At 74.2% G+C, this 42,359-nt stretch carries 35 protein-coding genes (1 of these 35 only partly in view); 27 read left to right on the top strand and 8 right to left on the bottom strand.

Going from position 1 to position 42,359, the window contains the following annotated elements; genetic code table 11:
* Positions 1-149: 149 nt before the first annotated feature.
* Positions 150-485: an ArsR/SmtB family transcription factor gene (locus QI554_RS36790; protein WP_281476652.1), complete on the bottom strand. Its 336-nt coding sequence runs from the start codon at positions 483-485 to the stop codon at positions 150-152.
* A gap of 149 nt (positions 486-634) precedes the next feature.
* Positions 635-1,009 (bottom strand): hypothetical protein, encoded by a 375-nt coding sequence (locus QI554_RS36785; protein WP_281476651.1) that lies wholly within the window; start codon positions 1,007-1,009, stop codon positions 635-637.
* Positions 1,010-1,243: 234 nt separating this feature from the next.
* On the opposite strand from QI554_RS36785, the gene QI554_RS36780 reads away from it, so the two are divergent.
* Complete coding sequence (locus QI554_RS36780) at positions 1,244-4,933, top strand: serine protease (protein ID WP_281476650.1); 3,690 nt, start codon at positions 1,244-1,246, stop codon at positions 4,931-4,933.
* Positions 4,934-5,039: 106 nt separating this feature from the next.
* Complete coding sequence (locus tag QI554_RS36775; RefSeq protein ID WP_281476648.1) at positions 5,040-6,869, top strand: ABC transporter ATP-binding protein; 1,830 nt, start codon at positions 5,040-5,042, stop codon at positions 6,867-6,869.
* Here the strand turns inward: QI554_RS36775 and QI554_RS36770 are convergent.
* The gene (locus QI554_RS36770) at positions 6,847-8,706 is read right to left on the bottom strand and encodes an eCIS core domain-containing protein (RefSeq protein WP_281476646.1); all 1,860 of its coding nucleotides are present in this window, start codon (positions 8,704-8,706) and stop codon (positions 6,847-6,849) included. The genes QI554_RS36775 and QI554_RS36770 overlap by 23 nt on opposite strands.
* A gap of 162 nt (positions 8,707-8,868) precedes the next feature.
* Between QI554_RS36770 and QI554_RS36765 the strand changes: the two genes are divergently transcribed.
* From QI554_RS36765 to QI554_RS36680, 18 genes are all read left to right on the top strand, one after another.
* Complete coding sequence (locus QI554_RS36765; RefSeq protein WP_281476644.1) at positions 8,869-9,663, top strand: AfsR/SARP family transcriptional regulator; 795 nt, start codon at positions 8,869-8,871, stop codon at positions 9,661-9,663.
* Positions 9,664-9,722: 59 nt separating this feature from the next.
* Positions 9,723-11,693, top strand: coding sequence for a phage tail sheath family protein (locus QI554_RS36760; RefSeq protein ID WP_281476643.1), 1,971 nt, complete (start codon positions 9,723-9,725; stop codon positions 11,691-11,693).
* A 1-nt stretch (position 11,694) separates the two neighbouring features.
* The gene (locus QI554_RS36755) at positions 11,695-12,189 is read left to right on the top strand and encodes a phage tail protein (RefSeq protein WP_281476641.1); all 495 of its coding nucleotides are present in this window, start codon (positions 11,695-11,697) and stop codon (positions 12,187-12,189) included.
* Positions 12,190-12,192: 3 nt separating this feature from the next.
* Positions 12,193-12,870 carry a hypothetical protein gene (locus QI554_RS36750; RefSeq protein WP_281476640.1) on the top strand — a complete coding sequence of 226 codons (678 nt, stop codon included), beginning with the start codon at positions 12,193-12,195 and terminating at the stop codon, positions 12,868-12,870.
* A 446-nt stretch (positions 12,871-13,316) separates the two neighbouring features.
* On the top strand, positions 13,317-13,955 hold the full coding sequence (locus tag QI554_RS36745; protein ID WP_281476638.1) for a hypothetical protein: 639 nt from the start codon (positions 13,317-13,319) through the stop codon (positions 13,953-13,955).
* Entirely contained in the window at positions 13,952-15,088 is a 1,137-nt protein-coding gene (locus QI554_RS36740) for a Pvc16 family protein (protein WP_281476635.1), read from the top strand. The genes QI554_RS36745 and QI554_RS36740 overlap by 4 nt, the downstream gene beginning before the upstream one ends.
* Complete coding sequence (locus QI554_RS36735) at positions 15,085-17,694, top strand: ATP-binding protein (RefSeq protein ID WP_281476634.1); 2,610 nt, start codon at positions 15,085-15,087, stop codon at positions 17,692-17,694. Before QI554_RS36740 ends, QI554_RS36735 begins: the two co-directional genes overlap by 4 nt.
* Positions 17,691-17,879, top strand: a complete 189-nt coding sequence (locus tag QI554_RS36730; RefSeq protein ID WP_281476632.1) for a hypothetical protein — start codon at positions 17,691-17,693, stop codon at positions 17,877-17,879. The genes QI554_RS36735 and QI554_RS36730 overlap by 4 nt, the downstream gene beginning before the upstream one ends.
* Entirely contained in the window at positions 17,876-18,511 is a 636-nt protein-coding gene (locus QI554_RS36725) for a hypothetical protein (RefSeq protein WP_281476630.1), read from the top strand. The genes QI554_RS36730 and QI554_RS36725 overlap by 4 nt, the downstream gene beginning before the upstream one ends.
* A gap of 2 nt (positions 18,512-18,513) precedes the next feature.
* On the top strand, positions 18,514-18,816 hold the full coding sequence (locus QI554_RS36720) for a LysM peptidoglycan-binding domain-containing protein (RefSeq protein ID WP_281476629.1): 303 nt from the start codon (positions 18,514-18,516) through the stop codon (positions 18,814-18,816).
* A gap of 1 nt (position 18,817) precedes the next feature.
* Positions 18,818-19,918: a hypothetical protein gene (locus QI554_RS36715; protein WP_281476627.1), complete on the top strand. Its 1,101-nt coding sequence runs from the start codon at positions 18,818-18,820 to the stop codon at positions 19,916-19,918.
* A gap of 6 nt (positions 19,919-19,924) precedes the next feature.
* Positions 19,925-20,410, top strand: coding sequence for a phage baseplate assembly protein V (locus QI554_RS36710; RefSeq protein ID WP_281476626.1), 486 nt, complete (start codon positions 19,925-19,927; stop codon positions 20,408-20,410).
* Positions 20,410-20,742 (top strand): hypothetical protein, encoded by a 333-nt coding sequence (locus QI554_RS36705; protein WP_281476608.1) that lies wholly within the window; start codon positions 20,410-20,412, stop codon positions 20,740-20,742. The genes QI554_RS36710 and QI554_RS36705 overlap by 1 nt, the downstream gene beginning before the upstream one ends.
* Positions 20,739-21,116, top strand: coding sequence for a GPW/gp25 family protein (locus QI554_RS36700; RefSeq protein WP_281476606.1), 378 nt, complete (start codon positions 20,739-20,741; stop codon positions 21,114-21,116). Before QI554_RS36705 ends, QI554_RS36700 begins: the two co-directional genes overlap by 4 nt.
* Positions 21,116-23,539 (top strand): baseplate J/gp47 family protein, encoded by a 2,424-nt coding sequence (locus tag QI554_RS36695; RefSeq protein WP_281476605.1) that lies wholly within the window; start codon positions 21,116-21,118, stop codon positions 23,537-23,539. Before QI554_RS36700 ends, QI554_RS36695 begins: the two co-directional genes overlap by 1 nt.
* Positions 23,536-26,145, top strand: coding sequence for a baseplate J/gp47 family protein (locus QI554_RS36690; protein ID WP_281476603.1), 2,610 nt, complete (start codon positions 23,536-23,538; stop codon positions 26,143-26,145). Before QI554_RS36695 ends, QI554_RS36690 begins: the two co-directional genes overlap by 4 nt.
* Positions 26,132-28,213 (top strand): phage tail protein, encoded by a 2,082-nt coding sequence (locus QI554_RS36685; protein WP_281476601.1) that lies wholly within the window; start codon positions 26,132-26,134, stop codon positions 28,211-28,213. The genes QI554_RS36690 and QI554_RS36685 overlap by 14 nt, the downstream gene beginning before the upstream one ends.
* 82 nt (positions 28,214-28,295) lie before the next feature.
* Complete coding sequence (locus QI554_RS36680; protein WP_281476599.1) at positions 28,296-31,049, top strand: DUF6519 domain-containing protein; 2,754 nt, start codon at positions 28,296-28,298, stop codon at positions 31,047-31,049.
* 327 nt (positions 31,050-31,376) lie between these two features.
* On the opposite strand, the gene tsaA is transcribed toward QI554_RS36680, so the two are convergent.
* The 4 genes from tsaA to QI554_RS36660 all read right to left on the bottom strand — a co-directional run bounded on the left by tsaA (position 31,377) and on the right by QI554_RS36660 (position 34,739).
* Positions 31,377-31,823, bottom strand: coding sequence for a tRNA (N6-threonylcarbamoyladenosine(37)-N6)-methyltransferase TrmO (gene tsaA, locus QI554_RS36675; RefSeq protein WP_281476598.1), 447 nt, complete (start codon positions 31,821-31,823; stop codon positions 31,377-31,379).
* Positions 31,824-31,986: 163 nt separating this feature from the next.
* Complete coding sequence (locus QI554_RS36670) at positions 31,987-32,193, bottom strand: CstA-like transporter-associated (seleno)protein (protein ID WP_281476596.1); 207 nt, start codon at positions 32,191-32,193, stop codon at positions 31,987-31,989.
* A complete protein-coding gene (locus QI554_RS36665; RefSeq protein WP_281476595.1) occupies positions 32,190-34,337 on the bottom strand; it encodes a carbon starvation CstA family protein in 2,148 nt (715 codons plus the stop codon). The genes QI554_RS36670 and QI554_RS36665 overlap by 4 nt, the downstream gene beginning before the upstream one ends.
* A gap of 153 nt (positions 34,338-34,490) precedes the next feature.
* Positions 34,491-34,739, bottom strand: coding sequence for a DUF3311 domain-containing protein (locus QI554_RS36660; protein ID WP_281476594.1), 249 nt, complete (start codon positions 34,737-34,739; stop codon positions 34,491-34,493).
* Positions 34,740-35,006: 267 nt separating this feature from the next.
* On the opposite strand from QI554_RS36660, the gene QI554_RS36655 reads away from it, so the two are divergent.
* The 7 genes from QI554_RS36655 to QI554_RS36625 all read left to right on the top strand — a co-directional run bounded on the left by QI554_RS36655 (position 35,007) and on the right by QI554_RS36625 (position 42,162).
* Complete coding sequence (locus tag QI554_RS36655) at positions 35,007-36,575, top strand: sodium:solute symporter family protein (RefSeq protein ID WP_281476593.1); 1,569 nt, start codon at positions 35,007-35,009, stop codon at positions 36,573-36,575.
* The gene (locus tag QI554_RS36650) at positions 36,572-37,243 is read left to right on the top strand and encodes a sigma-70 family RNA polymerase sigma factor (protein WP_343230848.1); all 672 of its coding nucleotides are present in this window, start codon (positions 36,572-36,574) and stop codon (positions 37,241-37,243) included. Before QI554_RS36655 ends, QI554_RS36650 begins: the two co-directional genes overlap by 4 nt.
* The gene (locus tag QI554_RS36645) at positions 37,240-37,527 is read left to right on the top strand and encodes a hypothetical protein (RefSeq protein ID WP_281476591.1); all 288 of its coding nucleotides are present in this window, start codon (positions 37,240-37,242) and stop codon (positions 37,525-37,527) included. Before QI554_RS36650 ends, QI554_RS36645 begins: the two co-directional genes overlap by 4 nt.
* 68 nt (positions 37,528-37,595) lie before the next feature.
* Positions 37,596-38,297: a hypothetical protein gene (locus QI554_RS36640; protein WP_281476590.1), complete on the top strand. Its 702-nt coding sequence runs from the start codon at positions 37,596-37,598 to the stop codon at positions 38,295-38,297.
* Entirely contained in the window at positions 38,294-39,637 is a 1,344-nt protein-coding gene (locus QI554_RS36635) for a nucleotidyl transferase AbiEii/AbiGii toxin family protein (RefSeq protein WP_281476588.1), read from the top strand. The genes QI554_RS36640 and QI554_RS36635 overlap by 4 nt, the downstream gene beginning before the upstream one ends.
* Positions 39,638-39,708: 71 nt before the next feature.
* Positions 39,709-41,013, top strand: coding sequence for a hypothetical protein (locus QI554_RS36630; RefSeq protein ID WP_281476587.1), 1,305 nt, complete (start codon positions 39,709-39,711; stop codon positions 41,011-41,013).
* A 126-nt stretch (positions 41,014-41,139) separates the two neighbouring features.
* Positions 41,140-42,162 carry an STM4015 family protein gene (locus QI554_RS36625; RefSeq protein WP_281476585.1) on the top strand — a complete coding sequence of 341 codons (1,023 nt, stop codon included), beginning with the start codon at positions 41,140-41,142 and terminating at the stop codon, positions 42,160-42,162.
* Between the two features lie 121 nt (positions 42,163-42,283).
* Here the strand turns inward: QI554_RS36625 and QI554_RS36620 are convergent, their stop codons facing one another.
* Positions 42,284-42,359, bottom strand: partial view of a saccharopine dehydrogenase family protein gene (locus QI554_RS36620; protein ID WP_281476583.1) — the 3' portion only. The gene runs 983 nt beyond the window's last position; the window shows 76 of its 1,059 coding nt (coding positions 984-1,059); its start codon lies beyond the right edge, outside the window; it ends in the stop codon at positions 42,284-42,286.

The following is a 42,359-nucleotide window of genomic DNA, read 5'->3' as shown; positions in this document are numbered from 1 at the left end:
GGGCCGCCCACGTGCGGGTCGCCGCCGGTCGTCGCGGGCTCGTGTGCGGGGTCTCTGTCGGGCTCCGGCGTCCCGCCGGCCCCCATCTCGCGCTCAGACACGCGGGCAACCTACTGGATGACGCCGACCTCCCGTCAGCCGACGCCCCGTCAGCCGACGTCCGCCTGACGGAGTTCGGCCAGCAATTCGGTCTGGCCGACCAGCAGCTCGGTGAGGATGCGGCGCGCGGCGCGCAGCAGCTCGGCCACGTCGCCGCCCGCGAGCGCGTAGCTGACGGTGTTGCCGTCGCGGATCGACACGACGATCCCCGAGCGGCGCAGCACCGCCAGCTGCTGGGACAGGTTGGACGGCTCGATGTCGATCTCGTTCAGCAGGTCCCGCACCGGCACGGGCCCGTTCTGCAGCAGTTCGAGCACGCGGATGCGCACCGGGTGTCCCAGCATGCGGAAGAACTCGGCTTTGGCCTGGTACAGGGGGACTTGCATACGGCAAACGCTCCCGCTGGCTTCGACGGCTGTGCGTCGATTCTTCCGCTTCCGGGGTCCGCCCGCCCCGCAGGGCAAGCCATCACGATGTCGGGAATTGAAGAAGTCTTCAATCGCAGGGCGTGCGGAGCCCCGGAAGCCGGGTCACGTCAGACTTCCAGCTCGGCCTCGATGCGCTTGAGCTGATGGCGGGCCATGGCCAGGTTGGCCGAGTTCTTGTCGAGCGCGAGGTACAGGAACAGCCCCGCCTTGCCGCGGCCGCGCAGCAGCCGCAGCAGGTGGTACTGCTTCCCGAGGGTGATCAGCACGTCCTCGATCTCGTCCTTCATGCCGAGGAGTTCCATGGTGCGCACCTTGGCCCGGATGACGTCGGTGTTGCCCGCCGAGGCGACGCCCAGGTCCAGTTCCTTGCCGCCGCCCATGGTGCCGAGCGGCATCCCGCTGGTGTAGTCGACGAGCGCCACCCCCAGGCAGCCGTCGATCGAGGTCAGGGCCTCTTTGAGCATGGTCTCGACATTGCTCATCTGCGCTGCGCTCCTTTTCCGTCCGGATATCTCGTCCGATGGTCGGTGCGACGCGGAGGGCCTTCGCCCCACCGGTCGCTGCGGACGCTACGCAGCCGCGTCGTCACGCCAGACGAGAATCCGCGACCTCGGGACCGGGCCGCCCGCGACCGGTACGATCCGCGCCCGCGAGGCCCTGCGCGCATGTCCATCAACCGCGCCCCGCCCGGGTGTTGCTCAACTACGATGGGCGATATGGGTGGTGGGGGGCGGCCGGTGGGCGGCGCGACCGCGCCCGACGGGCCGCCGGACCCCGCGCGGGTCGTGCAGCTCTGGGTCGAGCACGCCGACGGCAAAGGCGACTTCGGATCGGGATACGCCGTCGGCGGCCGGGCCGTGCTGACCGCGTGGCACGTCGTGAAGCGTGCCGTCGCGCCCGGCGACGGTGCCGGTGAGGGTGGCCGCCGAGGTTCGGTGCTCCAGGTGCGTTCCGCGTCCGCACCGAGCGGATCGCCGTACGTGCCCGCCCGCGTGGTGTGGTTCGGCGAGGCGTACGACGTCGCGCTGCTGGAGGCGGACGACGCGCTCGTGCCGGACCCCGTGCCCGAGGTCCCGTGGGGACGCCTGGAGGGCCCGGCCCCCGTGTCCTGCACCGCGGTCGGCTTCCCGGCCCGCGCCGCGGCGGGGCGGCTCCGCGACACCGACCAACTCATCGGCGAGGTCGCGCCGTTGGCCCTGCACAAGGCCCACCGGATCGCCGTCGACGCCCACGGCGCCGGAGGCGGGCACGAGTCGTGGGGCGGGTTCTCGGGCTCGGCGCTGTTCGCCGCGGGCGCCATGGTCGGCGTGGTCCTCAAGGTGTCGAAGGTGGCCGCCTACGGTGGCCGCCGGCTGACCGCCCATCCCATCGAACAACTTTGGAGGGAAGGGGAGTTCCGCGAAGCCGCCGCCCGGATGGGGCTGCACGGAACCCTGGTGCCCGTGCACGGCGGGACCGGGTGGAACCCGCTCGGCGTCCCGACGCGGCAGGACTTCGTCGAAGCGGTGTCGGAAGGCGTCCGGCTGGCCGGGCTCGCGCGGATCCCCGACCGAGCACGTGCCACTCTGCTCGCCCGAGTGCGCGAGGACTGGCTCCACGACTCCCTGGAGCGGTCGTTCCTCGACACCGTCCCCCTCGACGTCTCGTGCCGCCTCCGGCGCGACCTCGCCACGCACGCCTGGGCCCGCGACGACGGGTGGGCCGCCCCGCCGGAGCCCCCCGGACCGCCGCTCACCGCCGACGAGGTCTACCGCAGCTACCTCGTCCCGCCCGACCGCAGGCGCCTGCTCATCGTCGGCGCCCCCGGCGCGGGCAAGACGACCCTGCTGCTCGCCCTGGCGGACCGCCTTGTCGACGCCGCCTACCCCGACCGCGGCGCCGTGGTTCCGCTGCCGCTGCTGCTCCAGGACTGGCGCGATTCCGAAACGCCGTTCGCCGACTGGCTGGTCGAAGAGATCGGCAGCCACTACGGCGTCCTGCGCGCCGACGCCGTTGCATGGCTCTCCAGCGGCGGCCTGTTCCTCATGCTCGACGGACTCGACGAACTCCCGGCGGTACGGCGCCGGGACGCCCGAGCCCAGATCGCGGCCTTCTTCGCGGACCCGGCGTACAGCGCCGTCGGCATCGTCGTCACCTGCCGCGAAGAGGAGTACCGCGACGGTCCGCCGCTCAAGGTGCGCCACGCCGTGGCGGTCGAACCGCTCGACCGCGACACCGTGCTGCGCCGATTATCGGAGTCCCCGGACGACTTCACCGCGCTGCGCGACGCCGTGCGCGACGACGACGTACTCGCCGAGATCCTCACCACGCCGCTCATGCTGGGCATCGCGGCTAGCGCGCTCCGCGACGCCGACCCGGACACCCTGCCGCGCGGCACCGCCGACGAACGCCGTGCCCACCTCTACCACCGCTATCTCGAACAACTCATGCTGCGCCCACGCGGACTGCTCCCCGGTGTCGGGCGCGCGACGGCTGTGACGACCCTGGCCGCCGTGCGCGGCCTTGTGCCGCTGGCCCGCCTGATGGCGGCCCGCGGCGAAGGCGTCTTCTACCCGGACTGGATCACCCCGACCTGGATCGACGACGGCTACGCCGCGCGTCCGCCATGGCGGCCGAGTGCGGGGGAACGGGCGCGCACCGTCATGGCGATGGCCGTTCCCCTGCTGATGTTCGCCCTTGTGGCGGCACCGCTGTTCACCGCCGCCGGCCTGCTCGCGATGGGGGACGACGGGACCCGGTTCGCGGCGGCCGGCACGCTCGCGTTCGCGCTCGGCCGCGGCTTCGAGGTGCTGCCCGAACCGGCCTGGGCGCGCTGGACCTGGTCGTGGCGCGCGGCGGGCCGGGGCGCCCTCCAGGCGGTCGCGCTGACGCTGGGGATACTCGCGGTCGCCGCGCTGGTGCTCGGCTCGATCGCGAACGACATGATCGCCTTCTGGGTCATCGCCGGCGCGGCCACCGGCACCGCCGTCCTGCTCACGCTGCTGCTGAACGCCGAAGCGCGCAGCGGCAGTCGGGTGCGCCTGCTGCTCGTCCTCGCGCTCGGCGCCGCGGTGGGCGGGACGGTCGGCGGCGTCGACACCCCCTGGTCGCACGCCCTCGACCTGGAAACGCTCGCGCGGGGCTGGCCGGAGCTCGACGAGTACTTCGGCCAAGCTTTCGGCGCGCTGCCGGACGGGCTCTTCGACGGCACGAACGTCGGGCTGGTCGCAGGCGTCGTCGGCGCGTTCGTCGGCGGCTGGGCCGGCGGCGTCACGTTCGGCTTCACGTACGGTCTGATGGGGGCGCTACCCGGCACGCTCGTGTGCGGGACCGCGTTCGCCCTGGTGCACGGGATGGTGCCGGACCGCGAATCGCCCCCCGCCTCACCGTCGTCCGCGCTCCACGCCTCCGGGCGGGTGTCGCTGCTGGTCTGCGCGGCGTTCGCGGGCGGGGCCGGTGTCGCGTCGGCCGCGGTCGGGTGGCTCGGCGGGCCGCTCGCCGGGACGGCTGCCGTGGCGCTGGCGGCGTTCGCGCTGCTCGTCGGCAGCGGTCCGGCGCGGACCTGGCTGACGTACTGGTCGACGCGCTGGTCGCTGGCGGCACGTGGCGTGCTGCCGTGGCGGCTGGCACGCTTCCTCGACGACGCGTCCGAGCGCGCGCTCCTGACCCGTGTGGGCGGCGGATACCGCTTCGTGCACACGGAGTTCCGGGACTTCGTCGCGGGGCTCGACGAGCGGGACGCGGCGGCCGTCGGGCCCGACGGGGTGGTCACCGTCCGCGACGCGCCCGCGTGGCAGGGCGGGGCCTCCCGACCCGGCGGCGGAGAAGCGGCCGACGCGGCGGTGCTGCGCCGCTGGTGGGGCATGTCGGCGCCGAGCCGGGCACTGGGCCGCATCGGCTCGGCGGCGATCGCGGCGACCCGGACCCGCCCGGCGCGGTTGCTCGGCCGCGCGCTGCGCGCTGTCGGGACGGCGCTGCTGTGGGTCGCCGCGCGTGCCTGGCCGGCGGTCGTCGGTGGCTGGTTCGCCGCCGGGCTGGTCGCCTGGGCCACCGGCTGGGACGACATGTCGTTCCCGCTCATCGGCGGGTGCGTGCTCGCTGTCGGACTCCTTGAAGCCGTATGGGTGTTCGGCCTGCGTCCGGCGGGCCGGAGGCGGCTGGGGCGCGCGGTCGGCCTGGTCTTCGACTGGATGATCGGGAAGCCGCTCAAGGGGCTCGACGCCTGGCTCCAAAGGCATCCGCACGTCCGTGCGGCCGTCGGGTGGAGCGCCGTCGGCACCGCGGCCGGATTCTTCGTCAGCCGGATCATCGCGGACCTGCCCGGCACCGGCCCGGAGGTGGACGCCGCCGCGGGCTGGCTGCTCTCCGGCGCGGGCGGCGCGGGGACCCTCGTCTTCGTCCTCTTCCGCCGCGGCGTCCTCAAGTAACCCTGTGCAACGGCCGTTCAATTCTGGAACGCGGTTATTCAATCGCCCTGTTCGCCCCGATCCGGCAGCATGGACCCACCGCCTGCCAAGCCGTTGGAGGGGACACATGTCGGCGAAGGCGACCCCGACCGCCGCCGGTAAATCCAAACGCAAGCCCGCCGTGCTGCTCGCGCTGCGCTACTACGGCCGCGAGCTGAAGCGCAGCCGCAAGTTCTCCGTGCCCGCCCTGCTGCTTCCCGCGCTCGGGAACGTGTGCCTGTTCTACGTCGCACCGCTGATCGTCGGCGCCCTGGTCGGCCACCTGGCCGCGGGCGGCGAATCGGTCGTCAAGTACGTGGCGCTGTTCGCCGGCGTGAGCCTGCTCGCCGAACTGCTGTGGCGCATCGGCATCCACTGCCTCAACCGCACCGACGGCCGCGGCATAGAGAACCTCTACGTCGTCGGAATGGACGAACTGCTGGCCAAGGACGCCGCGTTCTTCCACGAGAACTTCGCCGGATCACTGACCAAGCGGGTCCTCAGCTTCGCGTCGCGCTACGAGGAGTTCGTCGACACCCTCGCGTTCTCCGTCGTCGCGAACATCATCCCGCTGCTGTTCGCGTCCGTCGTGCTGTGGCACTACGACCCCGTGCTCGTCGCCGTCCTCGTCGGCCTGATCGTGGTCTCGGGATGCGTGATCGCACCGCTCATCCGACGCCGCCAGCAGCTCGTCGACAAGCGCGAGGCCGCGTACGCCCGCCTGTCCGGGCACGTCGCCGACAGTCTCGCGAACATGGACACTGTCCGCGCGTTCGCCGCCGAGGAGCAGGAGGCCGCCGAGCACCGCACCCGGGTCGTCGAGAGCCGCAGGGCCGCGGTGCGTTCCTGGGACTACGCCAACCTGCGGATCGACACGATCGTCGCCCCGCTGTCGGTGGCGGCGAACTCGCTCGGCCTGCTGCTCGCCGTCACCTTGCGCGGCGGGCTCGGCGTCGAGGCGATCGTCGTCGCGTTCACCTACTACACCAACGCCACGCGCATCATGTTCGAGTTCAACCAGGTCTACCGGCGCATCGAGAGCTCGCTGACCGAGGCCGCGCAGTTCACCGAACTGCTCCTCGAGGCCCCGACGGTGACCGACCCCGCGGTGCCGGAACCGCTGCGCCCGGCCGCCGCCGACGTGCGGTTCCGCGACGTGACGTTCGGCTACCCGGGCGGCAAGCCGCTGTTCAGCAACCTCGAGCTGGACGTGCCCAGCGGGTCGAAGCTCGGCCTCGTCGGGCGGTCCGGCGGCGGAAAGAGCACGCTGACCCGGCTGCTGCTGCGCTTCATGGACGTCAGCGACGGGCGGATCACGATCGGCGGCCAGGACATCGCCAAGCTCCGCCAGGCCGACCTGCGCAGCATGATCGCGTACGTCCCGCAGGACCCCGCGATGTTCCACCGCACCCTGCGCGACAACATCGCGTTCGCCCGCCCCGACGCCTCGGAGAAGGAGATCCGCGCCGCCGCGGAGGCCGCGCACGTCACCGAGTTCGCGGACGGGTTGCCCGACGGCTTCGACACCCTGGTCGGCGAACGCGGCGTCAAGCTCTCGGGCGGCCAGCGCCAGCGCGTCGCACTCGCCCGCGCCATCCTGCGCGACGCGCCGATCCTGCTCCTCGACGAGGCGACCAGCGCGCTCGACTCGGAGAGCGAACTGCTCGTGCAACAGGCCCTGTGGGAGCTGATGGACGGCCGCACCGCGCTCGTGGTCGCGCACCGGCTGAGCACCGTGGCGCGCATGGACCAGCTGGTCGTGCTCGACCAGGGCGAGATCGTCGAGAAGGGCACGCACGGCGAACTGCTGGCGCTCGGCGGGACGTACTCCCGACTGTGGCGCCACCAGTCGGGCGGCTTCCTGGACGGCGAGACGGACGCGGCACCCGGTGCCGTCAGAACCGCGCGCCCAGCGTGACGCCCAGACGGAACCAGTGCTCGGCGGGGGCGTCGAGGCGCATCGTGGCGGCGCCCTCGACGCCGAGCACGCCGACGCCGCCGCTCTGGTACCCCCACCTGTAGCCCGCCGAGAGCCCTCCGCTGAGGTACGCGCCGGTCGGGTCGGATCCCCCGAACGCCTCGTGGACGACGCCGCTCTCACCGAAACCGCCCCAGGTGAAGCCGCCGCTCGACGGATGGTTGGTGTGCGCGATCCCGAACCGCACGCCTGCGAGCAGTGCCGCGCGCTTCTCCGCGACCAACAGCTGGCCGTGGGCGCTGAGCAGGACGTTCAGTTCCCGGAGGCGGTCCTGTGACAGGGCGATCCCCGCGCCGACGTCGAAGTTGAAGGAACCGCCCGCGTACGTCGAGTAGCCGGCGCCGACACTGATGTCGAACGCGGCCACCTGCGGGCGTGCGAGCTCCCGTAGTTCGGCGCGGCAGGGCCAGCCGTTCTGGACCGCGACCGCGTTGAGGAACGCGGTCGCGAAGCTGTAATGCCGCCGGTGCAGCAGCGACAGGTCGCCGAACACGCCCTGCCGGTTCATGTAGGACCAGTCGTCCCCGAACACGCGCGCCGGGTTGGCGTTGGTCGCCGGGTCCTGAAGGGACTTCTCCGGTTCGAGGTACTCGTCACCGGCCCGCAGGGCCAGGTGCCCGGCCTCGTGCCGCCAGGTCCGGACGTCGTCGCCGTAGAGCACGGCGCTGCCGGAGTGCCCGCCGGCCAGGGTCGGGTAGACGAACGACCGCCCGCGAAGATGGCTGACCGCGATGTCGTAGTCCGGAGTGCCGCCGCCCCTGATGACCTGCACCCTGATCGGCATGTGCTTTCCCACGCAAGGCGTCTTTCCGCCGGTGGGGCAGCCCGACCACTCGACGGTGTACCACTGGCTGAAGAAGGTCTCCAGCTCCCTGGTGAAACCGTCGCCGACACGGCTGATGAGGTTGGCGTCCGTGGTGTCGGCGGGGACGAGACCCGGCTCGAGGTATTTCAGTTCACCCTTCCGGGCGCCGCGCACGTTGACCTTGATCGGGACGATCACCTCACAGGTCGAGGGATCCCAGGTGACGTTCATGGCCGCGTCGTGAAGGTGCGTCACCTTCTTGCCGTGGAGCTCTCGCTCGGCGTCCTCGGCGGTGGCGAACGTGGTGCGCCTGACCTCGCCCTCCCAGGTGCCGAACGCGCCGGGGTGCGGAGGGGATTTCTCGTCGAGTGTGTCGACGGTGACCGCGGTGCCTTCCCGTGGCGACCGCGCGATCACGCTGACCCCCGAGCGGGCGGTCGGCGCCACGTGGGCCCGTCCGCCGTCGAGCACCGCCGACGCCGCGTGGTCGGCCGCGCGTTCGGACGCCTCGGCGGGGTCGGAGACCCGCCACGCGCCGCCCGGCCGGTGGTCGCCCTGGCCGCGCTGCTGGATGACATGGCTCAGCTCGTGGACGAGCAGGCGCATGCCCGGCCGCGTCCCGGGCGCGAACTGCCGCTCCCCGAAGGCGATGTCGCGGCCGCTGGTCCACGCCCTCGCGCCGAGCGCCCGGGCCGAGGCCGCGGCCTCGTGGCCGGTGTGCAGGCGTACGTCGCCGAGGTCGGTGCCGAACCGCGGTTCCAGCGCGCGGCGCAGCGGGTCGGCGAGCGGGGCCGGGCTGGACGCGTGCAGCATCCCCAGCGGATCGGCGGCCTGTTCGGGTGCCCGCCTTGCTTGCGTGTTCGTGGCGCCGCCGTGGCACGAGCACCGGCTGCCGCACGCGCACGGCCCGTTCTTCTGCTTGGTGTTCTCGGCGGTCCGCGCGGAGGGGGCCTGGGCGTAGCTGGCTGCCATCTCGTCATGGTCACATCGGGATCAAGCGGGCGACAAGGGATTCACTCGGATGGATTAGTACTTGCCGGTCATGATCCGTGGTGCAATTGAGGGGCAATTGTCACTGATCCGACCGTCCGGCGGTGCGGCACCGCGGCGGTCGGCACGGGGGAGCTGATGCGCATGTCTGCGGTACGCCTTTGCCTGCTCGGGGGATTCCGGCTGACCCGCGACGGAGGGCCGGACCCGCGCGTGACGACGGGCCCGGGGCGCCGGCTGCTCGCCTACCTCGGCATCCACGGCCGGGTGCCGCGCGCGGAACTGGCCGGAGTGCTCTGGCCGGACGCGAGCGAGGCGCACGCCATGGGGAGCTTGCGGACCGCGTTATGGCGGCTGCACCGGCTGCCCGGACCGCTCGTCACCTGCGAACCGGAAGTCCTGGCGCTGAACGAGTCCGTTGTGGTCGACGTGCGGGACCTGGTCGAGAGCGCGCTGCTGCTCGCGGGCGCCGACGGGCTCACGCGGACGCAGATCGAGGCTCCTTACGCGGTCGACGAGCACGGCGGCCGGGTGCTGGCGGGCGGCGAGCTGCTGCCCGGCTGGTACGACGAGTGGGTGCTGCACGAGCGGGAGCGGCTGCGGCAGTTGCGGCTCCACGCGCTGGAGGGGCTGTCGGCGCGACTGGTCGGGCAGGGCCGGTTCACGGCCGCGCTGGAGGCCGCGTTCGCTTCGGTGCGGCTCGAGCCGCTGCGGGAGAGCGCGCACCGCGCGGTGATCGCCGTGCACGTCGCCGAGGGGAACATGTGCGAGGCGGTGCGCCACTACGAGGCGTACCGGGCCTTGCTGGGCCGGGAGTTGGGGGTGGCACCGAGCGCGCGCCTGGCCGCGATGGTGCCGGCGGGCGCGCTCGCGGCGGTCTCGCTGCCGATTCCACCCGCTCGGACGAACCGGAGTGATGTCGGTGTGACGGCTGGGTGACGGCGGGCGGGAAAAACTGGGGCCTCCAATCGTCCGGTCGCTTCCCGGCGGGAGCACACATGCCAGTTCAGCCCCTGCACCCGGGTGTCTACATCCAGGAACAACGCTCCGGCGTCCACACGATCACGGGCCAGTCCACCTCGGTCACCGCGTTCGTCGGAGCCGCTCGGCAGGGCGTGACGAACACCCCGGTGTCCGTCCGCTCCCTCGCCGAGTACGTGCGCGTGTTCGGCCCACCTCTGGATGCGCTCCGGCCGATGGGCCACGCCGTCGGCCACTTCTTCGCCAACGGCGGCTCCCAGGCCCTCGTCGTGCGCGTCGCGGGGCGTGACTCGGGCGGCACCGCGGCCGCGCCCGCCACCGCGACGCTGTCGGGCGCGGGCGGCTCGGCGGTCAAGCTGGCCGCCCGCAGCCCCGGCACGTGGGCCAACCGCCTCGGAAACGCCGGGCTGGAGGCCGAGGTGCACTACGGCACCTCGCCCAACCCGGGCGACCAGTTCACCCTCGTCGTGCGCCAGCGCGGGCAGGACCCGCGCACGGGCGCGACCGTGCTGGTGGCCGAGGAGACCTACGCGGGCCTGTCGATGGCCCCGCACCACCCGCGCTACGTGCTGACCGCGCTCGCCGACTCGCAGCTGGTCACCGCGGAGGTCACGCCGCCGGGCACCGCCCCCACCGGGCAGGCCACCTCGGTCTCGGCCAAACTCCCGGCCGCGACCGTGCAGATGAGCACGGCCAACGGCACGCTCCGCGTCGCGGTCGACTACGCGCCACCGACCGACCTGGTCATCGCGACCAACGCCACCCCCGCCGCCAAGAGCCTCGACGACATCGTGACGGCGATCGACACCGCCGCCGCCTCGGCCGGGCTGTCCGTCGACGCGTCGCACGACACCGACCACATCACGCTGACCACCACCGGCCCCGGCGGCCCCGGCCGCGCCGTGACCGTGCTGATCGCGCCGAGCGGAGACGCGGGGCAGTCACTCGGCCTGGGCCTGTCGAACCATGGCACCGAGGTCTCCGGCGCCGCCGTGCTCCGGCCCACCGAGACGGGTGCGCCCGTCCCGTTCACCGGAGGCACGGACGGCATCGTCGCAGCCGACGACGTGGTCCCGCAGAACGGCAAAGGCGGCATCTACGCGCTCGACGTCCTCGACTTCCCGCGCTTCAACCTGCTGTGCCTGCCCGACGTGCCGATCAGCGGGCCCGACGAGTCGACTCCGTTCCGGTCGCAGCAACTGTCGAAGGCCCTCGAGTACTGCCGCAAGCAGCACGCCTTCCTCCTCGCCGACACACCGCCGAACTGGCTCTCCGGAAGCAACGAGACCAACCCCGGCACCGGGGTGCTGGGCGGAGAGACCGGCGCGCACGGCGCGGTGTACTACCCGCGCATCACCGTCACCGAGTCGGCCCCGGGCGGCGGCACCACCACGCTGTCGCTGCCGACCTGCGGCGCGGTCGCCGGCATCATGGCGCGCACCGACGCCAACCGCGGTGTCTGGAAGGCCCCGGCCGGCCTGACCGACGCCGGGATCAACGGCATCTCCGGCCTGTCCACGCACACCGACGACGACGTGTCGGACGTGCTCAACCCGAAGGGCGTCAACGTCCTGCGGGTCTTCCCCGGCGCGGGGAGCGTGCTGTGGGGCGCGCGCACCCTGGCCGGCTCGGACGTCCTGGGGTCCGAGTTCAAGTACATCCCGGTGCGGCGGCTCACCGACTACATCGAGACGTCCCTGTTCCTCGGCACCCAGTTCGCCGTGTTCGAGCCCAACGACCCGGACCTCTGGGCACAGCTGCGGCTCGCCGTCGGCACCTTCATGCGGAGCCTGTTCCGGGCCGGCGCCTTCCAGCGCAGCACGAGCGGCGCCGAGTCCGACAGCTACTTCGTGATCTGCGACGACACGGTCAACCCGCAGTCCGAGATCGACCTCGGCAAGGTGAACGTCGTCATCGGCTTCGCGCCGCTCAAGCCGGCGGAGTTCGTGGTGCTCACCATCACCCAGATCTCCCGCCTGGAGGCGTGACATGGCCCAGTTCACCGTCAACGCGACGCGGTTCGACCCGTACAAGAGCTTCATGTTCCGGGTGAAGTGGGACGGCCAGTACGTGGCGGGCCTGTCCAAGATGGGCGCGCTCAAGCGGTCCACCGCCGCCGTGACGCACCGGGACGGCGCCGACCCGTCCCACGACCGCAAGAGCCCCGGGGTCACCAAGTACGACGCCGTCATGCTGGAGCGCGGCCTCACCCACGACCCCGAGTTCGAGAAGTGGGCCAACCTCGCGCACTCGCTCGAACGACCGCAGTCGCTCGCGAACTTCCGCAAGGACCTCATCGTCGACCTGTTCAACGAGTCCGGGCAGAAGGTCATCTCCTACAAGCTGTTCCGCTGCTGGGTCTCCGAGTACCAGGCGCTGCCCGCGCTCGACGCGGCGAGCGCGGCCGTCGCCATCGAGTCCATCAAGATCGAACTGGAGGGCTGGGAACGCGACACCTCGGTCACCGAGCCCAAGGAGCAGTGACCCATGGCGGCGACCACGCCGCCCGCGACCGCGCCGCCCACCGCGACCACGGTGCTCGGCGCCATGCGCGGGCGGCACAGCGAGATGGAACAGGTCGCGGCCCTGCTGGCCGCCGTCGGCCGCGACCCGGCAGACACCTCACTGGGGGAGGCGGACCGCGTGCTGCTCGGCCTGCACCGCACCCTGTGCGGCGACGACGTCCGGCTCGTGCTGCACTGCGGCGACTGCGGCGCCGACAACGAGGTCCGGCTCGCCGCCGACGAACTCCCGGCCCCCGCGCCGCGCTGCGCCGTGCGCGGGACCGGCGGGCTCCGCGAACCGTGTGTCGCCGACCTCCTCGGCCTGCCCGACGACCCCGAGGAGGCCACCGCCGCGCTGCTCGACCGGTGCACCGTCGGCGTGCCCGCGCAGCGGCCGCGCCCGACCGACCTGGAACTCGTCGACGACTCGCTGTCCGGGACGATGGACTGCGCCTGCCCCGACTGCGGCACCACAGCGTCCTGGAGCGTCGACGTCCAGGCGCTCGCGCTGCGCGGCCTCGGCCGCGCCCTCGACCGACTCGACGAGGACGTGCACCTCATCGCGTCCGCCTACCACTGGGAGCTCGCGGCCATCGAAGCGCTGCCCGACGCGCGAAGGCGGCGCTTCGCGGACCTCATCGCCGAAGGACGGCGGCCGTGACCGCCATCGCGGGCCGCGGTGGCGCGGTGAACTCCGGTGCGGCGCACGGGGGAGGGCCCGGCGGGACAGGCGACGCGGGGCACCGCGCGGCGGCCTCGACAACCGGGGCGACCCCCGGCGCGGCGGGCGCAGGTGCGCGGATGCTGGCGCGTGCGGCGCGTCCCGCGTCGGGCACCGCGTGGAGCGGCGATCCGTTCGCCGAGTCGGCCGTGGCGACAGGGTCGGCGGGGCCGCGGATCGAGGCACAGCTAACGGGCCCTAGCGATCGAGGGCCCACACCCCGAACGACAGCGCACACCGGGTCGACCGCGCCCGTTTCCGCTCCGGAGGGGCCGAGGGATCCGCACATCGCCGACGACCCGGCGACTGGTTCGTTGCTGACCGAACTGGATGCGCCGTGGCGGAACCCCGTGGTGGCGGCGGGCGGTTCGGTGCGGCGTCCCCGCGTGCGCGCGACCAGTGTGCCGAGCGGTGCGGAGCACGCGACCGGCGCGATGGTAGAGGCGTACGGCGGGGCCGCCCGCGAACTCGCCGCGTGGGCCTGGCCGGACGAGCGGAGCGGCGGTGCCGACGCGCGTCCGGCGTCGGGTCGTGGTGGCGACGTGGTCCCGGCACACGCGGGCGAGAGTGGTGGCGCGGACGGGGGCGGGCCCGGAGGGGCGTCGGCGGCCGGGTGGTCGCCTGCCGAACAGGCCGTTGCCGCACCGTCCGTGGCTCGCAGGGTCGAGCCCGACCGCCCCGCGGGCGGCAGCGCGGCCGAGGCGTACCTCGCCCGCGTGGCGGCACTCGTCGACCGGCAGCGGTCCGATGCCGTGCCCGGTCTCCCGGCCGCGTCGGAACGCGCACCGAGCCCGACCGCGGCGGCGGTGCCGGGCCGGCCGCCCGCACCGGGCCCGACAGCCGCGCCGGGCCGAGGTGGCGCCGAGCAGGCGCCCGCCCCTGCGGCGAACGCCGCGACACCCGTCGTGCGCATCGACCAGATCTCGATCGTCACCCCCGCCGCCCCGGCACCCGCGCCGGACCCGATGGCGTCCATCGCGGGCCTCCGTCGGCCCGTTGAACGTCGGGCGGGGGTGCGGCGATGACGACCAGCGCGCTCGGCGTCCAGGTCGTCGACGAGACGCTCAAAGCCATCACCGTCAGGGGACTCGCCGACGCGGGGGTGAACCCGCCTCCGGGCATTACCTTCGGGCCGCTCGACCGCACCACCGACGGGGCGCGGCTCAACTGGTTCCTGTACCGCGCGGTGCCGAACGCGGCGTACCGGAACATGGAGCCGCCCGCGGCGCGCACCCGCACCTCGCGCGGCGCGCCGCCGCTCGCCATGGAGCTGCACTACTTCCTGACCAGCTACCCCGGCGCGCTGACCGACACCGGCGACCAGGACCAACTCGCCCACATCGCCCTGGCGTCCGTGATGCGCTCGCTGCACGAGCACACCACCGTCGGGCCCGGCTCGCCGTTCCTGCCGCAGCCCGTGCCGCGCCTGCACGAGCCGTTGCGGATCGTCTGGGAGCCGCTCGACCTCGACACCCTGACCAAGGTGTGGACCGCGGCGTCGCAATCGCTGCGGCTCTCCGTCGGCTACGTGGTGTCGCCGGTGTTCATCGAGCCCCAGGTCACGCATGTGGTCGGGCCGCCGGTGCGCACCGTGGGCGTCCACGTGCTGCCGAGCGCGGGGGCCCGGCTGACCGATGCCGTCCCGCCCCGGGTCGGCGGGCCCGCGACGACGACGGTGCGGCTGTCCGGGGCGACCGCCGCCACGCGGCTGATGCTGGCCGCCGAGCCCGGCGACCCGGCACCGGCGCCGTCCGACGGGTGGCCGATGACCGTGGTCTCCACCGGGCCCGGGGCCAGCGTGCTGCGGCTGCCGCGCAACGACCTCATGCCGGGCGTGCGGCGGCTGTTCGCGGCCACGCCGGTCGACGGGCTGCCGCCGAGTGCGACGGCCTGCACCGACTCCATCGCGCTGACCGTGGAGCCGATCGTGCTGTCGGCCTCGGGCCCGGTGCGCGCGGGTGCGTCCGCGACCGTCACCACCGCGCACTGCGACGACGACACGCTGGTGTTCGTCGACGGAACGGCCGTACAGGCCACGGCCGTCACGCCGGTGTCGGTCACGTTCCCGGTGCCGGCGGACAGGACGGGCGACCGTGCTCTGGCGCTGCGTTCGCGCGGTGTCACCGGGCCGCCGACCACGGTGACGGTGACGCCGTGAACGGGAGCGGCCACGTGCTGAGCGGCAGCCGCCGCGAGACGACCACCGGCACGAGTGAGGCGGTTCCGGCGGGCCCGCTCGACACCGGGCTCGACGCGCTCAAGCTCGCCCTTACCGGGTACCTGACCGCGCTCGACGCCCAGTGGCGCGAACTCGGCCCGGGCCCCGGCGCCGTGGTCGCCGCTGCGGGTGTGCGGCGCGTCGTCGGCGCGGAGGAGGCGGCGCGGTTCGCGGAGTTGACCGCGTGGCAGGCGGCCGCGCGGTCGGACGAGTCTTCGGCGCGGATTGTGGAGCGGACGGAGCCGCAGGCGTCGTGGCACGACGACCACTTGGTGCGCATCGCCGCGGCGCTCGGCCTCGACGACGGCGAGCGTGTGACCGTGGCCGCCGCGTGGTGGGCGGAGACCGAGCCGCAGTTCGCGGTCGCGTTGGGCTGTGCTCACGACGACGCCGCGCGGCGTTACGCGTCGGCGGGTCTCCTGCGACTGCTGCTGGCGCCGTACGGTCTGCGGCTCCCGGCCGCGTGGGAGGACGGCGACCGGCTGGTCCGCGGCGGCGTGCTGGCGCCGGGTGCGGGCTGCGACGGCCCGTTGCGGCTGACCCCGACCGCGCGGCGGATCCTGGCCGGATGCCCCGAGGCGGACGTGTGCCCGACGGAGGCACCTCCGGCACGGCACGACGAAGTGCGCTTGCGGCTGGCGGAGTTCCTCTCGGCGCCGAGCGCGGTGTCGCCCGGCGTGAGCGGGCCGGTGCCGCAGGCGGCGCCCGCGGCGGCTGGACGTGGCGTGGTGGAGCCGCACGCGTCCCGACCGGGCCTCGCGCAGAGGCTCGCGACGACCGCCCCCGCAGCCGCACCGCTCGGCGGCCCGATCGCGGCACACGCCGTCGCCGAACCGGACCTCACAGCCGCATCGGGCGCGAAGGCGGCTGATGCACCGGATCCCGCTCGTGGCACCGCGCCCGCCGCCATCGCCGAGGCGGACCTCGTGGCCCTGCCGGGCGCGAAAGCGGCCGATGCGCCGGATCCCGCTCGTGGCACCGCAGTTGCCGCTCACTCAACACCGTCGTTCGCTGCGCCCGCCGCCGTCGCCGAGGCGGACTCGGTGGCCCTGTCGGGCGCGAAAGCGGCTGATGTGCCGGATCCCGTTCGTGGCACCGCGGTTGCCGTTCACTCGGAACCGTCGTTCGCTGCGCCCGCCGCCGTCGCCGGGGCGGACCTCGTGGCCCTGTCAGGCGCGAAGGCGGCTGACGCGCCGGATACCCGCCCCGGCGGCGCGGCGGGCGCGGGTTTGCCGCGTGTGCTCGCCGTGCCTGCCCTCGGTGCCGTACTGCTGCGAGGCCCGGCCGATGCCGGGATCGCCGCGCTCGCCTACGCGGCCGTGCGGGCCGCCGGGCGGATTCCGGTCGCGGACGGGCGGTCGCGGGCGGAACTCTCCTTGCTGGCCCGGACCGGTGCGGGTGTGCCGGTGGTGCCTGCGGCGGCGCTCGGTGAGCTCGGGTGGCGGGAGGGCGACGGGCCGCTGGTCGCCGTCGGCGCGCCCGGTGACGCGGCGGTCGGTGCGTTCGCCGTCGACATCGCCGCCGCCGATCCGGCGCAGCGGGCCGCGCATTGGCGGACCCGGCTGCGGGAGGCGGGCTTCTCCGACCGTCAGGCGCGGGCGCAGGGGCGGGAGTTGGCGGCGCGGCTGGCGTTCGGCGAGGAGGGGATCGACGCCGTCGTCGAGGCGTTGCGTGCGCAGCGGCGTTGGTCGCCGGGGCCGCCGCGGGCGGCGGATGTGTGGCCCGCGGTGCGGCGTACCGCGCGGCACGCGCTGCACCGGCTCGCGGCGCCGGTCGTCCCGGCGTTCACGCTCGACGACCTGGTGCTGGCGGAGGACGTGCGGGCGCAGTTGGAGGAGGTGGTGGCGCACGTCCGGCTGGCGCCGCTGGTGTTCGACGACTGGGGGTTCCGGCGGCGGATGCCGCGCGGGCAGGGCGTCGCCGCGTTGTTCTCGGGGCCGCCCGGGACCGGGAAGACCATGGCCGCCGAAGCCGTCGCGGGCGCGTTGGAGCAGGACCTGTACCGCGTCGACCTGTCGGCGGTGGTGTCGAAGTACATCGGGGAGACCGAGAAGAACCTCGCCGCGGCGTTCGACGAGGCCGAAAACGCCGCGGCCGTGCTGTTCTTCGACGAGTGCGAGGGGTTGTTCGGCAAGCGCACCGAGCAGCGGGACGCGCACGACCGGTGGGCCAACCTCGAGGTGGACTTCCTGTTGCAGCGCGTCGAGTCGTTCACCGGTCTGGTGGTGCTGGCGACGAACAAGCGGGCCGCGTTGGACGAGGCGTTCCTGCGCCGCCTGAGGTTCTCGGTCCGGTTCGACGTGCCGGGCGTGGCGGCGCGGGTCGAGTTGTGGCGGCGGTGTCTTCCGGACCGGGTGCCGCGTGAGGGGTTGGACGCGGAGGCGTTGGCGCGTCGTGAGCTGGCCGGCGGGTCGATCGCGAACGCGGCGCTGGCCGCGGCGTTCCTGGCCGCCCGGGAGGGCGGGGTGGTCGGCCCGGCGCAGGTGGCGACGGCGCTGCGTCGCGAATACGACAAGCTCGGCAAGGCCTGGACGGAGGCGCCATGACGGGTGGAGGCGCGGACGGTCTGCGGTTGACCGTCCCGGTGACGGCGGCTCCCGCGGCGCATCTGCTGCGCGGGGCGATCGCGGACGCGGTGGCGGGGCGCGGGGTCGGGAACGGTCCGGAGGCGCAGGTGGCCCGGGCGGTGGCGCGTGCGGTGTCGGCGGCGCGGGCGGAGGCGGCGCGGTGACTCTGCTCCGGGGCATGTTGATCTCGTACCAGGACGCGTTCACGGGCGCGCTGCCGACGCTGGTGACGTTCCAGTACAACCCGACGGAGGTGACGCGGGTCTTCGGCAGCGAGCGCACGCCGGGCCGGGAGCAGCCGGGCGGGCAGCCGCGGACGGTGGCGAGCGCGCCGCAGGAGAAGTACTCGCTGAAGCTCGAACTCGACGCCACGGACGGGCTGGAGCGTGAGGCGCCGATCACGATGGCGGCGGGGATCTCGCCGCGGATCGCCGCGCTGGAGATGCTGATGCAGCCGGTCGGCGGGTCGATTCTGGGTGCGGCGGTGGCGTCGTTGCTGGGGCAGGGCGCGAAGGGGCAGGCGATTCCGCCGTTGAAGGTGCCGTTCGTGCTGTTCGCGTGGGGGCCGCAGCGCATCACGCCGGTGCGGGTCGAGGCGTTGACGGTCCGGGAGACGGCGTTCGACGCGCTGCTGAATCCGCTGCACGCGACGGCGGAGATCTCGTTCACCGTGCTGCGCAAGGCCGACGTGCCCAAAGACGACAAGGTCATGGTGATGGCCGCGGCGTACTACCAGGTGCTGCGTGAGACCAAGGCGGTGCTGGCGCCGTTGCAGGCCATCGAGATGGGAGGGTAGCCGTGGCAGGGTTCGACGCTTCTTCGCGGTACGCGGGCTCGCCGGTCGTCAGGGTTCCGTTGCCGGACGGCACGGTGCGGGCGATGACGACGCCGCGCACGGTGCCGGCGCCCGGTGCGGTGGGTCCGGGTCCGCGTTACCAGGTGCGTGCGGGCGACCGTTTGGACCTGTTGGCGCACGCGGTGTACGCGGATTCGACGCAGTGGTGGCGGTTGGCGGACGCCAATCCGTTCGCGGACGCGTGCGTGTTGGAGGAGCCCGGGCGGATCATGCGCCTGCCGCAGGCCCCGGGTGCGGGGGGCTGACATGGCTGTGACGCATCTGTTCCTGGAGCTGGGCGGCCGCGAGGTGGGTGCCGAGGAGCTGGCGTCCGTCGCCGAACTGAGTGTCGAGGAGGCGACGTACGAGGCGGACGCGCTGACGATGACGGTCGCGCTCGCGCCGACGGACGCGGGCGAGTGGACCGGGCTGCTGGACGCGGTGGCGGCGCCGAAGGCGCGGATCGTGGCCGAGTTCACGCGGGGTGCCGGGAGCTACCGGTTCGACGGGGTGGCGGCCGAGGCGGAGTGGAAGATCGACGCGGAGGGCGGTTCGCGGCTGACCGTGAAGGCGGTCGACCGGTCGTTGGAGATGGACGCGGTGGAGAAGGTCACCGCGTGGCCGGGCTCGGCCGACAGTGTGATCGCGCAGGCGGTGTTCGCGTCGTACGGCATGGCGACGGAGGTCGACGACACGCCGGCCGGGCCCGATCCGGACGTGCACGTGGCGTTCCAGCGCGGCACGGACTGGGCGTTCCTGAGGGCGTTGGCCGACAAGTGGGGCTTCGCCGTGTACCTGGAGTCGTCGGGGGACAAGGTGGTGGGGCACTTCCACGCCGTGGACCCGCTGGCGCCGCCGCAGACCGTGCTGGCGCTGGGGTTCGGGGACGACGCGCACGAGGCGACGGTGACGGCGAAGCTGGCGACGGGGCACCGGGTGGAGGCGGTGCGGGTGCCGCCGCTGTCGACGGCCGCGGTGGCGGGCGGCGACGCGGGCACCGACCAGGCGCAGGGCGCGCTTTCGCTGGGCGGGCTGACGACGGTGCTGCTGGCGCCGGAGGACGTGTGGGGTGAGGCGGACGCGGGACCGGCCGCGCGGTCGCTGGCGTTGCGGTCGGCGTACGCGGTGACGCTGACGACGACGGTCGACACGGACACCACGGGCGTGCTGCTGCGGGCGCGCCGCCCGGTGCTGGTGAAGGGGCTGGGGAACGTGCTGTCGGGGCGCTACCTGGTGGACAAGGTGCGGCATGTGGTGTCGCCGGACCGGCACATGCAGGAGCTGACGCTGGTGCGCAACGCGTTGGGGACCACGGGCGACGAGCCGTGGGGCGGCGGGCTCGCCGGTCTCGTGGGGCTGGGGGTGTGAGCGGCGGTGGAGCGTTTCCACGGCCGGTATCCGGCCGTCGTGGTCGACAACGAGGATCCGAAGAAGCTGTGCCGGCTGCGGGTGAAGGTGCCGGAGGTGCTGGGCGAGCAGACGACGGGGTGGTGCCTGGCCAGTTCGCCGTACGCGGGCCCGGGCGTCGGGCTTGCCGTGGTGCCGCCGAAGGACGCGCTGGTGTTCGTCGAGTGGCCGGCCGGTGACGTGGGCCGGGTGCCGGTCTGGTCGGGCGCGGCGTGGGCGCAGGGCGACGGTGTGCCGGGCGCGGGGCCGAAGGCGGTGGTGCTGGTGACGCCGGCCGGGAACAGGGTCGAGCTGCTCGACGAGTCGGGCGGTGAGGCGGTGAAGGTGACGGCGGCGTCGGGTGCCTCGGTCACGTTGGACGCGTCGGGCGCGGTGATCGCGTTCGGCAGCCAGAAGATCGCGATGACGGGGTCGGGGATCTCGTTCAACGACGGTGCGCTGGAGGTGCGTTGATGCCGGGGTTCGTGCTGCACCAGGGCGTGACGATCACCTGTCCGCACGGCGGCAGCGGGACGTTGGTGCCGTCGGTCGCGAACGTCACGGTGGACCGCAAGCCGGTCGCGGTGGAGGGCGACACCACCACGGTCGCGGGCTGCGGGTTCAACGTGGCGGGGGCGCCGTCGCCGTGTGTGCAGGTGCGGTGGATGCTGCCCGCGACCCGGCTGACGGCGGGCGGTCACCCGCTGCTGCTGTCCAGTTCGGTGGGGTTGTGCGTCAACGTGGGCGGGGCGCCGCAGGGCACCGCGGTCGTGTCGGGCTACCAGACCAAGGTGCGTGGCGTATGACGACGCCGTCCCAGCCGGCCCGGCACCCGTACCGGCTGACCCCGGCGCGTCTGCTGGCGACGGGCGACGAGGCCGGGCACGTGGCCGACATGGTGCGGCTCGTGCTGTTGACCGGTCCGTGGGAGCGGGTGCACCGGCCTGACTTCGGCGCCGGCCTCGGCAGCGCGACGGTGTTCGAGCCGTTGGGTGAGGCGCTGCCCGGGATCGTGGAGATGCGGGTGCGCGGCTCGCTCGAGGAGGCGTTGGGCGACCGCGTCGAGCTGTTGGAGGTGCGGGCCGACGCGGAGGCGGAGGCCACCATCGCCGCCACCGTGGTGTACCGGCTCAAGGCCACCGGGGAGACCGGTTCGGTGGCGCTGCGGGTGGAGGGCTGATGGACACGACCGGCCTTCCGCAGCCGACCTGCCCGCCGCTGCACCGGCCCGCGATGCTGCTCACGCCGGGCGCGGGGGTGCACGGGCTGCGTGCGGCGGGGGCGCGCGTGGTGGGTGGTGCGCGCGTGTTGGACGTGTGGCTGTTCACCGATCCGCCGCCCGAGCTGGCGGATCCCGCGCGGTGGACGCTGACACCGGCGCCGGGCGGTGCCGCGGTCACGGTGACCGCCGCGGCGGTGGTGCCCGCGTCGGCGGGCGAAAGCGCCCATCTGGAGCTGATGTTGGACGGCCGCCCGGACACCGGGCGGTACCGGCTGACCGTCCTGCCCGCGCCGACCACGCCGTTCGACCCGCTGCGCGCCCATCTGCCGGTGCGGCTGCGGCCGGAGTGCCCCGACCTGGCGGACTGTTTCGCCGACGAGGAGCCGCCGCCGGTGCCGGGCGCCTCGCCGGTGCACGACTACCTGGCGCGCGACTGGCGTTCGCTGCGTGCCGCGCTGCTGGAGTTCCACCGGCGGGAGAACCCGGACGCCGATCTGTCGATCGCCGATCCGTCGATCACGCTGCTCGAACTGTTCGCGCATCTCGGCGACCTGCTGCACTACCGGCTCGACCGGGTGGCGACCGAGGCGTATCTGGAGACGGCGCGGCGGCGGACCTCGGTGCGGCGGCATGCGCGGCTGGTCGACTACACGCTGGCCGAGGCCGCGTCGGCGACGACGTACGTCGTGCTGCAGTGCCGTCCCGCGATCAACCCGATGCCGGTCAATCCGGGCCTGGTGGCCGCCGTGGAGGCGGGCGCCCGCTCGGGGTTCACACTCGAGGAGTACTGCCTGGTACGGCCTCCGCTCGGGGAGATCGCGGTCTACGACTGGCGCGAGGACCTGTGCTGCCTGCCCGCCGGGTCGACCGAGTGCGTGCTGGTGCGGCCGCGCCCCGCCGACTCGCTGGGCGACGCGTGGCTGGTGCCGGGGGACCGGATCGTCTTCGAGGCGGTCGACCCCGAGGACGCCGCGCACCACCTCGCGTGGGCGCACCGCAAGCCGGGTGTCGACTGGCCGGCCGGTCCCCTCGCCGCACCCCACTACCGTTCCCCGGTGCCGTTCATTCCGGCGACCGTGGTGACGCTCGTCGAGGTCGCCCCGTTCAGCGATCCGCTCGCGGGACCCGATCTGGTGCTGACCCGGGTGCGGTGGCGCACCGAGGATGCGCTCCCGGTGTCCTACCCGGTGGGCATCGACACCAGCACGGGTGTGCCGGCCGTGGTCGTGGCGCGGGGCAACGTGGTGCCCGCGCACCACGGGCGCCTGGTGAACGGGCCGCCCGGCGCGGTCGTCGAGGCGGACGGCTCCGGCGGCTATCTGCTCACCGCGGCCGGCACTCCGGCCGAGGGCGGGCCCGGGGTGGCGCGCCGCCCGGACGGCACGCCGTACCGGATGGACATCCGCGTGTACCTGCCGTCGGGGGACGTGGTCGGCGCGGACTGGGTCGACTCGCTGCTGACCCTGGACGCGCCGGTGCGGCTCGCGGCCGTCCTGGAGACCGAGGACGACGCGCCGCCGCTGCTGCGCTTCCGGACCGGGGCGGTGGGCCTCGCGCCGCCGCTCGGCAGCCGGGTCGCCGCGGCGTACGAGGTCGGCGGCGGCACTGCCGGGAACATCCCCGCGGGCGCGCTGCACGTCGTCGAGGACAACGTTTCGCCGCCCGGACTGCCGCCACGGTGGCGCGAGGTGCCCGGGCTCAAGGCCCGCAACCCGGTGCCCGGGACCGGCGGAACCGACCCGGCCCCGCTGGACGCGGCGCGCCGGGACGCGCCGCAGGCGTACAGCGCGCTGCCGCGCCGCGCCGTGACCGTCGCCGACTACGCGGCGGCGGCCGCGGCCGTGCCGGGTGTGCTGCGCGCGGTCGCGCAGCGCGGCTGGTCGGGGTCGTGGCAGGTGGTGCGCGCGGTGGTGGAGACGCCGGAGGACGTCGACGGGAATCCGGAGTACCTGCCGCAGGTGCAGGCCGCGTTGGACGACGTGCGGATGCTCGGCACCGAGGCGGCGGCGGTCCCCGGCACGCCGGTGGGGCTGTTTGTCGCGCTCGACGTGTGCGCGGCGCCCGGCCACGACGCGGAGCAGGTGCGGCGGAGCATCCTCGCCCGGCTGCGGCCGGGCACGGCGGCGCATCCGGGCCTGTTCCACCCGTCGCGGCTCGAACTGGGCACCGCCGTCTACGTGTCGGCGGTCGTGGCGGCCGCCGCGGGCGTGCCGGGCGTCGACGCCGTGGAGGTGCGCGAGGCCCGTCGGCTGAGCGACCCGCCGGGGACGCTCCACCAGGTGTTGCGCGTCGGCCCCACCCAGGTGCCGGTGCTCGACGACGACCCCTCCCGGCCCGGGCGGGGGCGGCTCGACGTGCGGGTACGAGGCGGTGGCGCATGACGTGCAAGCCCGAGCAGCCCTGCGGCAACACGGGTCCCGAGCTCGCGGTGACACCGCCGCCGCCCGGGCTGGAGCGGCTGGTCCGCAAGCTCGGCGGCTTCGAGGACTTCGCGGCCGCGCTGCTGCGGGAGACCGCGCGCACGCCGGTCGACGGCAGGCCCGGCGTGACGCTGGGGCGGCTGTGGGACCTGCCGGGCGACCCGGAGGCGGTGCGGCTGGCCAGGCTGTGGGCGTATGTGGCCGAAGGCGTCGCGGCGTACAGCGAGTTGACGGCGGGCGAGTCCTACCTCGGCACCGCCGCGGACTGGACGGACCTGCGCCGGCTGGCGGCGCTGACCGGCTTCCGGCCGCGGCCGCGTGTCGCGTCGCAGGGCTGGGTGCGGGTGGACACCGACAAGGGCGCCTCGCCGCTGGTCCCGGCGGGAACCCGGGTGCAGGCGCCCGCCGTTCCCGGGCGAGAGGCGCAGCTCTTCGAGACCGTCGCCGACACCCGGCTGCGCGCCGACTGGGCGGGGCTCACCGCGATGCCGGTGCCGCGCCGGCAGCGGCCGACCGGGCGCAGCCTGCGGTTCCTCGCCGACCCCGGGTACCGCACCGGGGACCATGTGCTGCTGGTGCTGGGCAAGACCCCGCCGGGACTGCCGGTCCCGCCGCTCGGGGCCGACTGGTACCTGTTCTGGTACTGGTGGTGGGTCGTCTACTTCCGCCCGGTGCCCCAGTCGACGCCGGTCGCCGTGCTGCAGGTGACCGGGCGCACCGAGGAACTCGGCACGGTCACCATCACGTTCGACCGCGAACTGGACTCGATCATCAAGCCGGGCAACGAGGCGGAAGACGCCTACTTCGCGTACCGCATCAAGGCGCAGGCCGGCGGGGGGCGGCGGCTCACGGACGTGCTTGCGCTGTCCGGAACCACCCCGACGAAGGTCCCCCTGGTGACCAACACGTATCGCATGTATGGCACCGATGACGCATATGACGGCGACGGGCACTACCTGATCCTGGACGCGTCGCTGGCCGGTGTGTCCCCGGGTGAGCAGGTCGCGATCGTCGACTGGCGGGCCCAGGGCGGCGGTTGCGACGTGTTGAAGATCGGTGAGAACCGGCTGGAGGACTGGGAGACCGCGCCGGGTACGCGGGTGCGGACCTCGCGGCTGGTGTTCGCGGACGGCAAGGAGTCGGCGGTGGTGCGCAACGCCGCCGGCGGCGAGGCGCCTTCGGTCACCGCGTACGTGGTCGAGCGCCAGGTCGTCGCCGCGTCCTACGAGCTGCCCGACACCGCGGACCAGCCGCGGGTGCGGGTGTTCCCCGCGCCCGAGGCCGGGCACGTGCCCGCGCACATCGCGATCAAGTGCGGTGCGGGGGACGCGGACTGGAAGGTCTTCGGGTGCGCTCCGGCGGACGCGGCGATCCAGGAGCAGGTGCTGCTCGGTCCCGACGGCGTGCCGCACCCGCGCGGCCTGATCCTGGACCTCGACGCGGCGCCCGCCGGGATGGGCCGGTACGGGCCCGCCACCGGCAACCTGGTGCCGGTGCGGCACGGCGCGACCACCGCGGGGGTGCTCGGTTCGGGCGACGCGGCGGCCGGCGGGCAGCGGATGGCCGTGCCGCAGGGCCCGGTCGCGTACGACCTGGCGCCGGACGGCAGCGTGGTGCCGACCCTGGAGGTGCGGGTCGACGGTGTCGCGTGGAGCGAGGTGCCGACGCTGTTCGGGGCGCCCGGCGGGGGCAGCGCGGCCGCGCAGGTCTACACGCCGGTGCTCGACGCCGACGGCGGGATCACCGTGGTGTTCGGCGACGGCGCCTCGGGCGCGCGGCTGCCCACCGGCGCGGGCAACGTCGTCCAGCGGCACCGCACGGGCGGCGGCACCGCGGGCGAACTCCGGTCGGGCGACATCAGCATGCTCATCGGCAGCATCCCCGGCGTCAAAGGCGTGCACGGCGCGGGCAACACCACCGGCGGCGCCGACCAGGACGACGAGCGGCGGCTGCGCCGTCTCGTGCCCGGCCGGGCACGCGTGGTGGGACGCGCGGTCTCGCGCGGGGACCTGGTCGACCTCGCGCTGGCGTACCCGGGGGTGAGCCACGCCGCGGCGTGGCGCGGGGCGGGGCCGCCGGGGTGCGCGTGTGCGGGCAGCGGCGAGCACCTGGCGTTCCTGCGGGTCGGCCCGGACGGCCCGCGCGCTCCCGAGCCCGTCGAGATCGGGCAGCTCACGGCGTACCTGACGGGGCGGCGGGACGCGGAGGTGCCGCTGTGCGTCGCGGCGGGCACGGTCACCGCGCTGACGGTCGCGGCCGGCGTGGTCGTCGACCCGCGCCGCGTGCCCGCCGACGTGCTGGCCGCGGTCGCCGCCGAAGTCACCCGCGCGGACGGGCCGTTGGACCCGCTGCGGCGCGGCCTCGGGGTGCCGCTGGACCGGTCGGACGTGGTGGCGGTCGTGCACCGCGTCCCCGGCGTGATCGGGCTGCCCGTGCTCACGCTGACCGGCGGCACGCAGGCGGCGGCCGACCGGGCCGTCGGCCGCGTCCCCGCCGCCCGCTACGAACTGCTGGTGCTCCGGCTGCCGCCGGGGCAGGTCACGGAGGTGGGCCGTGAGTTCGCGTGACGTCGCCGGAATGCTGCCGCCCGCGCTGCTCGACCCGCCGGGCGGCCCGGGGGAGTCCGGGCCCGCGCTCATGCGGGCGTTCATGGCCGCCGTCAGCGGCCAGTACGACCAACTCGCCGCCGACGTCGACCAGTTGTGGCAGGACCTGTTCATCGAGAGCTGCGACGCGTGGGCGGTGCCCTACATCGCCGAACTCCTCGGGCTGCCGGCGGACGCCGAGCGGCTGGAGGTCGCGTACGCGATCGCGCTGCGCCGCCGCAAGGGCACGCCGGCCGCGCTGGAGGACTTCGCCTACGTCGTCACCGGCCTGACCGCGCGCGTCGTGGAGGGCTGGCAGGTCACCACCTGGGCGCAGCGGCTGGGGCATCCGCCGCCGCCGCGCGCCGCGTCGTTCGCGCTGTCGGGGACGGGCGTGTTCCGGTTGGGCACGCCGTTCGAGCGGGCGCGGCGCGCCTTCACCCCGTCGGGGCGGTGGTCGCCGCGGGCCGCGACGGCGATCGTGTGGCCGTGGCAGGTGCGCACGCTGGTCGACACGCAGGCGGCGCCGCTGCCCGAGGCGCGGCGGTACGCGCTGCACCCGCAGGGCGCGGACGCGCCGCCGTACCTGCTGCCGCGCCCGGCCCGGCTGGCCACGGGCGAGGGCCACGACGCGGCGACCCGGACCGGTGACGAGGCGGACGCGCCGGTGCGGGCGACGTACCGCGTGCTGCAGGCGCTGGCCGGGCCGGGGGAGATCACGCACGCCGGGTCGCTGAAGGTCGCGGCGTCGCACCCGTTGGCGGACCGGGCGGGGGCGGCGACCCCGCCGCTGCTGCGGGTCCGGGTGGGGCCGGGCGACCCGGTGCCGTGGGACAAGCTGCGGTTCGGGGCGCTGCCCCGTGGTGCGGCGGCGCCGTTCCCGCCGGCGTCCGACGAGGTCCTCGTCGACCTGACGCGGGGTCATATCGAGCTGGGTGCGGGGCTGTCCGGGGTGCCGCGGGTCACGTGGCACCGGCCGGTGGCGGGTCTGCTGGGCGCGCTGGCGTCCGCGGCGGACGCCGACGCTCGGGCCCGCGTCGCGGTGACGGTGAACCCGCAGGCCGGCGGCGTGGGCGGGATCGCGGCCACGCTGGATGAGGCGTTCGCGCGGGCCCGGCAGCTGGCGGCCGCGCTGGACCCGGCGCTGTCGCGGCCCGGCGTGCCCGACGTGGAGATCCGGCTGGCGACGTCCGACCGGCTCGCGGCGCCCGCGGCCCAGGAGTTCACGGCGACCGTGCCGAACTGGCGGATCGTCGCGCCGCCGCTGACCACCCCCACGGTCGTCGGCACGCTGCGCCTGGACCTGGGCGGTGCCTGCGTGGAGCTGGCGGGGTTCCGGCTCGCGGGCGACCTCGAGCTCGGCGCGCACCTGACCGGTGTCGCGCTGGAGGGCCTGACCATGGACCCGGGCGCCGGGTCGGTGCTGGTCGACCCGAACGCGTGGGAGCTGGCGTTCGCGGCGCGGCGCAGCGTGCTGGGGCCGGTGCGCGCCGATCTGGGCGCGCTGCCGCTGGAGTTCACCGACTGCGTCGTCGACGGGCGGCGCGACCGGCTGCGGGCGTGCGCGGGGGACCCGCCGGGCCCTGCCGCGGCGCCGGCCGACGCGGTGGCGGCGGCGTCCCGGTTCGGCCCGGCGATCGTCGCCGACGCCTGCACGTTCTCCGGGCCGGTGCGGGTGGACGCCGCGTCGGCGCGCGACACGGTCTTCGCCGACGGCGTCGACGTCGTGCAGCAGCAGGACGGCTGCCTGCGCAACTGCCACCTGGGCCCGGAGCTGACGACGCCGGCCCGGCACCCGACGACGTACCACTGCGACACCGGGCAGCCGCCCCGGTTCGTGTCGACCGGGTTCGAGGCGGCCGGCTACTACTGCCTCGCGCTCGACCCGGAGCAGCCGCTGCTGTCGGCGGCGGGCGACGGCGGGGAGGTCGGCGCGTACCACCGGGCCCGGCGCGGTGCGCGGATCCGGCGGCTGCGGCGCCGGGTCGAGGAGTTCGTGCCGCTCGGGCTGCGCGCCCGGGTCGAGGTCGCGGACTGGGAAGAGGGCTGAGCCCGCCGGACGGGCCTCGGGCCCGTCCGGCGGACTGCGGCGACGGCGGTGACTGCGGTGACGGAACACGGAGGGCGGACGCATGACGGGCGACTACACGAAGGTGCCGCTGCGCGCGGGCGAGCGCTGGACGGGCGCGCGCATGCAGCAGGGCCGGGTGCTGCTCGACCACGAGTGGAACCTCAACCTGGACGCGACGTCGCGGGACGCGCGGGCGCTGGCCGGGGCGGTGATCGGGCCGTCCGGGGTGCCGGCCGGCTCCGACGCGTTCGACGTGTACGTGCAGGCCGGGACGCCGAACGACCTGCTGGTGCAGGGCGGCACGCTGTGGGTGGACGGCATGGCGGCCGTCGCGCCCGGGCTGTTCCGGTACAGCGAGCAGGAAGGCGTGCCGGCGCTGCCGACGGGCCGGGCCCTCGTCTACCTGGACGTCTTCCCCGAACACCTGCAGCCCGCCGAGGCGTGGGCCGACCTGGTCGACCCGGCGCTCGACCCGGTCGACTCGGCGGCGCGGACCCGGGTGGGCTGGCGGCTGCGGGTCGGACCGGCGCCGACCGGCGACTGCGAGGACGCCCTGGCGGCGCTGCAGTTGCGGGACATCTCCAACGGCTGGCTGACGATCGGGCGCAGCGGGCCGGTGGTGGCCGCCGACCCGTGCGCGCCGCCGGGCGACCCGCTGGAGGTGGTGCCGGACGGGCTGTTCCGTGTCGAGGTGCTGGACACCGGCGACGTGGCGCACGCGCGGTTCGCGTGGTCGGCGGACGACGGGGCGTCGGCGGTGCGGATCCTCCAGGTGGTCGGCGCGACCGTGACCCTTCCGCCGTCGCCGTCGGTCAAGTTCGCCAAGGGCGACCTGGTCGAGGTGTCGTGGCTGGCGCGGCGCGCGGACCGGCTCGACCACGGGCCGCTGTACACGGTCGCCGACACGCAGGGCACCGGCAGCGGGCAGAAGATCGTGTTGGACTCGGCGGTGCGCGCCCCCGCGGGGGCGGCCGGGCTGGTGCTGCGGCGTTGGGACGGCCAGGCGGTGGGTGCGCCGACGCCGGTGCACGCGCTGCTGCACGGCGTCGACCTGGGCCTGTTCTTCGTCGGCACCGACTACGTGGGCGGCAGCACCGACGTCGACCTGCGGACCCGCGCCTACTACCTGGCGGGGGACTGGTGGGGGGCGGCACTGCGCGCCGGGTCGGGCGTCGGCATCGAGCAGCGGACGGAGGCGCCGCCGGACGGCATCGAGCACCGGGCGGCGCCGCTCGCGCTGGTGCACCTGGACGACGGCGACGCGTACCGCGAGCACGACTGCCGGGCGCCGTTCCTGCCGTTGACCGAGCTCAGCCGGGCGTCCACGTGCACGGTCACGGCGTTCCCCGGCGACGACCTGCAGAAGGCGGTCGATCGGCTGCCGTACGACGGCGGCGAACTGTGCCTGGCTGCCGGGCAGTTCACACTCGACGCACCGGTGGTGCTCAGCGGGATGCGGCGCGTGGTGGTGACCGGTGTGGGGCCGGCCACGGTGCTGACCACGTCGCACGAGACGGCGCTGCGGTTCGAGAAGTGCAGCGAGGTCGAGGTGCGGATGCTGCGCGCGGAGGGCGGCGCCGGGACCGCCGGGGAGCCGTCGCTGAACGGGGCGCTGACGTTCGTCGGCTGCACCGACGTCCGCGTCGTCGACTGCGACCTGTGCTGCCCCGGGGGCGACACGCTGCGGCAGACCTGCGTGACGGTGCGCGCGGACGCGACGCACGCGGCGCAGCCCGAGCGTGTCCACATCGCGAACAATCGCTGCCAGGTGGGGGAATGGCAGGCCGGCATCCTGATCGCGGACGCGGACGAGGCCACCGTCACCGGCAACGAGGTCCGCACCCCGCTCCCGCCGACGCCGCCCGACCTGTGGCGCGGCACGCTGCCGGCGACCCTGCGCCGGCTGCTCGACCACGGGGTGCCGGCGGTGACGCCCCCGGAGGGTCCCGTACCCGAACCGCCGGACGTCGTCCGCCCGGTGCCGCCCGGCGGGGGACGCCCGCCGCACCTGCCGACCGCGGGGGTCGCGGACCTGCTGCGGTCCGTCGACCGCACCGCCATCGACGCGGCCAAGAGCCCGCAGGAACGCCGCCGCGCGGTCCGCGACGCCGTGCGCGACCTGCTGGAACCGGGCCCGGGGCAGCCGGCCCCGGACGGGACCGCGCCCGGTGGGCGGCCCCCGCTGCCGCGCGACCTGGTCCGCGTCCTCGACGGCCTGCGCGCCGCCTACGCGGTCTCCGGCATGGTCGGCATCGAGGTCGTCGGGCGGCGCGCGTACACGGTGCGGATCACCGGCAACCTCGTCGACGGCGTCGTGCGCGGCATCCACGTCGGCACGTCCGACGCCAAGGCCGCCGGCGGCGGCCACACCGACCGCCGGCACAGCTCGGCCCCGCTGATCTCGGCGCGCGAGGTCGTGATCACCGGCAACGTCGTGCACTCCCGCGTCCCGTGGCAGCTCCAGCTCCAGCGCCACGCGATCTACGTCGGAAACGCCGACTCCGTCCACATCAGCGACACGACCGCCACCCTGTGGACGCCAGGGGCCCCGACGATCATTCCGCTCGGCATCACGCGCCAGGGCTGGGACGTCGAGGCGATCCGGCTGTTCGGCCAGTACGGCAGCTACGTCCGCGTCCGCGACTCCAACCTGAGCGACTTCTCCGTCGGCGTCCGCATGCGCCCGATCAACCCGCCGGACGAGTCCGACCGCGAGCACATCCTGTGGATGGTCTCGGAGACCCTGGCCCGCTATGCGTCCGTTCCGGTGGACGCTCCATACGCTTTGGTGCAAAACGCCGTCATCGGTTGGTAACCCGGCAATCACTCCCGTATCATGAAACCGTGCTTCGGCACTACGCTGTGGTAGCTCCTTCGGGAGAGGTTCGACTCCTCCCAGCCGAAGCCGCACACGAGCCCCTAGGCCCCGACCGGCCCGGGGGCTCGCGGCGTTCCTGAACGTCCAACACCCCTGACCGAAACCGCGGCCGCCCGGACTGGTCGCTGCAACGGGACGCGCCCGCGGCGACGACGGTGCGCCTGCCGTCGGGCACGAAGGTCTCGGACATCGCCGAAACCGTGGCGCTGCGCACGGTGTTCGGGGCGGACCCGGGTTCGACGATGACTCCCGGCCGCGAGGCGGTCAGCGCTCCTCGACCCGTCCCAGCACCGGCTTCACGTCGACGATCGGCGTTCCGTCGAGTGCCTCCAAACCCCGGACACGGAAACGGAGTCCGTCGACCGCGAGGATCTGCACGCGGTGCAGTCCCACCGGGTTGGGGCGGTCGGGGGAGCGGGTGCTGAAGACGCCGGTCGGGGTGCGGGTCAGGTCGCCGCGGGGGTGGACGGTCAGGACGTCGCGGTCGGCGCGGTCGAACCAGGTGAGCAGCAGGACTTCGGTGCCGGGCGCGAGGTCGCGCAGGCCTTCGGCGACCTCCGGCCGGAACACGAGGACGGCGTCCGGCGCGCCCTCGTCGCCCTGCCGGGGCGCGGCGGCGCGGTCGGTCAGCGGTGACTCGACACGGCCGATCGGCTCGACGGCGAATCCGGCAGGGGACACGGCGGCCTCCGTTTCGGGGGAGTTGTTCATGGCGGCCGACGATGCCACACCGCCCGGTCCGCTCCGAACCACAGGGCCCGGAAGGCAATGAACGACGTGCGGCGGGAAGTCCCCCTACGAGCCTCCCGCCGCACGCCGTCCCCCGTTGCCCCCGCGGGCCCCTCGGTGAACGAGGGGCCCACGGGGCCGTTTCTCAGCAGCAGCGCGCCAGCGGGCCTTCCTCCCGACGCCTGGTGCGCCACAGCTCGTATTCGCGGCGGGTCGGCGCCGGCGCCCCGGGGTGCTCGCGGGCGTGTCGGCGGCAGTGCCGCTCGTAGTCGGCGTCGCCGGAGATCTCCCGTACGTACCAGCGCACTCCGGCGACGGCCCGCCGCCAGCGCGCCGCCACGCGGCCGGTCACGTGCGGCCCGGCGTGCCGCCCGCGCCCACGAGTTCGCCCGCCCGCGGGTCGTCGGCCAGGGTGCCGATGCGGGACTCGACGTACGGCGTCTCGGTCGTCGGCAGCGACCCGGCCCGCACCGCCTTGAGGCAGATCCAGGCGGCGTTGAGCATGACGACGGCGACGAGGATGAGGAACACCGAGATCAGCACGCCGTCGACCGTGCTGTTGAGCACGACCGTGTGCATGTCGTCCATGTTCTTCGCGGGGCCGAGCACCTTGCCCGCGTCGATGGCGTCCTGGTACTTGTCGCGCTGCGCGAAGAACCCGATGCGCGGGTCGTCCGAGAAGATCTTCTGCCAGCCCGCGGTGTAGGTGACGGCGACGTCCCAGGCGAGCGGGACGGCGGTGACCCACGCCCAGCGCAGCCGCCCGCTCTTGACCAGGACGGTCGTGGCGACGGTCAGCGCGACGGCGGCCAGCAGCTGGTTCGCGATGCCGAACAGCGGGAACAGCTGGTTGATGCCGCCGAGCGGGTCGGTGGCGCCCGCGTAGAGGAAGTAGCCCCAGCCGGCGACGACGAGGGCGCTGGTGATCCAGATGCCCGGCTTCCAGGTGACCCGGCCGATCGGCTTCCAGACGTTGCCGAGCATGTCCTGGAGCATGAACCGGCCGACGCGGGTGCCGGCGTCGATCGTGGTGAGGATGAACAGCGCCTCGAACATGATCGCGAAGTGGTACCAGAACGCCTTGCCGCCGAGTCCGCCGAACGCGTCGGAGAAGATCTGCGACATGCCGACCGCGAGCGTGGGCGCGCCGCCGGAGCGGGCGATGAGGGTCTTCTCCTGGACGGCGTTCGCCGCCGACTGCAGCGTCTCGGGGCTGATGGTGAACCCGAAGCCGGCGACCGCGTGCGACGCGCTGGCCGCCGTGCTCCCGAGCACGCCCGCGGGGGCGTTCATCGCGTAGTACAGGCCCGGGTCGATGACGCACGCGGCGACCAGCGCCATGATCGCCACGAACGACTCCATCAGCATCGCGCCGTAGCCGATGAGCGGGACCTGCGACTCCTTCTCGATCAGCTTGGGCGTGGTGCCGGACGCGACCAGCGCGTGGAAGCCGGACAGCGCCCCGCACGCGATGGTGATGAACAGGAACGGGAACATCGAGCCGGCGAACACCGGTCCGGTGGAGGAGTCGGCGAACTTGCTGACGGCGTCCACCTTGATGGTCGGCGCGGACACCAGCACGCCGACGGCGAGCAGCACGATGGTGCCGACCTTCATGAACGTCGACAGGTAGTCGCGCGGCGCGAGCAGCGTCCACACCGGCAGGACGGACGCCACGAAGCCGTAGCCGACCAGGCAGAACACCAGCGTCTCGGGGCTCCACGTGAACGCGTCCGCGAGGCTGGAGCTCTCCACCCAGTGCCCGCCGATGATGGCGAGCAGCAGCAGCGCGACGCCGATGACGGTGGTCTCCACGACCCGGCCCGGGCGCATGAACCGCAGGTACATCCCCATGAAGAGGGCGATCGGCACGGTCATCGTGACGGAGAACGTGCCCCACGGGGAGTGCGCCAGCGCGTTGACGACGACCAGGCCCAGCACCGCCAGCAGGATGATCATGATGGCGAACACCGCGATCAGCGCCGCGAACCCGCCGACCTTGCCGATCTCGTCGCGGGCCATCTGCCCGAGGCTCTTGCCGTCCCGGCGCATGGACAGGAACAGCACCACCATGTCCTGCACGGCGCCCGCGAAGACCACGCCGACGATGATCCAGATCGTGCCGGGCAGGTAGCCCATCTGCGCCGACAGCACCGGGCCGACCAGCGGTCCGGCGCCCGCGATGGCCGCGAAGTGGTGGCCGAACAGCACGCGCTTGTCGGTCGGCTGGAAGTCGACGCCGTCCTCGAGCCGCTCGCCGGGCGTCGCGCGGGTGTCGTCGACGCGCAGCACGCGCCGCGCGATGAAGCGGGCGTAGAAGCGGTACGCGACGGCGTACGACGCGACCGCCGCGAAGATGAGCCACACCGCCGAGATCTCCTCGCCGCGGGCGAGCGCGACCACCGCCCAGGCGATCGCACCGGCCACCGCGACGGCGGACCAGGTCAGCACCGATCTGAGGTTCGCGCGCGGGGCGCGGGTGCCGGTTTCGGGCATGCGGGACTCCTTGGAGGGTGGGGGCGGGCCGTGCCCGGGTGCGCCGGGCGTGCGGCATCGCCACACGTCCGTGAGGGTGTTGGTGGTGGTGTTCCGGTGGCGTCCCCGGGGGGCGAGGACGCCACCGGCGGTCGGTGGGCGGCGGTGCGTGCGTCAGGTCTCGTACGCGGACCGGGGCCTCAGCAGCCAGTAGGCGGCGGCCATGGCCACGGTGCACACCGGTATCCAGGCGAACTGGTACCAGTAGAAGAACGGGACGCCGCCCAGCTCGGGGCCGCCCCGTGCGTAGGACGGCACCCACAGCAGCGCGGCCACGGGCAGGGCCAGGCACAGCCCGGCGGTGATCCGCCGGAGCCGGAGGCGGGCGGGGCCGCCGCCGGATGACCGGTCTCCGCCTCGCATGCGCACCTCCTGCCGCCGTGTCGTACCGCGTCTCGCTCTCTCGCTCGCCCACTTCCGGGTTCACCGGATCCGAGGCGTATGCCTGGTGTTCGCGGAGTGCCGGGGTTCTCCGGATGTGTCCGCTATGTACCAGGCGGCGCGGGCTGTCCGTCCGCGCGTTCTGTGGAAGAGTTGCGCGGCCCCCCGATTCGGATGACAGCGGATCCGGAGAATCCCAAGAAATTTTTCGAGCGTGTTCCAAAGCGACCCCCGACGGGACGGTGACCGATGATCGACGGCGTGACGGCCGCGGCCTGCCTGTCCGTCGTCGGCGGCGCCTCGCTGCTCGCCGTCACCGCGCGGCGCCTGCACCGCAGCGACGCGCTGCCCTCGCTCACCGGCTGGGCGCTGGCCGACCGGCGGCTCGGCCCGGTGTGGACGTGGTTCCTGCTCGGCGGCACGATCTTCACCGCCTACACCTTCACCGCCGTGCCCGGCCTCATCTACGGCGAGGGCGCCTCGGCGTTCTTCGCCCTGCCGTACACCGTGATTGTGTGCCCCATGGCGTTCCTGCTGCTGCCGCGACTGTGGATGGTCGCGCGGCGGCACGGGTACGTCACCGTCGCCGACTTCGTGAAGGGCCGGTACGGCTCCGCGCCGCTCGCCCTGGTCGTCGCCCTCACCGGCATCCTCGCGACCATGCCCTACCTCGCGCTGCAACTCCTCGGCATCCGCGCGGTGCTGGTCGCCGGCGGCATGTACCCCGGCGGCGCGTACGGCGACCTGGCGATGATCGCGCTGTTCGCCGGCCTCGCGTTGGCGACCTACCGGCACGGGCTGCGCGCCCCCACGGTGATCTCCGCGATGAAGGGCGCCGCGATCTTCTGCTCGGCCGTCGCCGCCTTCGCGCTCGTCCTCGCCAAGCTCGGCGGACCCGGAAAGGTGTTCGATGAGGCCGGGCGGCACCTCGCCGCGCGCGGCACCGGCACCGGCAACGCCTCGCTGCTGCTGACCCAGCAGCAGCAGTCCGGCTTCGCGACCCTCGCCCTCGGCTCGGCGCTCGCGCTCCTGCTCTACCCGCACGTCCTGACCGCGGCGTTCGCCGCCTCGGGCCCGGACACCCTGCGGCGGGTCAGCATCGCGCTGCCCGCGTGGACCGCCGTGCTCGGCCTGTTCGGGATCCTCGGCGTCGCCGCGATGGCGGCCGACGTCCGTACGCCGCGCGGCAACGCCGAGGCGGCCGTCCCGATGCTCGTCGACCACCTGATGCCGTCCGCGCTCGCCGGGCTGGTCTTCGGCGCCATCACCGTCGGCGCGCTGGTGCCCGCCGCCGTGATGTCGATCGCGGCCGCGACCTCCTTCGCGCGCAACGTGTACGTCGAGTACATCCACCCGACGGCCACCCCCAAGCGGCAGATGCGGGTCGCCCGCGTCGTGTCCCTCATCGCCAAGGTCGGCGCGATCGCGTTCGTGTTCGGGCTGCGCGACCAGGCCGCCATCAACCTGCAACTGCTCGGCGGCATCTGGATCCTGCAGACGCTGCCCGCCGTCCTGATAGGGCTGTTCACCCGCCGGCTGCACCACCGTGCGCTGCTCACCGGGTGGGCGGCCGGCATGGCGGTCGGTACCGTTCTCGCGGTGCGCGAGGGCTTCTCGCCGGTCGTTCCGCTCGACCTCGCGGGGCACGGCGTGCAGGTGTACGCGGGCGTCGTCGCCGTGGCCGTGAACCTGGTCGTAACGGTGACAACCAGCCCGTTCTTCGACAGAATCGGCGCACCCCGCGGTCGCGACACCACCGAACTGCCCGACCGCCTGACCCTCGGACGCCCCCAGGGAGGAGAAGCGAGCCGGCCATGAAACGGACGCGAGCGAACGCCGACGTCATGCCGTCGCCCGGCCACGGCCCAAGGCCCGAGCCCGCCGCGGACCGGCCGCTCTCCGACGGAGCGCCCTTCGCCGCGCCGAACGCGCCCGAGGCCGCCCCCGCCGTTCCGTCCGCGGCGTCGGTCGTCCCGCTGGCGGCCGCCGACGCGGACCCCGAGCGCGAGGCCCTCGTCGCCCGGCTGTTCGACAGCCACTACACCTCGATGCTGCGGCTCGCGGCGCTGCTCGGCGCCGAGGACCCGGAGAACATCGCCGCCGAGGCGTTCTACGAGATCTACCGCAAGTGGCGGAAACTCCGTAAGCCGGACGCCGCCGAGGCCTACCTGCGCTCGGTCGTCTGCAACCTGACCCGCATGCAGATACGCCGCGTCCAGGTCGCCCGCAAGCACACCGCGGACGCCCCCGGCGACCCGGTCGCCTCCGCCGAGACCGCCGCCCTGCTCCGCGACGACCAGCACGCCCTGATCGCGGCCCTGCGCGCGCTGCCCGCCCGGCAGCGCGAGGCGCTGGTGCTGCGGCACTGGATGGGACTGAAGGAGAGCGAGATCGCCGCGACCATGGGCATCTCGACCGGCTCGGTGAAGACCCACACCTCCCGTGGACTCGCCGCGCTCACCCAGGTCATGGAGGTCCGCCGATGAGCGAGCCGCCCACCACCGAACGCCTGCTCCAGGAAGCCCTGGAGACCCTCGCCGCCGAAGTGCGGCCGGCCCCGGACGCCTACCGCACCGCCCGCGGCGACTGGCTGCGCCGCGAACGCCGCCGCCGGATGGTCCTCGCGATCGCCATCACCGTGGTGTTCGCGCTGGCCACCCTGATCGGCCTGTGGGTGCTCAACCAGACGCCGTCCGACCCCGGCGTGATCTTCGACGACACCCCGGTCCCCAGCGCGGCCGCCCCGTTCCCGGGGCCCGCCGCGCCATAGCCCGGAGCCTGTTCCGCCGCGGCGGAAACCACCGCGCGGCTGTCGGTCCGGACTGGGATCATCGGCGCGTGCCGAACGCCACGACGACCACCACGACCGCCGTCCGAGCCTTCCCCGACCACGTGCCGGGGGAGTTCGAGACGCACGTCACCTTCCGCTGCGCCGACGCGCACTTCGACGCGTTGGCCGCGTGGGGGACCGCCCGCGGGACCGGGGTCACGCACATCGTGCTCGACCGCGGGCAGAGCGTCTCGCAGCCCATGCTGACGCTCCGCGCCACCACCACGCTGGCCGCGGCCCGCGACGCGGCGGCCGAACTCGTCGGCGCGGCACGGGCGGACGGCTTCCATCCGGTGCGGGTCAAGGTCGAGGCCGCGCCGTGGCACGAGGGGGTGCCGGCCACCGACGCCGAAGGCGCCGAGCTGGGGCCCGCGCACTACTTCGAGCACCACGTCAAACTGCTGCTGGACACCGGCTTCGACGCGGCCGCGCACGCCGCCCTGGCCGCGCTGGTGGCACCGCACGCCGCGCACCTGTCGCACAACGCGCGGCGGCGCCGCGACGACGGGCGCCACGAGCGGTTCGTCACGCAGCGCCGCCGCGCCGTCGGCGACCGCAGTGCGGCGCGCGCCCTCGACGACCTGGTCGCCGCGCTCACCCGCGCGGGCCACCGGGTCCTCTCGGTGGAGCGGGAGTTCGTGGTGTTCGACGACGACGAGACGCTCGACGACGGCTGGATCATCGAAAAGAGAGGCGACCGCGCGCAATGACCGACATGGCCGAAGAGCAGCACCCCGGCACCTGGGAGGACATCGGGTGGGGGCCGTGGCCGGAGACGGCCGTCGTCCCGCAGGAGCCGCTCGACGACGACATGCGCAACGACAGCGGACTCCCGGCCTCGCTGTCCGTGGTGCGCGGCGAAGGCATCGTGCAGCGGCCGGTCTTCGAACCCGCCCTGCAGCACTACTCGAAGGCCATGCGCGCGGGCGAACCCCAGTTCGCGTCCGAGGAGTTGGCCGCGCGCTGGCACGAGGCGCGCCGCGACGCGCTCGACCACGTCCTGGCCGCGCTGGCCGGCTCGCCGTGGGCCGAACACCTCGTGCTGCGCGGCAGCGTGCTGCTGAAGGCGTGGTACGGCGCGGCCGCCCGCGAGCCCGGCGACCTCGACTTCGTCGTGCTGCCCGCGACCTGGGGCATCAGCGAGCCGCGCACCGAGCGCATGCTGGACGACCTGGCCGCCGCGGCGCAGACCGCCGCCGAGGCCGTCTCGGACACAAGCGGCGTTCGCATCGACGCCGCCGGCGCCGCGCGCGACGAGATCTGGACCTACGACCGCGTCCCCGGCCGCCGCATGGTGCTCCCGTGGCACGCCGACGGGCTGCCGTCCGGCAGCGTCCAGCTCGACTTCGTCTTCAACGAAGAGCTGCCCGCCGCACCGGAGTTCACCACCGTCCCGAGCCGGCACACGCCCGAGGGCCACCGCATCCTCGCCGCGACGCCCGAGCTGTCGCTGGCGTGGAAGCTGCTGTGGCTGGTCTCCGACACCTACCCGCAGGGCAAGGACCTGTACGACGCCGTGCTGCTCGCCGAGGCGGTGCCGCTGCGCGCCTCGCTGCTACTCGAGACGCTGGTCACCGCCGACCCGGACTGGGCCGGGCGGCGCATCGACGCGGACTTCCTCGAAGGCGTCGGCATCGACGCGGAGGAGTTCGGCAAGGAGCACCCGGAGCACGGCGACGAGGTCGACGCGCTCATGGCCCGGCTGACCGCCGCGCTCGCGCCCACGTACGCCGAGAGCGCCGCCGTCCCGCCGGCCGACGGCTACACCTGGCGCGCCCGGCTGCTCGCGCCGCGCGTCGAGCGCTGCCGTGAGATCGCCGGCGCCGACGGCATGGACGCCGTCTTCGAGTTCCTCCAGCAGCACGGCTTCGCCCTGGCCGAGGGCATCGTGGCGGCCCGCGAGGTGCTGGGCGCCGAGCGGTGCAGCGTCGAGGACGCGGCGGCGACGTACGCCGAGTGGTGGAACCGCACCAGCCCGGGCTACGCGCGCTGGCAGTGCGGCCCGGACCAGGTGACGCAGGCGGTCGAGAAGGTGAACGAGCCGGTCTGACCGGTGCCCGCGGGGCGGGCGGGGGAGTTTCAGGCGAGGCGTTGTCCGTGGGGGAGCTGATGGGGAGCGGAATGGACGAGATCGACACGGAACTGGTGGGCATCGTGCTCGGGGCCGCCAAGCGGGACGTCTCGGCGGCGCTGATCGCGCGCCTGGGGGCGGAGTTCAAGGAGAGCGCGAAGAAAGCGCGCAAGGGCGGGACGTCGCCGATGGACGCGATCCTGGACAGGCTCGCCCGGCAGGCGGCCGCACAGCGCGCCGCCGAGCGCGCGGACGAAGCCTCCGGCGGACACGGCGCGACGAAGGCCGAAGCGCGCCCGCGCGTCATCGCCGACCTCCCGCCCGCCCCTCCCCGACCGGAGGCCCTCTCGCCCGCGGACCTCGCCGGCCGCGCCGACCTGACCGCCGACGAGCTGCGGACGCTCCTCGACCTCGACGAACCCGCCGTCGACGCACGGCTCTTCGTCAACCCGGCCGTGCCGGACGAGGAACGCGTACGAATGGTCGCCGGGATCCGCCGCGACGGCGGCACGGGCCCCGTCGGGGCGCCGCTGCTCGACCTGCTGTGGAGCGCGGACATCCGCCGGCTCACGAAGTGGCTGCCGTTCTGCGTGGCGTCCGGCGACCTGAAGGTCGCCACCGCAGTCGTCAGCCGACTCGAACTCCGCACCGAAGCAGGCCGGTTGCGGATCGCGGTCGCCGTGTGGGAGCGCGGCGGCCCCGACGCGGCCCGGCGGCTGCGCTCCGCCGCGGGCTTCCCCGACGACACCGACGCGCTGCTCGGCGAGGCCCTCGACGCGGCCGACGGCCTGGCGCTGCTGCGTGCCCGCCTGGCCGAGGAGGCGGACCCCGCGGCGCTGCTCGACCACCTGCTGCACCTGGTCGACCCGGCCTGGCGCGAGGTCCAGGACCTCACGCGCGAGGGCACCGTACTGCCGTGGGACGCGCTCGTCGCGGCGCACGAACGCGGCGAGGTGACACGACCGCTGTACCAGACGCTCGCCTGGCACGCGGACTGCCCGCGCCCGCTGCTGCTCGGCATGCTGGGCGCCGAGCTGTCCCTCGACGACTCCGAACTCGCCGTCGCGGACGCCCTGCTGGTCCGCGGCGCGGTGTCCCCGGACGACGTGCTGACCCTGGCCCGCCCCGCCGCGAACGCCCTGCTCGTCCTCGCGGGCACCGACCACCGTGACCGCCGGGCCCGCTGGCACGCCGACACCCCGCGCGCCGACCTGCCCGCCCTGTTCGCCGCCGCCCTCGGCACCGACACCGAGGCCTGGGCCGTCGCGATGCGCCTGCTCCCGGACTTCGCCGGCAGCGTCCCCGAACTCCTGTCCACCGCCTCGGCGACGGTCGCCGGTCCGCCCGCAGGCTGACCGGCGCGGTGTGCCGCCGGGACGGGGTCGGCGCCCCCGTCCCGGGCAGACCCTAGACTGCGCCGCGTCATCCGAACGGCGCCGCCCACCTGCGGCGCATCCGAACACGGCAGCGGGGCAGACGACATGAGCATCCACGACCACCTGGCGGAACTCGGCGGTCTCGCCGTGCGGCCGTTCCTCGACTTCGACGTGATCGACGGCTGGGACGAGGACGACGACCGGGACGAGCGGTTCAAGGAGCTGTTCGCCGGGCTGCCGGACGCCGGCGCGGTGGCGTGGAAGGTCGGCACGTACTTCGACGCCGAGATCGACTTCGCCGAGGCGTTCTCGATGTTCCTGGACGCCGTCGACACCACGCGGGTGCGTGCGCTCGTCCTCGGCTACTGGGACACGGACATCCTCGACGACGCCGATCCCGTCGTCCCGCTGCTCGTGGAGCACGCCGACCGGTTCCCGGCGCTGCGGCACCTGTTCATCGGCGACATCGTCATGGAGGAGCACGAGATCTCGTGGATCCCGCCGGAGGACCTCACGGCGCTGCTCGCGGTCTACCCGGACCTCGAGGAGGTCGGACTGCGGTTCGGGCGGCGGAACTTCCGGGAGCCGCAGAGGATCCTGACGCCGCTGCGCCACGAACGCCTGCGTCGGCTGGTGCTGCAGACCGGCGGCATGCCCGCGGAGGTCGTGCGGGCGGTCGGGGCGTGTGACCTCCCGGCCGTGGAGGAGCTCGAACTGTGGCTCGGCGTCGAGGAGTACGGCGGCGACGCCACGGCCGCGGACCTCGCCGAGCTGCTGTCCGGCTCCCGCCTCCCGGCGCTGCGCCACCTCGGGCTCATGAACAGCGAGATCCAGGACGACGTGTGCGCCGCCGTCGCCGGCGCGGCCGTCGTCGCGCGGCTGACGTCGCTGGACCTGTCGATGGGCACGCTGTCGGACACCGGCGTCGAGGCGCTGCTCGCCGGACAGCCGCTGACCCATCTTCAGCGGTTGTCGCTGCGCCACCACTTCGTGAGCGAGGAGGCGGCGGAGCGGGTGCACCGCACGCTCGTTCCGGCCGGCGTCCAGGTGGACCTGTCCGACCGGCAGACCCCGTGGGACGATGCGGAAACGCCGGAGGCCGGCCGCTACACCGAGGTCGCCGAGTAGCCGGACGGCCGGGTGGTCACGTGGCCGCGTGGCCCGGTGGCCGCGCGGCCGCTCAGCGGTCGGCGTACGGGTCGGCGATCCCCCGCAACCGCGTGAAGATGTCCCGCTGTTGGGCCGCAGTTCAGCGCACGGCGTACGTGAGGTCGGTGACGGCGGCGAGGAAGTCCTCGGCGTCGAAGACCTCTCCCGGCGCGCGG

It is taken from the genome of Yinghuangia seranimata (genome assembly GCF_029953285.1).
Classification (GTDB): Bacteria; Actinomycetota; Actinomycetes; order Streptomycetales; family Streptomycetaceae; genus Yinghuangia; species Yinghuangia seranimata.
Note: the sequence above shows the minus strand (reverse complement) of the source record. Positions and strands in the feature narration are given on the sequence as shown.

Coding starts and splice junctions, on each gene's coding strand:
- QI554_RS36790 (WP_281476652.1), bottom strand. CDS start 485: ATGCAAGTCCCCCTGTACCAGGCCAAAGCCGAGTTCTTCCGCATGCTG.
- QI554_RS36785 (WP_281476651.1), bottom strand. CDS start 1,009: ATGAGCAATGTCGAGACCATGCTCAAAGAGGCCCTGACCTCGATCGAC.
- QI554_RS36780 (WP_281476650.1), top strand. CDS start 1,244: ATGGGTGGTGGGGGGCGGCCGGTGGGCGGCGCGACCGCGCCCGACGGG.
- QI554_RS36775 (WP_281476648.1), top strand. CDS start 5,040: ATGTCGGCGAAGGCGACCCCGACCGCCGCCGGTAAATCCAAACGCAAG.
- QI554_RS36770 (WP_281476646.1), bottom strand. CDS start 8,706: ATGGCAGCCAGCTACGCCCAGGCCCCCTCCGCGCGGACCGCCGAGAAC.
- QI554_RS36765 (WP_281476644.1), top strand. CDS start 8,869: ATGTCTGCGGTACGCCTTTGCCTGCTCGGGGGATTCCGGCTGACCCGC.
- QI554_RS36760 (WP_281476643.1), top strand. CDS start 9,723: ATGCCAGTTCAGCCCCTGCACCCGGGTGTCTACATCCAGGAACAACGC.
- QI554_RS36755 (WP_281476641.1), top strand. CDS start 11,695: ATGGCCCAGTTCACCGTCAACGCGACGCGGTTCGACCCGTACAAGAGC.
- QI554_RS36750 (WP_281476640.1), top strand. CDS start 12,193: ATGGCGGCGACCACGCCGCCCGCGACCGCGCCGCCCACCGCGACCACG.
- QI554_RS36740 (WP_281476635.1), top strand. CDS start 13,952: ATGACGACCAGCGCGCTCGGCGTCCAGGTCGTCGACGAGACGCTCAAA.
- QI554_RS36730 (WP_281476632.1), top strand. CDS start 17,691: ATGACGGGTGGAGGCGCGGACGGTCTGCGGTTGACCGTCCCGGTGACG.
- QI554_RS36715 (WP_281476627.1), top strand. CDS start 18,818: ATGGCTGTGACGCATCTGTTCCTGGAGCTGGGCGGCCGCGAGGTGGGT.
- QI554_RS36705 (WP_281476608.1), top strand. CDS start 20,410: ATGCCGGGGTTCGTGCTGCACCAGGGCGTGACGATCACCTGTCCGCAC.
- QI554_RS36700 (WP_281476606.1), top strand. CDS start 20,739: ATGACGACGCCGTCCCAGCCGGCCCGGCACCCGTACCGGCTGACCCCG.
- QI554_RS36695 (WP_281476605.1), top strand. CDS start 21,116: ATGGACACGACCGGCCTTCCGCAGCCGACCTGCCCGCCGCTGCACCGG.
- QI554_RS36690 (WP_281476603.1), top strand. CDS start 23,536: ATGACGTGCAAGCCCGAGCAGCCCTGCGGCAACACGGGTCCCGAGCTC.
- QI554_RS36680 (WP_281476599.1), top strand. CDS start 28,296: ATGACGGGCGACTACACGAAGGTGCCGCTGCGCGCGGGCGAGCGCTGG.
- tsaA (WP_281476598.1), bottom strand. CDS start 31,823: ATGAACAACTCCCCCGAAACGGAGGCCGCCGTGTCCCCTGCCGGATTC.
- QI554_RS36665 (WP_281476595.1), bottom strand. CDS start 34,337: ATGCCCGAAACCGGCACCCGCGCCCCGCGCGCGAACCTCAGATCGGTG.
- QI554_RS36660 (WP_281476594.1), bottom strand. CDS start 34,739: ATGCGAGGCGGAGACCGGTCATCCGGCGGCGGCCCCGCCCGCCTCCGG.
- QI554_RS36655 (WP_281476593.1), top strand. CDS start 35,007: ATGATCGACGGCGTGACGGCCGCGGCCTGCCTGTCCGTCGTCGGCGGC.
- QI554_RS36650 (WP_343230848.1), top strand. CDS start 36,572: ATGAAACGGACGCGAGCGAACGCCGACGTCATGCCGTCGCCCGGCCAC.
- QI554_RS36645 (WP_281476591.1), top strand. CDS start 37,240: ATGAGCGAGCCGCCCACCACCGAACGCCTGCTCCAGGAAGCCCTGGAG.
- QI554_RS36635 (WP_281476588.1), top strand. CDS start 38,294: ATGACCGACATGGCCGAAGAGCAGCACCCCGGCACCTGGGAGGACATC.
- QI554_RS36630 (WP_281476587.1), top strand. CDS start 39,709: ATGGACGAGATCGACACGGAACTGGTGGGCATCGTGCTCGGGGCCGCC.
- QI554_RS36625 (WP_281476585.1), top strand. CDS start 41,140: ATGAGCATCCACGACCACCTGGCGGAACTCGGCGGTCTCGCCGTGCGG.